Origin of the sequence: Staphylococcus sp. HMSC065D05 (genome assembly GCF_001813195.1) — a bacterium.
Taxonomy (GTDB): domain Bacteria; phylum Bacillota; class Bacilli; order Staphylococcales; family Staphylococcaceae; genus Staphylococcus; species Staphylococcus epidermidis.
On sequence record NZ_KV811763.1, the window covers coordinates 115,344 to 161,044 of the forward strand.

The window sequence follows — 45,701 nt, forward strand, 5'->3', positions numbered from 1 at the left end:
TGCCAAATTGCATCCCAGTAATACACATTGAAACTAAAAACACTGCGGGAAAGGTTGCAAATATACCTCCAAATTCCTTCCATGGAAGCACGACAGAAACAATATAACTAATTAAAACAGCTAAACCACCAACTGAAAATTTAATAATTGCTAACTTCATTTTTAATCCTCCAATTTAAATATGTCTGACTAAGAAAATCGCAACAGAAATCACAAACCAGCAAAGAATTGCAAATACTGTTCCACTCCTATAATTTTTCTTACCAATAAAAATTGAAGTAAAGAACACTGTTACAATACATGAGACAATCCCAACAATTGCTCCTGTACTTAAATGAATTGACATTTGAATGAGTTGCTGTCCTTTATGGTCTATAGCTAACGCTATAATAGCTGCAAGGTAGACTGCCGGCATAGTGGCAATAATACCACCTAATTTTCCTCCTACTTTATCAGCCATAATTGATGCAAGTGCAACAGCAAATCCTCCGATAACGAAATGTAGTATAGCACTAGAAATTGATATACCAAACACAATAACCCTTCTCATCCATATTTATTAAACGAAACGTATCGTTTACTTTTAGTTTATAGCGTAAATCAATTGTTGTAAATATATTGTTTAAATCACCTAATTTTCTAAATAATGACAATTTTTGTTTCACGTAAAACATTTTAAAATCACTTTTTATCAATTAAAATATTATAAGTTTATCTACTATAATCACGCTTTCATTGAGTGACACAATACAAGTTATCTTTGCTATGGTTAAGATGTTATTAGGTACATTTAATATGATCATTAATGTTGATATTTGCTATTTAGATATTTTATTACACAGAATTTTTTACCGTTATAATATCAAAGATAATGCACTGTAATACGATAAAAAAGAGCCTGATACATCATCACAATATGTACCAAACTCTTATAATTATTTCTTATATATCTTTATTTTAATTTCATAATAATCTTCATGTTCTTTATCTTTTTGTTCAACGCGTATACCTGATTTTTCTATCGTTTCAATACTCTTACCTAGTTCTTCTTTTGCTTGTGTTACATCTTGAGAAAATTGGAAAGTCTGCGCTTTTACTTTCTCTGGTCCAGTTTTCTGACGTACTCTATCCTCAGTTTGTTTCACATTCAACTTCTGACTAATAACTTGTTCGATTAATTCTTCTTGTGTTTCATCAGGTAATACTAATACCGCTCGTGCATGTCTTTCTGTAATCTTACCTTCACGTAATCTCTTAATCACATTGGGTGCTAACTTCAATAATCTAAGTTTATTAGCAATGAAGCTTTGGCTTTTGCCTAAACTTTTTGCTAATTCATTTTGAGTCGTTTCCCCGATTTCAAGTAACTTTTTATAAGCTTCCGCTTCTTCGACGACAGATAAGTTTTCACGTTGAATATTTTCAATCAATGCAACTACCGCTGTTTCTTCATCATCCATATCTCGAACGATGACATCTACTTGAGGTTTATGCAACGACTGTAATGCTCTAAAACGTCGTTCGCCGGCTATAATTTCGAACATATCTTCTTCAATTGGACGTACAACTATTGGCTGTAATAACCCATGCTCTTCAATAGACTCTGCTAATTCTTTAATCTTATTTGGCTCAAATACTTGTCTAGGTTGATAACGATTGGGTACGATACGTTCAATATGAATGGATTCTACATTATTATTACGTTCTTCTTCAGTATAACCAATGATGTCATCTTTATTTTTTAAACCAAATAATTTTGAAAAAGGTTTCTTCATTATCCATTCTCTCCCTCTCAATTATTTATCATACTATGATGTCTTAACTTTCAACTAGTGGAGATTTGTTTGGCGTACCTGGTTTTCTAGGGTATTTTTTTGATGTCTGTCTACGTTTATCAATAATAATCATTTGTCGCTCACCGGCATTTTCAGGTAATTCAAAAGTATAAGTATCTTTCACATTACCGCCTAAAATATTAATAGCAAACGTCGCTTCTTGCAATTCTTCTTTACCCTTTGAAGATTTAAGTGCAAGGAACTGTCCACCTTTTTTTACTAAAGGTAAGCACAGCTCACTTAAGACAGTCAATCTCGCTACTGCACGAGCTGTAACAATATCATAAGACTCCCTGTAGACACCCTTGCCGTATGTTTCTGCTCGATCATGCACAAAACTAACATCTTCAAGACCTAGTTCTGCAGCTAAATGATTTAGAAATTGTATTCTTTTATTTAGAGAATCTACAATCGTCACTTTCAACTCAGGATATACTATCTTTAAAGGTATACTTGGAAAACCTGCACCAGCACCGATATCACAAAGACTTAATTGACCGTTAAAATCATAATAAAAACTGGGCGCTATTGAATCATAAAAATGTTTTAAATAAACATCATGTTCATCAGTAATACTTGTCAAATTCATTTTTTTGTTCCATTCAACAAGTAATTGATAGTATTTTTGAAATTGCTCTTTTTGCGTATTAGATAGTTCTATGCCTTGCTCGCTTAATTTCTCTGATAACCATTCAATACTCATTATTGTTTCACCCTTTGAAGCTTACCTTGTTCTAAATAAACAAGTAGAATTGAGATATCTGCTGGATTCACACCTGAAATTCGTGAAGCCTGTGCAATATTTAATGGTTTAACTTCAGCTAACTTTTCGCGTGCTTCAGATGCTAAACTATCTACCTTGCTATAATCTAAATCCTCAGGAATTTTTTTCGCTTCCATTCTTTTAACTTTTTCTACTTGTTGTAAAGATTTATTGATATAACCTTCATATTTTGTTTGAATTTCAACTTGCTCCTCAACCGCTTCAGGAAGTTGATGTGATTCTTCTAAGATTTCTAAAATTGTTTCGTAGTTCATTTCCGGACGACGTAATAAATCAATCGCTAATATACCATCTTTTAATCTTGAACCACCCTTAGCTTCAATAATTGCTTGCGTATGTTCATTTGGTTTAATACGTACATCGGTAAGTCGTTGTATTTCATCTTTGATTTGTTGACGCTTTTCATTAAATCTTGCATAGCGTTCTTCTGATATTAAGCCTAACTCATACCCCATATCAGTGAGACGTAAATCAGCATTATCATGACGTAATAATAATCGATATTCCGCACGTGAAGTTAATAATCGATACGGTTCATTTGTACCCTTAGTGACTAAATCATCTATAAGTACACCAATATATGCGTCTGAACGACTGAGTATTTTTTCACCTGTACCTAAAACATTACCAGCAGCGTTAATACCTGCCATAATACCTTGTCCCGCTGCTTCTTCATATCCTGATGTTCCATTAATCTGACCAGCGGTATACAAGTTTTTGATCGCTTTTGTTTCTAACGTTGGCCATAATTGAGTAGGTACGATTGCATCATATTCAATAGCATAACCTGCACGCATCATATCTGCTTTTTCAAGACCTGGAATGGTTTCTAACATTTGACGTTGAACATGTTCAGGTAAACTAGTAGATAATCCTTGCACGTATACCTCATTCGTATTACGTCCTTCAGGTTCTAGGAAAAGTTGATGTCTTGGTTTATCGTTAAAGCGAACAAATTTATCCTCAATTGATGGACAATATCTAGGACCTGTACCTTTAATCATACCGGAATACATAGCAGATAAATGTAAGTTATCATCAATGACTTGATGTGTATCTCCATTTGTATAAGTTAACCAACAAGGTAATTGATCTAAAATAAATTCGGTTGTTTCAAAACTAAACGCACGACCTATATCATCACCTGGTTGGATTTCAGTTTTAGAATAATCGATGGTTCTCGCATTTACACGAGGTGGCGTACCCGTTTTAAATCTAACGATATCAAATCCTAATTTTCTTAAATTATCCGCTAGCGTTACAGATGGTAATTGATGGTTAGGACCACTAGAATATTTTAAGTTTCCTAGTATAATTTCTCCACGTAAGAATGTACCTGTTGTAATAATGACAGCTTTAGAACGATATTCTGTACCAATGTTAGTACGAACACCTTTAACTTCATTATCTTCTATAATGAGTTCATCAACCATACCTTGCATGATGTCTAAATTATCCTCATTCTCAAGTACACGCTTCATTTCTTGTTGATATAATACTTTATCTGCTTGAGCACGTAAAGCTCTAACAGCTGGACCTTTCCCTGTATTAAGCATACGCATTTGAATGTGCGTTTTATCAATAGTTTTTGCCATTTGTCCACCTAAAGCGTCTATTTCACGTACAACGATTCCTTTCGCAGGACCACCTACAGATGGATTACATGGCATGAAAGCAATATTATCTAAATTAATTGTTAACATCAGCGTTTTAGCACCCCGACGAGCTGAAGCTAGACCTGCTTCAATACCGGCGTGACCAGCACCAATGACTACTACATCATATTCTTGAACCACTATTTTACCTCCCAAAAGTCTTAAAATCTTGAATTGTAGACGACTTACCGTCTAGTTTATATTTTTATATCATTATTTTCCTAAACAAAATTGACTAAATAGTTGATCTATTAATTCATCGCTCGCTGATTCTCCAATTATTTCTCCTAGAATTTCCCAAGTACGTGTTAAATCAATCTGCACCATATCCATTGGGATACCAGACTCAGCAGCATCAATCGCATCTTGAATTGATTGTCTCGCTTGTTTCAACAATGAAATGTGACGTGAATTCGATACATAAGTCATATCTTGATTTTGTACTTCGCCACCAAAGAATAAATCTTTAATTTGTATTTCTAATTCATCAATACCTTCTTGTTTAAGCATCGATGTTTGTATAAGTGGCATATCACCAATCATCTCTCTTAGTTCGCTAACATCTAATCGTTGCTCTAAATCTGTTTTATTAATGATTACAATAACATCCTCATTTTTAATGACTTCGAATAAAGTTTGATCATCTTCCGTCAGAGGTTCATTGTTATTAAGCACAAATAAAATTAAATCTGCTTCACTTAAAGCTTTCCTAGAACGTTCTACACCAATCTTCTCTACGATATCTTCAGTATCTCTAATACCCGCAGTATCTACAAGTCGTAATGGGACACCTCTAACATTGACATATTCTTCTAACACGTCTCTTGTTGTACCAGCGACCTCAGTCACAATTGCTTTATTATCTTGAATAAGGTTATTTAGCATCGAAGACTTCCCAACATTAGGACGTCCTACAATAACAGTAGATAACCCTTCTCTCATTATTTTACCTTGTGCACCTGTTTCAAGTAATCGATTGATTTCTTCTTTAATACGCTTAGACTGTTCTAGTAAGAAGTCTGTCGTTGCGTCTTCTACATCATCATACTCTGGATAATCAATGTTAACTTCAACTTGGGCGAGTATCTCTAATATGGATTGACGTTGTTTCTTAATTAAATCACTTAAACGTCCTTCTATTTGATTCATCGCAACCTTAGAAGCTCGATCAGTTTTGGAACGTATAAAATCCATAACCGCTTCTGCTTGAGATAAATCTATACGACCATTTAAAAATGCACGTTTTGTATATTCACCTGGTTCTGCCATACGTGCACCATAAGTCATAGTTAACTCTAATATACGATTAATTGTTAAAATACCACCATGGCAATTTATCTCAATAATATCTTCTCGTGTGAAAGTTTTAGGGGCACGTAAAACAGACACCATGACTTCTTCAACTGTTTCATCTGTTTCTGGATCAATAATATGACCGTAATTTATTGTATGCGTCTCAACTTCAGATAACTTTTTCTTTCCTTTATATAAGATATCTCCGATTTCAATAGCTTGTGGCCCAGATAATCTCACAATTCCAATAGCACCTTCACCCATAGGTGTTGAAATACTTGTAATCGTATCAAAATCCATAAGAGTCTCGCCTCCTTATTAATGTAAAAATTCATTATAACATTGTAATTTGTTTCTTTTAAAAAAGCTAATAAATTGTTCAACATTAAGATGTAAGCCTTCGGTTTGTGTTACGTTAGACTTCGGTTAGTCTAAGCCCCCTGCCCTACTTGATCTTTTTATTAAACACTTTTGCAATTTTAAGCACATGCTCTAAACTACTTTGAATCTCTAGTGTATTCATATCTTTTGCTGGTTGCCTCGCTATAACTATAATATCTTTAGCGATAATATTTTGCTTATGCACTTTAAAATTCTCTCTTATTGCTCTTTTAATTCTATTTCTTGTAACAGCGTTCCCCAGTTTTTTTGAGACACTTATTCCTAAGCGAAAATGTTTTAAATCTCTATTTTTATAGGTATAGACAACAAATTGTCTATTTGCAACAGACTTCCCATTCTTGTATATCGCTTGAAAGTCTGAATTTCTCTTAATACGATATGCTTTTTCCATTAAACATCACTCGCTTATTCTAATCTATTCATTTTAATAGTAACAATTATCTATTAACAAAACATACGTATATATTATTTTGAAAATGATATCAGAACAATACTTAAATATCATTTTATTATTTAAACAAAAAAAAGACCACTGATGATTCAGTGATCTTATGCAGATAAAACTTTACGGCCTTTACGACGACGACGCGCTAAAACTTTGCGGCCATTTTTAGTGCTCATGCGTTTTCTGAAACCATGAACTTTACTATGTTTACGTTTATTTGGTTGATAAGTACGTTTTACCATGCAAAACACCTCCATCTGAATTCAATTACCAATATTTCCAACTTCCTACCTAGAAATTGGTTCATATAAATAGATAAATTAACGAAGTATATATTAGCTTCAATTACTAACATACTTCATCTGAGCAATTGCTCTCTTATTGTGTCTGCTATTAAGAAATTTGTTCTATAGCTTATTATTATCTAGTCATAATTCAAGCAACTACTACAATATAACAAAATACCTTTTATAAAGCAAGATGAATTTACGAATATAACGATTGAAAATCACTTGTTGTGATTTAATAGTAAGAAATCTTTTTTCTTCATCAAATTATTACCAATTTTAATAATAATTTGTCATATACATAGTTCATACAATCCATATAAATTATTTCCCAAAGTAAAAAAAGAAATTGTGACGCTTATTTGAAGTTATCCACTTATACACAGAAATTCTCTCAAAAACTGTGGATAACATATGCGCTATACACACAGTTATTCAAAATTTAACAACATATTCACAGCCATTTGACATCACTTGGAGTTAAAAAGTATAATTATGTGGATAAGTCGTTCAAATTATGATTTTATAAGGATTTATTTATTAAATTTATATACATAAATGGTGTGCATAAATCATAGTTATGTTTAAGTTATCCACTGATTGTGATTAACTTGTGGATAATTATTAACATACTGTGATTATTTTTATCCACCTATGTTATTTCTGTGTATAAGTCTAAAATTTTAAGAAAGATGGAGTTATTTATGTCAGAGAAAGAAATTTGGGATAAAGTTTTAGAAATTGCCCAGGAAAGAATTTCAAACACTAGTTATCAAACGTTCATAAAAGATACGCAACTCTACTCACTTAAAAATGACGAAGCCATTATATTAGTAAGTCTGCCTTTCAATGCGAGTTGGCTTAATCAGCGATATTCAGAAATTATGCAGGCTATTATTTATGATGTCATCGGTTATGAAGTGAAACCACATTTTATTTCTGAAGATGAACTTGCATCCTACAACAATGTAAATACACAAGAAGTTCAAGAACCCCAAGTACAAAATTCTTCTATAGATGATAAGACTTGGGGAAAAGAACAATTTAATATGCACAATACATTCGATACATTTGTCATTGGACCTGGCAATCGTTTCCCACATGCTGCAAGTTTAGCTGTTGCAGAAGCACCGGCAGAAGCTTATAATCCATTATTTATATATGGAGGCGTAGGTCTAGGTAAAACACATTTAATGCATGCAATTGGACATCATGTTCTTAGTAACAAACCTAATGCTAAAGTCATTTACACTTCTAGTGAGAAATTCACAAACGAATTTATTAAATCAATACGTGATAATGAAACTGAAGCATTTCGTGAAAAGTATCGTAAAATTGATGTTTTATTAATTGATGATATTCAATTCATTCAAAATAAAGAACAAACGCAAGAGGAGTTCTTCCATACTTTTAATGAATTACATCAAAATAATAAGCAAATCGTTATTTCAAGTGATCGTCCACCAAAAGAAATTGCTAAGCTAGAAGACCGTCTACGTTCTCGTTTTGAGTGGGGGCTAATAGTTGATATCACGCCACCTGATTACGAAACAAGAATGGCAATATTACAAAAGAAAATTGAAGAAGAAAATCTTGATATTCCGCCAGAAGCATTGAATTACATCGCCAACCAAATTCAATCCAATATTCGTGAACTTGAAGGCGCATTAACTCGACTTTTAGCGTACTCAAAATTACAAGGGAAACCTATTACAACCGAACTTACCGCAGAAGCGTTAAAAGATATCATTCAATCACCTAAGTCTAAAAAGATTACAATTCAAGATATCCAAAAGGTAGTTGGTCAATATTATAGTGTAAGAATTGAAGATTTTAGTGCTAAAAAACGTACAAAGTCAATTGCTTACCCACGACAAATAGCTATGTATCTATCTAGAGAATTAACTGATTTTTCATTACCTAAGATAGGTGAAGAATTTGGAGGTCGCGATCATACAACAGTTATCCATGCCCATGAAAAGATTGCAAATGATATCAAGTCTGATCCTACATTTAAGCAAGAAGTAGAAAACTTAGAAAAAGAAATTAGAAATCAGTAATGGGAAATAAATCAATCAATATTGAATAAATTGAAAATTAGCAGATTGTAAACGGTCTTTTAGGGAATAATTACTAAGTAAATCAATTCCCAAAAACTTAAAAAGATGGGTAGTTGTCCCTCTGAATAACAATAGCAATTGTGGATAATGTGAAAAATTAATACACAACATACACAGTTTATCCACATGTGTATAACTGTGCTATCCGTAAGTTTTTTAGACTTATCCACCAATCCACAATGCCTACTACTATTACTATGATTTTAAAACCTATATAATTATATATAAACGACTGGAAGGAGTTTAAATTTAATGATGGAATTCACAATCAAAAGAGATTATTTTATTAATCAACTTAACGACACATTAAAAGCTATCTCACCTAGAACAACTTTACCGATTTTAACAGGTATCAAAATTGATGCTAAAGATAATGAAGTCATTTTAACTGGGTCAGATTCAGAAATATCAATAGAAATCACTATTCCAAAACAAGTTGATGGTGAAGAAATTGTTGAAATTACAGAAACAGGATCAGTTGTACTTCCTGGTCGTTTCTTCGTTGATATTATTAAAAAACTTCCTGGAAAAGAAGTTAAATTATCAACTAATGAACAATTCCAAACATTAATCACATCAGGTCATTCAGAATTTAACTTAAGTGGTTTAGATCCTGATCAATATCCATTATTACCTGAGGTATCACGAGATGACGCTATTCAATTGTCTGTTAAGGTACTAAAAAATATCATTGCACAAACTAATTTTGCAGTGTCCACCTCAGAAACACGACCAGTACTTACTGGTGTAAACTGGCTTATACAAGATAATGAATTAATATGCACAGCAACAGATTCACACCGCTTAGCTGTAAGAAAATTACAGTTAGAAGATGAATCAGAAAATAAAAATGTCATCATTCCTGGTAAAGCTTTATCTGAATTAAACAAAATTATGAGTGACAGCGATGAAGATATTGATATTTTCTTTGCTTCTAACCAAGTGTTATTCAGAGTGGGGAATATTAATTTCATCTCACGTTTACTTGAAGGTCATTATCCAGATACGACACGTTTATTCCCAGAAAATTATGAGATTAAATTAGGAATTAACAATGGAGACTTTTATCATGCAATTGATCGTGCATCTTTATTAGCACGAGAAGGTGGAAATAATGTTATTAAATTAAGTACAGGTAATGAATTAGTTGAACTTTCATCTACTTCTCCTGAAATTGGTACTGTTAAAGAAGAAGTTAACGCTAATGATGTAGAAGGCGGAAACTTGAAAATTTCTTTCAACTCAAAATACATGATGGATGCTTTAAAAGCCATTGATAATGATGAAGTAGAAGTAGAATTCTTTGGTACAATGAAACCATTTATCTTAAAACCAAAAGATGATGATTCTGTAACGCAATTAATTCTGCCTATTAGAACATATTAATAAAAATTAAAATTATAATCGTATTAGATTGCTAAATCTCTTATACAAAGAAGCCTGTGCATTTGTCGCATAGGCTCTTTTATATTGATACCAAACCTCATTTCAAACATTCAAAACTTAATATAGACGAATGAGATAATTATCGTGAATGTAAAATTAATTTTAAATGTACTGAGCGCTTTTCATAGCAATAATAAATATATTTGAGTATTAATTACCCTTGTGGAAAAAGTGTGCTAAAAACCCCTTTAAAATTAAAATTCAGTGTAAGTTTCTAAAATGATTGTAAGTAAATTATAAAATTTGTAGCAGCTTTTGATAAAATAAAATATATATCAAAGTAAACGATTTCATTCTTTATTTTAAATGAAATTCAAAGTAAAAAACGGTATAATATATTAATGACACATACAGAAATGGAGTGAGAAATTTTGGTTCAAGAAGTTGTTGTAGAAGGAAATATCACTTTAGGTCAATTTCTTAAAACTGAAGGAATCATAGAATCAGGTGGACAAGCCAAATGGTTTCTACAGGATTTTGAGGTTTTAATTAATGGACAACGTGAAACAAGACGTGGCAAAAAATTAGAACACAACGACCGCATTGATATTACAGATATCCCTGAAGATACGGGTTCCTTTTTAATCATCCATCAAGGTGAACAATGAAACTTAATACACTCCAATTAGAGAATTATCGTAACTATGAACAGGTGACATTAGATTGTCATCCTGAAGTGAATATCCTTATTGGTGAGAACGCACAAGGAAAGACAAATTTACTTGAATCAATTTATACCTTAGCGCTTGCTAAAAGTCATCGTACGTCAAATGATAAGGAACTCATACGTTTCAATTCTGATTATGCTAAAATAGAGGGTGAGCTAAGTTATAGACATGGCACGATGCCGCTTACGATGTTTATAACTAAAAAAGGTAAGCAAGTTAAAGTGAATCATCTTGAACAAAGCAGACTAACTCAATATATTGGACATTTAAATGTCGTCTTATTTGCGCCTGAAGATTTAAATATCGTTAAAGGTTCACCACAAATACGTCGACGGTTCATAGATATGGAGTTAGGACAAATATCTGCTGTCTATTTGAATGATTTAGCTCAATATCAGCGTATTCTAAAGCAAAAGAACAATTACCTTAAACAGTTACAAATTGGACAGAAGACAGATACAACAATGCTAGAAGTCTTAAACCAACAATTTGCTGAATATGCACTGAAGGTTACGTTACGTCGAGAGCACTTTATAAAGGAATTAGAAACACTTGCACAACCCATTCATGCAGGTATTACAAATCATCGAGAGACACTGACACTCGATTATGTTCCAAGTTTAAAGTTAAGTAATTATGAAGCCAATCAATCTGAGTTAATCGAAGAAGTATTAGCATTGTTAAATGACAATTTACAAAGAGAGAAAGAACGAGGTGTATGTCTCTATGGCCCACATCGTGATGACTTAAGTTTCAATGTAAATGGCATGGATGCTCAAACGTATGGCTCACAAGGTCAGCAACGTACAACTGCGCTATCAATTAAGTTGGCAGAAATCGAATTAATGAATATTGAAGTAGGAGAATATCCAATCTTACTTTTAGATGATGTCTTGAGTGAGCTTGATGATTCACGTCAAACTCATTTGTTAAGTACGATTCAACATAAAGTACAAACATTTGTGACAACAACGTCAGTTGAAGGAATAGATCATGAAATAATGAATAACGCTAAGTTATACCGTATTAGTCAAGGTGAAATACTAAAGTAACGAGAAAGTGATGGTGAATACATTGTCAGATGTAAACAACACAGATAATTATGGTGCTGGACAGATACAAGTTTTAGAAGGTCTCGAAGCGGTTCGTAAAAGACCGGGTATGTATATTGGTTCAACTTCAGAAAGAGGGTTGCACCATTTAGTATGGGAAATTGTTGATAATAGTATTGACGAGGCATTAGCAGGTTATGCTAGTCATATTGAAGTTATAATTGAGAAAGACAATTGGATTAAAGTTACTGACAATGGCCGTGGTATTCCTGTTGATATTCAAGAAAAGATGGGACGCCCTGCTGTCGAAGTTATCTTAACTGTACTTCACGCTGGAGGTAAATTCGGAGGTGGCGGATACAAAGTATCTGGCGGTCTTCACGGTGTTGGATCTTCAGTTGTTAATGCACTCTCACAAGATCTTGAAGTTTATGTACATCGTAATGGCACGATTTATCATCAAGCCTATAAACAAGGTGTGCCACAATTTGATCTTAAAGAAATTGGCGATACAGATAAAACAGGTACAGCTATTCGATTCAAAGCCGATAAAGAAATCTTTACAGAGACAACAGTTTATAACTATGAAACACTTCAAAAGCGTATACGTGAGCTTGCTTTCTTAAATAAAGGTATTCAAATTACTTTAAAAGATGAAAGGGAAGAAGAAGTTAGAGAAGACTCATATCATTATGAAGGCGGGATTAAATCCTATGTAGATTTATTGAATGAGAATAAAGAACCTCTTCACGATGAACCTATATATATCCATCAGTCTAAAGATGATATTGAAGTAGAAATTGCACTTCAATATAACAGTGGATATGCAACCAACTTATTAACGTATGCGAATAATATTCATACATACGAGGGTGGTACGCATGAAGATGGCTTTAAACGTGCTTTAACACGCGTTTTAAATAGCTATGGAACACAAAGTAAGATTATTAAAGAGGATAAAGATAGACTTTCAGGGGAAGATACACGGGAAGGTTTAACAGCGGTCGTATCAATTAAACACGGCGATCCTCAGTTTGAAGGACAAACTAAAACAAAACTAGGAAACTCTGAAGTACGTCAAGTTGTTGATAGATTATTTTCTGAACACTTTGAACGTTTCTTATATGAGAATCCGTCTGTAGGACGTATTATTGTTGAGAAGGGTATCATGGCTTCACGCGCACGTGTAGCTGCCAAAAAAGCACGTGAAGTTACGCGTCGTAAATCAGCATTAGACGTTTCAAGCTTACCAGGTAAATTGGCAGATTGTTCTAGTAAGAACCCTGAAGAAAGTGAAATTTTCTTGGTAGAAGGTGACTCTGCCGGGGGGTCTACTAAATCTGGTCGTGATTCAAGAACACAAGCCATTTTACCTTTAAGAGGTAAAATTTTGAATGTGGAAAAAGCACGTTTAGATCGTATCTTAAACAATAACGAAATTCGTCAAATGATTACTGCATTTGGTACGGGTATTGGAGGAGAATTCGATATATCAAAAGCACGTTATCATAAAATCGTAATCATGACTGATGCTGATGTTGATGGTGCACATATACGTACGTTATTACTTACATTCTTCTATCGTTTCATGAGACCTTTAATTGAAGCGGGCTATGTTTATATTGCTCAGCCGCCTTTATATAAACTAACACAAGGAAAACAAAAATATTATGTATTTAACGATAGAGAACTAGACAAGTTGAAACAAGAATTAAACCCGTCACCAAAATGGTCAATTGCACGTTACAAAGGTCTTGGTGAAATGAACGCAGACCAATTATGGGAAACGACTATGAATCCTGAACATCGCTCTATGTTGCAAGTGAGACTTGAAGATGCAATTGATGCAGACCAAACATTTGAAATGTTAATGGGCGATGTAGTAGAAAATCGCAGACAATTTATCGAAGACAATGCAGTTTATGCCAACCTAGATTTCTAGACACTATGAACTGAACTTTTGAAGGAGGATCTCTTGATGGCTGAATTACCTCAATCAAGAATTAATGAACGAAATATAACCAGTGAAATGCGTGAATCATTCTTAGACTATGCTATGAGTGTTATCGTTTCTCGTGCATTACCTGATGTTAGAGACGGATTAAAGCCAGTACATCGTCGTATTCTTTATGGTTTAAATGAACAAGGTATGACGCCCGATAAACCGTATAAGAAATCTGCACGTATAGTCGGGGATGTGATGGGTAAATATCACCCTCATGGTGATTCTTCAATTTATGAAGCAATGGTAAGAATGGCCCAAGACTTTAGTTATCGTTATCCACTTGTAGATGGTCAAGGTAACTTTGGCTCTATGGATGGTGACGGTGCAGCCGCAATGCGTTATACTGAAGCACGTATGACTAAAATAACATTAGAACTTTTACGAGATATCAACAAAGACACAATTGATTTTATTGACAACTATGATGGTAATGAAAGAGAGCCGTCAGTCTTACCTGCACGTTTCCCTAACTTATTAGTGAATGGTGCGGCAGGAATTGCCGTAGGTATGGCTACAAATATTCCTCCCCACAATTTAACTGAAGTTATTGATGGTGTGCTCAGTTTAAGTAAGAATCCAGACATCACAATTAATGAGCTGATGGAAGACATCCAAGGTCCTGATTTTCCTACAGCTGGTTTAGTACTAGGTAAAAGTGGTATTCGTCGAGCTTATGAAACAGGTCGTGGGTCAATTCAAATGCGTTCTCGTGCTGAAATAGAAGAACGTGGTGGTGGCCGTCAACGTATTGTTGTAACGGAAATACCTTTCCAAGTCAATAAAGCACGTATGATTGAAAAAATCGCAGAGTTAGTTAGAGATAAGAAAATCGACGGTATTACAGATTTACGTGATGAAACAAGTTTGCGTACAGGTGTAAGAGTAGTTATTGATGTACGTAAAGATGCAAATGCGAGTGTTATTTTAAATAATTTATATAAACAAACGCCATTACAAACATCATTTGGTGTGAATATGATTGCTTTAGTGAATGGTAGACCTAAACTAATCAATTTAAAAGAAGCACTTATTCATTACTTAGAGCACCAAAAAACAGTGGTTAGACGACGTACTGAATATAATCTTAAAAAAGCAAGAGACCGTGCACATATTCTAGAAGGTTTACGAATAGCACTAGATCATATCGATGAAATTATCACAACAATTCGTGAATCGGACACTGATAAAATTGCGATGGCAAGTTTGCAAGAGCGTTTTAAACTTACTGAACGTCAAGCTCAAGCAATTTTAGATATGCGTTTAAGACGTTTAACTGGATTAGAAAGAGATAAAATAGAATCTGAGTATAATGAACTTCTAGAATATATTAAAGAGTTAGAAGAGATTTTAGCTGATGAAGAAGTGTTATTACAATTAGTTCGTGATGAATTGACTGAAATTAAAGAACGTTTCGGTGATGAACGTCGCACTGAAATTCAATTAGGTGGTCTAGAAGATCTTGAAGATGAAGACTTAATCCCTGAAGAACAAATCGTTATTACATTAAGTCATAATAACTATATTAAACGTTTACCAGTATCTACATATCGTTCTCAAAATCGTGGTGGTCGTGGCATACAAGGTATGAACACGTTGGATGAGGACTTCGTTAGTCAATTGGTAACAATGAGTACACATGATCATGTTCTGTTCTTTACGAATAAAGGTCGTGTATATAAACTCAAAGGTTATGAAGTTCCTGAGTTGTCACGTCAATCCAAAGGTATACCTATTATCAATGCGATTGAACTCGAAAATGACGAAACAATAAGTACAATGATTGCGGTTAAAGACCTTGAAAGTGAAGAAGATTATCTCGTATTTGCGACAAAACAAGGTATCGTTAAACGTTCATCATTAAGTAACTTCTCCCGTATTAACAAAAACGGTAAAATTGCAATTAACTTTAAAGAAGATGATGAATTAATTGCAGTACGTCTAACAACAGGTAATGAAGATATTCTTATTGGAACTGCACATGCATCATTAATTAGATTCTCTGAATCTACATTACGCCCATTAGGCCGTACAGCAGCAGGTGTGAAAGGTATTTCTCTACGTGAAGGGGATACTGTCGTGGGTCTTGATGTTGCAGATTCAGAAAGTGAAGATGAAGTATTAGTAGTTACTGAAAATGGTTACGGTAAACGTACACCTGTTAGCGAATATCGTTTATCAAATCGTGGTGGTAAAGGAATCAAAACTGCGACAATTACTGAGCGTAATGGTAACATCGTTTGTATCACAACTGTGACCGGTGAAGAGGATTTAATGGTTGTAACTAACGCTGGTGTTATTATCCGTCTTGACGTTCATGATATTTCTCAAAATGGACGTGCAGCACAAGGTGTACGTCTTATGAAACTCGGAGATGGCCAATTTGTTTCTACTGTTGCTAAAGTAAAAGAAGAAGACGATAATGAGGAAAATGTAGATGAAGCGCAACAAACCACTAGTGCTGAAAAAGCAGATGTAGAAGAGGTAGTGGATGATCAGACACCAGGCAATGCAATTCATACAGAAGGTGATGCAGAAACGGAATCTGTAGAGTCTCCTGAAAATGATGATCGTATTGATATTAGACAAGATTTTATGGATAGAGTGAATGAAGACATCGAGAGTGCTTCTGATAATGAAGAAGATAGTGATGAATAGTTAAAAAGGGAGTAAGACAGAAACACAGAGTTCGTTGTTCTGCCCGGCCCCCTTAATTAAACTACCTGTAGATTTAATGAATAAAAGTTTATATATAGGGAAGTCGGACTAGAGTTATAATGAGGTTATTTTCTAACTCAGTCATCGACGCCCAATATGCTAAAATGCATGAGACATAGCAATATGCCTCATGCATTTTTTAATTTCTTGTTTATATTAAATTGATTTGTCCTTTATGACTTCTGTAGCACCATGCATCGAGGATAAATGAATAATCATTTTCATACATTTAGACCCCCTTCAATAGAGAGTGTCTAAAATGTAACTGTCCCTCTCAACAATGTACCTTCTCAATTTACCAGTACTGATAAGCACAGTAATTAATTCTGATATCTGTTAACCTTCAAGTTGTTTCATCACATACGGAATTTCACTAATTAGACGTGAAGGTGGAACAACATACATTGTGTCAGATAATTTTTCACCGATAAAACTATGCATGTAAGTTGCACTTGTAACAGCTTCTTTAAAGTTATCAAATTGGCCTACGAAACTTGTAATCATGCCCGCAAGTGTATCGCCCATACCACCTGTAGCCATAGCAGGTGTGCCAATAGGTAATTTATAGACATCATCATTGCAGAAATAGATTTCCGTACCATGTTGTTTTAATACTACTGTCGCGCCAATACGTTCTACCGCTTCAAGATTGCGTTCATATGTTTGTTCTTCAATAGGTATACCGCTCAAACGCTCCCATTCCTTTTGATGTGGTGTGAATATAACACGACATGTAGGAATTTGAGGTTTCAACTTACTGAATATTGTTATAGCATCTCCGTCAACAATTAAATTTTGATGAGGTTGTATATTTTGAAGTAAAAACGTGATGGCATTGTTACCTTTGAAATCTACTCCAAGACCTGGACCGATAAGGATACTATCAGTTGCTTCAATCATTTTTGTAAGCATTTTAGTATCATTAATATCTATAACCATCGCCTCAGGACAACGAGAATGTAGCGCAGCATGATTATTTGGATGTGTTGCTACAGTAATGAGTCCACTTCCACTATAAACGCAAGCGCGTGCAGCAAGCATGATTGCGCCCCCCATATTAGCAGATCCACCGATTAATAAAATTTTACCATAGTCACCTTTATGTGTTTCGTCTTTTCTTATAGGAATATTAACAGAATCTAACGTTTTCATAACGACATAACCTCCCATAACATGTTATTTCTTAAAATGTTGCAAGTCTTATGTTTGCTTTTATTTCACGAATCTTTTTATTTATTTCAAACAATTGTTTACATGTGATTTTAAATCATCTCTTCTAAATACAATTAAGAATACTATACCTGTATCTGACATTCGTCAATAGTTAAATGAAACTCTTTTTACATCGTCATGTATCATTCATTATTTTAGTAGACCGATAGCATAATGTAGCAGTTTTATTTATTTAATTAAAAATATTAAATGGAAATAGAACGTAAGGTGACATTCCAAGCAGTTGATTATAATAATGTTGAAATTCTCTCGCCGCTCATCCGAGAAAAATTGTATGTATATCGTCACAATATATCTACTATTACACAGGACAAGATATTCAGTTTCAACAAGTTGTAGAAGCGGGGCAAAAATGATTTAAAAGGTGTTGCATATAAGCACATCTAAATATGACGTAATTGTTGCAAATTTAAAATAACTTGAAATATGATAATGACTTTGCTATATTAAAATTAAGTTAATAAAGTATTGTTCGTAGGACAAGTAGCATAGATAGTTCGATTTCAGAGAGCTTGTGGTAAGTGAGAACAAGTAATCGACATTCATGTGAATCTACCTACTATATGTGAACAATCGGTAATAACCGTTATTTTAGTTAAGCGCAATTTGAGGTAAATGGTTTTAATTTACTTGAAATTGTTAAATAGGGTGGCAACGCGTAGACCACGTCCCTTGTCTGGGATGTGGTCTTTTTTTATTGTTTTATCACACGAAGTCATCCATAAAATTGAATATATTTTATTTGGGAAAGGATGAAGGTTACATGTTAGACATTCGTTTATTTAGAAATGAACCTGAGAAAGTGAAGAGCAAAATTGAATTAAGAGGCGACGATCCTAAAGTTGTCGACCAAGTTTTAGAATTAGATGAACAACGCCGTGAATTAATCAGTAAAACTGAAGAGATGAAGGCGAAAAGAAATAAAGTGAGCGAAGAAATAGCTCAAAAGAAACGTAATAAAGAAGACGCTGATGACGTCATTGCTGAGATGCGTCATTTAGGTGATGAAATTAAAGATATCGATAATCAACTTAATGAAGTAGATACTAAAATTAGAGATATCTTAATTCGTATTCCTAACTTAATTAATGAAGACGTACCTCAAGGTGCTTCTGATGAAGAAAACGTTGAAGTTAAAAAATGGGGTACGCCACGTGATTTTGAATTTGAACCTAAAGCGCATTGGGATTTAGTTGAAGAATTAAAAATGGCTGACTTTGAACGTGCTGCTAAAGTATCTGGTGCTCGTTTCGTATACTTAACTAAAGATGGCGCATTACTTGAACGTGCTTTAATGAACTACATGTTGACAAAACATACAACGCAACATGGTTATACTGAAATGATGACACCGCAATTAGTGAATGCTGATACGATGTTTGGCACAGGTCAATTACCTAAATTTGAAGAAGATTTATTTAAAGTTGAAAAAGAAGGCTTATATACGATTCCAACTGCAGAAGTACCTTTAACAAACTTCTATAGAGATGAAATTATTCAACCAGGTGTACTACCTGAATTATTTACAGCTCAAACTGCATGTTTCCGTAGTGAAGCAGGATCAGCTGGTAGAGATACAAGAGGGTTAATTCGTTTACATCAATTTGATAAAGTTGAAATGGTTCGTATTGTACAACCTGAAGATTCTTGGAATGCTTTAGAAGAAATGACACAAAATGCTGAAGCTATTCTTGAAGAATTAGGTTTACCATACCGTCGTGTTATCTTATGTACTGGCGATATTGGTTTCAGTGCTAGTAAAACATATGATTTAGAAGTTTGGTTACCAAGTTACAATGATTATAAAGAAATCAGTTCTTGCTCTAACTGTACTGATTTCCAAGCACGTCGCGCAAATATCCGATTCAAACGTGATGCTGCTTCTAAACCAGAATTAGTCCACACATTAAATGGTAGTGGTTTAGCTGTAGGTCGTACATTTGCAGCCATCGTTGAAAACTATCAAAACGAAGATGGTACATTAACAATTCCTGAAGCATTAGTACCATTTATGGGTGGCAAAACTAAGATTGAAAAACCAATCAAATAATCATATAAACTTAACTAGATGATTACAATATTATAAAGTTATTTAACTGTCGATAAGGTTCTATAAACTTATCGGCAGTTTTTTATGTATAAAGACAAAATTGTTATTTTTATATTCAATTAGAGATGGATGTCTAAAATAACTTAAAATAATTTTGGTGATTTAAAATGCTGATACAACAGAGTTTTTATAGATATGGATGTCTGACGTCACACAAACGTATGTCTAAAAATAGTAAATATTTATTGTCATAGATTGAGTTATAAAATCATGAAAATAATACATGAAGTAGCAAGAATTTATCTTTTAGAGAACGCCTGTAAAAATATAAAATAGTGGAAATTGATTTTTAAACGTTGTCATTCATATTCAAAATATTTAACTTAGTTTGTCAAACAATGTTTATTTCTATATGACCATAAAATAATATCATAAAGAAGCTATATGAAATTCGAAGTTTAATTCCAATGTTTCATATAGCTCCTATTCTAAATATTAATATTTAATAATTAAATGTATCAATCGTCCTATTCATTTGATGCGTAGCCAGAAAGTGGATAATGATCTGAGTAGTCATTGTATTTGTATGTTTTTCCCCAAGATTTCACGGACCATTCTGGTGACTTCACTCTATGTGTATCATTATGCCATGAGCTTGGTTGTGCATGGTCACGATCTAATAAAATATAATCTAAGTGTTGAGGTTCTAATTTAGGATAATTATATTTCGCAATACTATTACTGCTAGTATCCCAACTATATGCATTACCATCGAATTGAGTAGGTAACGAAACATTTAAGTTATTTGCCATTTGTTGATATTCATCTGAATCTTTAATGACATTTAAGTCACCACCGATATAGACGGGTTCATTTTTAGGGATATTCTTGTCTTTGATAAATTGTTTAATTTCACTCATTTGACTCTGTCTAATGTCTTTATCTTTTCCTTTAAAGCATGTTGGATCTTCAGCTTGTAGATGTGTTCCGATAATATGGTGGTATTTGCCATTCTTATTAATTTTAATGTAGGCAAAGCCTTTATTACCGGCCATATCAGCCCCACAACCTTTTTTATAAATATGTTGTTCTTGTTGTACGATAGGCCATTTACTCACAATACCAACGCCACCGCTCACTTTTTTAATTTTTCTATAAGTACCAGAAGTATTTTGCCAACCTTCTGTACCTTTACCAACGATAGGTGTTTGATAAGGATACTGTGAATGTAAACGTGCTAACAATCTTTTTGATGCTTTTTTATCAAATAATTCATTTAGAATCACGAGATCTTGATTTTGAATGTAATCTGCTTTTGAAATTAAATCAGCGCGCTGAGATTGTCCCCAATTAGGGTAGATAGCAGTAGGTAAGAAATACACGTTATGTGTAGTGATTTTAAGACTGTCTTTATAATCACGTTCACTCGCATATGTGATGGTCGAAAATACTAAAAATAAACTACTTAAAACCAACAAAGTAGTTAGTATACATTTACGTTGCCAATTCAATATTGTTACACCTCGTTTCATTTGATGGTGTGATTATATCAAACTAAATTAAGTATCTTTTGAAAATTACTATTTCTAAATAAAATTTTAATAAAAAATTAAAAATCAATGATGTTTTAAAGAGTTGCAAAAGTTCAGTCGCTATTATTTTTTGATAATCTTTAAAAGTAATGTTGTAAATATTTTGAGTTGAAAGGATAGCAGTTGGAAAGAGAGTCTAAAAAATAAGAAAGAAAATTCTGAAAAATAAAACCCTTATATATTAATTTCTTTAGACAACGGTATGTATGACGGCACACATACCGGCCTTTAAATATATTGAATAAAGTAATTAAGTATATTAGACTGATTTTATTATTTTATTGGAGAGACTGGGGCTGATAATATGACTCATCTTACGTTTAAGCAAGGTGTGAAAGAGTGTATTCCTACGTTACTTGGATATGCAGGTGTAGGACTATCATTTGGAATTGTGGCAGCCTCCCAAAATTTCAGTATTTTAGAAATTATATTATTGTGTCTGATTATTTATGCTGGTGCAGCCCAATTTATTATTTGTACATTAGTGATTGCAGGCACTCCTATTTCTGCAATTGTGCTTACAACACTTATCGTTAACTCTCGAATGTTCTTATTAAGTATGACTTTAGCACCTAATTATAAGCAATATGGATTTTGGAATAGGGTAGGGCTTGGAACGTTATTAACAGATGAAACTTTTGGAGTTGCTATAACACCATATGTTAAAGGTGAAAAAATTAACGATCGATGGCTACACGGACTAAATATTACTGCTTACCTATTTTGGACTGTTTCCTGTGTGCTCGGCGCCATTTTTGGAGAGTATATTTCAAATCCTGATGCACTTGGTCTAGACTTTGCCATTACCGCAATGTTTATTTTTTTATGTATATCTCAATTTGAAGGGATTAAGAAATCACGATTGAGAATATATATTGTACTCATCGTATGTGTGATTGTGATGATGCTTCTTTTAAGTTCAATTCTACCTTCATACGTAGCAATATTGATAGCCGCAATAGTTGCTGCATTGTTAGGGGTGGTGATGGAAAAATGACGACAGATTTACATACATTAGTACTTATTGTTTTATGTGGTGTGGTCACATTACTCGTTCGTGTTATTCCATTTGTTATGATATCGCGTGTCAACTTACCAGCAATTGTAATTAAATGGCTTTCTTTTATTCCTATTACTTTATTTACAGCTCTTATTATAGATGGTGTAATTCAACAACATGATCATACATTTGGTTATATGCTTAATTTACCTTATATTATTGCAATCGTACCAACTGTGATGCTCGCTATTTTCACACGTAGCCTAACAGTGACAATTCTCGGAGGTATATTTGTCATTGCTTGCTTACGTTTAATCTTTTAATCTTTGAAAATCATATCAAATCATTGAACTTACAGAAAAAGTTAGTTAAGATTAAAATAATTAGAAAATTTAGACTATTCGAGACGAAATGCATATCTACATCACAATACAATTAAATTACCTAACCTTATTTTGAGAAGCTGAGGGATTTGGCCCATAGAAGCTTCAGCAACCGACTTTAAATAGCACGGTGCTAATACCAACGAGCAACTCGAATGATAAGTACGATAAGTGCCTTTACATCATTTGAGTAAGGCACTTTTTTAGTTGAAGGAGGTATGGAACTATTATGACGAATTACACAGTTAATACATTAGAACTAGGTGAGTTTAAAACTGAATCTGGTGAAACGATTGATCATTTACGTCTACGTTATGAACATGTAGGACTTCCTGGTCAACCCCTTGTCGTTGTTTGCCATGCACTTACTGGCAATCATTTAACATACGGCACGGATGCGCAACCTGGCTGGTGGCGAGAAATCATTGATGGTGGTTACATTCCAGTTCATGATTATCAATTTCTTACATTCAATGTCATTGGAAGTCCATTTGGTTCAAGTTCTAAATTAAATGATGACAACTTCCCAGAACATTTAACATTAAGGGATATTGTTAGAGCTATTGAGTTAGGTATACAAGCATTAGAATTTAAAAAGATTAATATTCTCATTGGAGGCAGTTTAGGTGGTATGCAAGCGATGGAATTGCTTTATAATCGTCAATTCGAGGTGGAAAAAGCAATCATATTAGCCGCTACTGATAAAACGTCCTCTTATAGTCGTGCTTTTAACGAGATTGCAAGACAAGCTATACATATAGGCGGTAAAGAAGGTTTAAGTATCGCACGTCAACTCGGCTTCCTCACGTATCGATCGTCTAAAAGTTATGATCAACGTTTTACACCAGATGAAGTAGTGAGCTATCAACAACATCAAGGTGATAAGTTCAAAGAATATTTCGATTTAAATTGTTATTTAACACTGCTAGACGTCTTAGATAGTCACCATTTAGATAGAGGGAGAGATGATGTTGATGAAGTCTTTCAGTCGTTGGAAACGAAAGTACTAACAATGGGTTTTATTGACGATTTGCTTTATCCTGATGATCAAGTGAGAGCCTTAGGAGAACGTTTTAAATATCATCGTCATTTCTTCGTACCAGATAATGTAGGACATGATGGTTTTCTTCTAAATTTTAATGATTGGGCGCCTAATTTATATCATTTCTTAAATTTGAAACAATTCCGACGTAAATAGGAAAGTTTTATAATAGAACACAATCTCCATGAGCACACATAAGAAATACTAAACAGTGCAGAATAGGTAAATTTTTCTTTGGCATAAAAATAGTCATACAGAGGATTATATAAGCAAAGTCTATTTCATATGTCGTACATAGGCATAAACCTATCACTAGTAGTATGACTTTACTTTATTGTTAAATTTTAGCAAAGAGGTTAAAATAGGAGTTATAGTCAAAAAGTATGGGAGTGGCGTATGTGTTTTCAAAAATACAACCTAAAGCAACTATTTTAGCAATTATTTCATTATTAGTAGTCGCTTTAGTAACACATGTATTACCTGTTCTCGGCTTGATTTTATGTTTATTTGCAACGATTCCCGGTATTGTTTTGTGGAATCGTTCCATACAATCATTCGGAATTAGCGCATTAGTAACAGTTGTACTTACAACATTATTAGGTAATACATTTGTCTTAAGTATGATGGTCTTAATCTTATTATTAAGTGCGATTATCGGACAATTACTTAAGGAAAGAACATCTAAAGAGCGAATTCTTTATATTTCAACAGCTTCATTAAGTTTAGTTACACTTATTGGATGGATGTTATTACAAACATTCGATAAAATTCCGACGGCAGCTGTATTAATTAAGCCTTTTAAAAATGCAATGCATGAGGCTTTCTTAACAAGTGGAATCGATTCAAACTATAGACAGATTCTTGAGGAAAGTTTCCGACAAATGACGGTCCAACTCCCTAGTTTTCTAATTATAGTTATTTTCATTTTTGTCTTAATTAATCTGATTATTACATTTCCAATTTTACGTAAATTTAAAGTAGCAACACCTATTTTTAAACCTTTATTTGCATGGCAAATGAGCCGTAATTTACTATGGTTTTATCTTATAGTACTTATTTGTGTCATGGTTGCAAGTGAACCAAGTACGTTCCAAAGCATCGTGTTAAACTTTGATGTTGTGTTATCATTAGTGATGTACATCCAAGGATTAAGTGTCATTCACTTCTTTGGTAAAGCTAAAAGATGGCCGAACTTCGCAACAATTCTTGTTATGGTAGTAGGGACACTTCTTACACCGGCAACGCATATTGTTGGATTACTTGGGGTAATTGATTTATGTATTAATTTAAAGAAAATAATAAAAAAATGATGATTAAAAAGTGATTAGAGGTGGAAGAATGAACCGTCAATCCACTAAAAAAGCTTTGCTCATACCGTTTATTATAATGGTATTCACTGCTATAGCACTTGTCGCCGTGTGGTTTATTTTTAACCAACTAGTGGCAGGTATTGCTACAGCTATACTTATTGTGATGATTATTATTAGTGGCGTGTTATTGAGAAAAGCATTTCTAAAAATGGATAATTATGTGGATGATTTAAGTGGTCACATCTCGGCAAGTAGTAACAAGGCGATTAAGCACTTGCCTATAGGGATGATTGTGTTAGATGAAGATAATCACATTGAGTGGATGAACCAATTTATGACAAATCACATTGAAACGAATGTGATTTCTGAAAATGTCAATGAAGTCTTCCCTAACATATTAAAACAACTGGAAAAAGTTCAAGAAGTAGAAATAGAAAACAACAATTATTACTATCATGTACGATATTCAGAAAACGAGCATTGTTTATACTTCTTTGATATGACTGAAACTGAACGTACAAACGAACTATATGAAGATTCAAAGCCGATTATTGCAACAATATTTTTAGATAATTACGATGAAATCACTCAAAATATGAACGATACACAACGTTCTGAAATTAACTCTATGGTGACACGTGTGATTAGTCGTTGGGCACAGGATTACAATATTTATTTCAAACGTTACAACTCAGATCAATTTGTAGCTTACTTTAACCAAAAAATATTGGCTGAACTAGAAGATTCTAATTTTGAAATCTTAAGCCAATTAAGAGAAAAGAGTGCGGGTTACCGCGCACAACTAACTTTAAGTATTGGTGTAGGTGAAGGTACTGAGAACCTTATTGATTTAGGTGAATTATCACAATCTGGTTTAGACCTCGCGTTAGGTCGTGGTGGTGACCAAGTTGCAATTAAGAATATGAACGGCAATGTAAGATTCTATGGTGGTAAGACTGACCCTATGGAAAAACGTACGCGTGTACGTGCGCGTGTGATTTCACATGCTCTCAAAGATATTCTTACTGAAGGCGATAAAGTTATCGTTATGGGACATAAGCGACCAGATTTAGATGCTATAGGTGCAGCTATCGGCGTTTCGCGCTTTGCATCAATGAATAATTTAGAGGCATTTATCGTTCTTAATGATTCTGATATTGATCCGACATTACGTCGTGTTATGGATGAGATTGATAAGAAACCGGAACTAAAAGAACGCTTTGTAACATCGGATGAGGCTTGGGATATGATGACTTCTAAGACGACTGTCGTTGTTGTAGATACACATAAACCTGAAATGGTCTTAGATGAAAATGTCTTAAATAAAGCAAACCGCAAAGTAGTCATTGATCATCATAGACGTGGCGAAAGCTTTATTTCAAATCCATTACTTGTGTATATGGAACCTTACGCTAGCTCAACTGCTGAGCTCGTAACGGAATTACTAGAATATCAACCAACTGAACAGAGATTGACTCGTTTAGAATCAACTGTTATGTATGCAGGTATTATAGTAGATACAAGAAACTTTACGTTAAGAACAGGTTCCAGAACTTTTGATGCCGCAAGTTATTTACGTGCACATGGCGCTGATACAATCTTAACGCAGCATTTCTTAAAAGATGATGTCGATACGTATATCAATCGTTCAGAATTAATAAGAACAGTTAAGATACAAGATCAAGGTGTAGCCATTGCACATGGTTCAGATGATAAAATTTATCATCCTGTAACGGTTGCACAAGCTGCCGACGAGTTGTTAAGTTTAGAAGGCATTGAAGCATCTTATGTAGTAGCTAAACGTGAAGACAACCTAATCGGTATCTCAGCACGTTCATTAGGTTCCGTAAATGTTCAATTAACAATGGAAGCGTTAGGTGGCGGTGGCCATCTGACAAATGCTGCGACACAAATAAAAGGTGCGACAATAGATGAAGCAATAGAACAATTACAACAAGCAATTACAGAACAAATGAGTAGGAGTGAAGACGCATGAAAGTAATTTTCACACAAGATGTTAAAGGTAAAGGTAAAAAAGGCGAAGTTAAAGATGTACCAGTAGGTTACGCAAATAACTTCTTACTTAAAAATAAATATGCTGTAGAAGCAACTCCTGGTAACTTAAAACAATTAGAACAGCAAAATAAACGTGCAGCAGCAGATAGACAACAAGAAATCGATGATGCAAAAGCACTTAAAGAACAGTTAAAAGATATCGAAGTTGAAGTATCAGCTAAAACAGGTGAAGGCGGCAAACTATTTGGTTCAATCAGTACGAAACAAATTGCCGAAGCACTAAAAAAACAACATGATATTAAAATCGACAAACGTAAAATGGACTTACCACATGGTATTCACGCACTAGGATATACTAACGTTCCAGTGAAATTAGACAAAGAAGTCGAAGGTACAATCCGTGTGCACACTGTAGAACAATAATTTAAAGATATGACGCGAGGATAGTACATGATTACTATTATAGGTGCAATTATATAAGATGTATGACTTATACAATTTGTTAACCTCTGAAATATCTGTAGTGTATCTCGTGACAATATCAGATGACGATAAAATAAAAGATGGATTGAAATAAGAGGTGTAAGTAGATAATGGATGGAATGTATGAGCAAAATCAAATGCCACATAGCAATGAAGCTGAACAATCTGTCTTAGGTGCCATTATTATAGATCCAGAACTCATTAATACTACTCAGGAAGTCTTGCTTCCTGAGTCGTTTTATAGAGGCGCCCATCAACATATTTTTCGAGCAATGATGCACCTAAATGAGGATAATAAAGAAATTGATGTTGTCACATTGATGGATCAATTATCAAGTGAAGGTAGCTTAAACGAAGCAGGTGGCCCTCAATATCTCGCCGAACTATCGACGAGTGTACCGACAACGCGAAACGTTCAGTACTATACGGATATCGTTTTTAAACATGCGTTGAAACGGAAACTTATTCAAACTGCTGATAGTATAGCGAATGATGGCTATAATGATGAATTAGAATTAGATACGATTTTAAGTGACGCCGAACGACGTATTTTAGAACTATCTTCTACAAGAGAAAGTGATGGTTTTAAAGATATTAGAGATGTCTTAGGACAGGTATACGAAACCGCAGAAGAACTCGACCAAAATAGTGGTCAAACACCAGGTATTCCAACTGGTTATCGTGACTTAGACCAAATGACTGCTGGTTTTAACCGTAATGATTTAATCATTCTAGCGGCACGCCCTTCAGTAGGTAAGACTGCCTTTGCCTTAAATATTGCGCAAAAGGTTGCCACACATGAAGATATGTATACTGTCGGTATCTTCTCACTTGAGATGGGCGCCGACCAATTGGCAACACGTATGATTTGTAGTTCTGGTAACGTTGATTCCAATCGTTTAAGAACTGGGACGATGACTGAAGAAGATTGGAGTCGCTTTACGATTGCGGTAGGTAAGCTATCACGAACTAAAATCTTCATAGACGATACGCCAGGTATCCGTATCAATGATTTACGTTCTAAATGTCGTCGACTCAAACAAGAGCACGGTCTTGATATGATTGTGATTGATTATCTACAATTGATTCAAGGAAGCGGATCACGTTTCTCAGATAACCGTCAACAAGAAGTTTCAGAGATTTCACGTACACTTAAGGCGATTGCACGTGAATTAGAATGTCCAGTTATTGCACTGAGTCAGTTATCACGTGGCGTTGAACAGCGACAAGACAAACGTCCTATGATGAGTGATATTCGTGAATCTGGGTCTATAGAACAAGATGCCGACATCGTCGCTTTCTTATATCGTGATGATTATTATAATCGTGGTGAAGGTGATGAAGATGATGACGATGCTGGTTTTGAACCACAGACAAATGATGATAACGGTGAAATTGAAATCATCATCGCCAAGCAGCGTAACGGTCCAACAGGTACTGTGAAACTTCACTTTATGAAACAATACAATAAATTTACAGATATTGATTATGCTCATGCAGATATGTCATAAAAAATATTTTTTCCGTACAATAATTGTTATAAATCATTTATTGTACGGTTTTTATTTTGTTTTTCTCTTTTGAAAATGTGGGAAGTATGTGTATGTGTTTTACTTAGACATCCTTTGAACAACTGTCATAGAAACGTTTAGAAGTGATTTTACACAGAAAACTTACTGAAAGATGATGCGTTATCGAACGCTGATTAATGTTCGATTTTTATTTGCAAATTCAAAATCATATTGGTAAAATACCTAGTGGTTAAACGAGAAAAACTTGGAGGTGCTCATATGTCATCAATCGTAGTAGTTGGGACACAATGGGGAGACGAAGGTAAAGGTAAAATAACAGACTTTTTAGCAGAGCAAGCAGACGTAATTGCTAGATTTTCTGGTGGTAACAATGCGGGACATACGATTCAATTTGGTGGAGAAACTTACAAATTACACTTAGTACCATCAGGTATCTTTTATAAAGATAAATTAGCTGTAATCGGTAACGGTGTAGTTGTAGATCCAGTCGCATTATTAAAAGAATTAGATGGGTTAAATGAACGTGGCATTTCAACTGACAACCTACGTATCTCAAATCGCGCACAAGTCATTTTACCTTATCACCTAGCTCAAGACGAATATGAAGAACGTCGTCGTGGCGATAATAAAATCGGTACAACGAAAAAAGGTATCGGCCCAGCATACGTAGATAAAGCACAACGTATCGGTATTCGCATGGCAGACTTATTAGAAAAGGAAACATTCGAACGCCGACTCAAAGAAAATATTGAATATAAAAATGCATACTTTAAAGGCATGTTTAACGAAACTTGTCCAACATTCGATGAAATCTTTGACGAATACTATGCTGCAGGTCAACGTTTAAAAGACTATGTGACAGACACAGCTAAAATTTTAGACGATGCAAATGTGGCTGATGAAAAGGTATTATTCGAAGGTGCACAAGGTGTCATGTTAGATATCGACCATGGTACATACCCATTCGTTACATCTAGTAATCCAGTTGCAGGTAACGTTACAGTAGGTACAGGTGTTGGCCCAACATCAGTGTCTAAAGTGATTGGTGTATGTAAATCATATACATCTCGTGTGGGTGACGGTCCATTCCCAACTGAACTCTTTGATGAAGATGGCCACCATATTAGAGAAGTGGGTCGTGAATATGGTACAACTACTGGACGTCCACGTCGTGTAGGTTGGTTCGACTCAGTTGTATTACGTCATTCACGTCGTGTAAGTGGTATCACAGATCTTTCAATTAACTCCATCGACGTCTTAACAGGATTAGACACAGTTAAAATTTGTACTGCTTACGAATTAGATGGTGAAAAAATTACTGAATACCCAGCCAACTTAGATCAATTAAGACGTTGTAAACCTATCTTTGAAGAGCTTCCAGGTTGGACTGAAGATATTACAGGTTGCCGTAGTTTAGATGAACTCCCTAAGAATGCACGTAATTACTTAGAGCGTATTTCAGAATTATGCGGTGTCCATATTTCAATCTTCTCAGTAGGTCCAGACCGCGAACAAACGAATTTATTAGAGCAACTTTGGTAGAACAAAACGTCAAGAAAGCATGTGAGTTTTGTTTAATTAGAGCATTGAGCGAAATGATTAACATTATTCTTAGTGCTTGCTATATGAATGAAAGTAAAAAAGCTTTCTAACTCATATCTATCAATATTTGCTGTGAATCATCTTTAAACAAGCGGCCACAACATAATGGTCGCTTGTTATTTATTTTGGCGTAGGTCAATGACTTTCAATCTCCTTTTGTCCTATTCCAGTTTTATTTTAAAACAGCAATTTGAAATGAGTTTTGAATGAAATCAATGGTTTTATTCTTCTCCACAGTAAGCATCATAGCATGATTGTGTTGGTTGATTAACGAAACAAAAATATTATTAAATTTATGTAAAAAATATCTTGTCATCAAAAGTAGAGCTATGCTATAATCTATCTTGTGCTTAAGAACGGCTCCTTGGTCAAGCGGTTAAGACACCGCCCTTTCACGGCGGTAACACGGGTTCGAGTCCCGTAGGAGTCACCATTCTAGGTCCCGTAGTGTAGCGGTTAACACGCCTGCCTGTCACGCAGGAGATCGCGGGTTCGATTCCCGTCGGGACCGTATTGCCTACCCAATAGGGTAGGCATTTTTTTATGCTTTTTTACGTACAACAATGTACCCTCACTTTATTAATCTTTCTGATACACACTACCTACTTTATTTAACATGCAATGAAAACTTAATATTCCTATACATGCTTATATTTCTATCATTACAAACACTGTCATTACTGCACTTTTGACATATACGAAAACGATAAAATATGATGATAAACCTAAACAAAAGCGTCAAGCATATTGCAAAAGTCTAACTTATTTTGCGGAACTGTATTTCAATGGTAAAATTATAAATAATATTATTCTATAATTTTAAATACTAAAATAGAATTAACCGTTCATAAATGGTAAATTATATAATAGGTAGCTATATGTTATATAGAGAACAGAATAATAATGAAGCACTTCGAAAATTTGATATAACATTAGCAATGTAAACGAACGGAAGAACTACACTTTGAGAAAAGAGGTTTATAATATATGGCTAGAAAAGTTGTTGTAGTTGACGATGAAAAACCAATTGCTGATATTTTAGAATTTAATTTAAAAAAAGAAGGTTACGACGTATATTGCGCTTATGACGGTAATGACGCAGTAGATTTAATCTATGAAGAAGAACCAGATATCGTCTTACTTGATATCATGTTACCTGGTAGAGATGGTATGGAAGTGTGTCGTGAAGTGCGTAAAAAGTATGAAATGCCAATTATCATGCTGACAGCGAAAGATTCTGAAATTGATAAAGTTTTAGGCCTTGAATTAGGTGCAGATGACTACGTAACTAAACCATTTAGTACTCGTGAACTCATCGCACGTGTGAAAGCGAACTTACGCCGTCATTATTCACAACCAGCTCAAGAAGTAAGTGGTGCGACAAATGAAATTACAATTAAAGATATTGTGATTTATCCAGATGCATATTCAATTAAAAAACGTGGAGAAGACATTGAATTAACGCATCGTGAATTCGAGCTGTTCCATTATCTTTCTAAACATATGGGTCAAGTCATGACACGTGAACACTTACTACAAACAGTGTGGGGTTACGATTATTTCGGTGATGTTCGTACTGTGGACGTAACAATTCGCCGTTTAAGAGAAAAAATTGAAGATGATCCATCTCATCCAGAATACATTGTGACACGTAGAGGCGTTGGATACTTCCTCCAACAACATGATTAGAGGGAGCGTCTTATGAAGTGGCTTAAACAACTACAATCCCTTCACACGAAACTCGTTATTGTTTATGTACTACTCATTATTATTGGTATGCAAATCATCGGTTTGTATTTTACGAATAGTTTAGAAAAGGAATTACTTGATAACTTCAAGAAGAACATAACACAATATGCGAAGCAATTAGACGTCAATATTGAAAAGGTTTATAAAGATAAAGATAAAGGTTCAGTCAACGCTCAAAAGGATATCCAAGACCTTTTGAATGAATATGCGAATCGCCAAGAAATAGGAGAAATACGCTTTATTGATAAAGACCAAATTATCATGGCAACAACCAAGCAGTCTAACCGTGGTCTTATCAATCAAAAGGTTAACGACGGTTCAGTTCAAAAGGCGCTCTCCTTAGGGCAAACGAATGATCATATGGTTCTTAAGGATTACGGAAGTGGTAAAGAGCGTGTTTGGGTATATAATATACCGGTTAAAGTTGATAAACAGACAATCGGTGATATATACATAGAATCGAAAATTAATGATGTATACAATCAGCTGAACAACATTAATCAGATATTCATCGTAGGGACAGCGATATCACTATTCATTACAGTAATACTAGGATTCTTCATTGCACGAACGATTACTAAGCCGATAACCGATATGCGTAACCAAACCGTTGAGATGTCTAAAGGTAACTACACGCAACGAGTGAAGATATACGGTAACGATGAAATCGGTGAGCTCGCACTTGCCTTCAATAACTTATCGAAACGTGTCCAAGAAGCACAAGCGAATACAGAAAGTGAGAAACGTCGCCTAGATTCTGTTATCACACATATGAGCGATGGTATTCTTGCGACAGATCGCCGTGGACGTGTACGTATTGCAAACGACATGGCGCTGAAAATGCTCGGTCTCGCTAAAGAAGATGTCATCGGCTACTACATGCTTGGTGTCCTTAACTTAGAAAATGAATTCTCATTAGAAGAAATTCAAGAAAATAGTGATTCCTTCTTGTTAGATATTAACGAAGAAGAAGGCATTATTGCACGTGTAAACTTTAGTACGATTGTACAAGAAACAGGTTTCGTGACAGGTTACATTGCCGTACTACATGATGTCACAGAACAACAACAAGTCGAACGTGAACGTCGCGAATTCGTTGCGAATGTTTCACATGAATTACGTACACCACTGACATCGATGAATAGCTATATCGAAGCACTTGAAGAAGGTGCTTGGCAAGATAAAGAACTGGCACCATCATTCCTATCTGTCACACGCGAAGAGACTGAACGTATGATTCGTTTAGTGAATGATTTACTTCAATTATCTAAAATGGATAATGAATCAGATCAAATTACGAAAGAAATTATCGACTTCAATATGTTTATCAACAAAATTATTAACCGTCATGAAATGGCAGCGAAAGATACGACATTCGTACGCGAAATTCCGCAGCAAACCATCTTTGCTGAAATCGATCCAGACAAGATGACACAAGTATTTGATAATGTCATTACCAATGCAATGAAATATTCACGTGGCGAGAAACGTGTTGAGTTTCATGTGAAACAAAATGCACTTTACAATCGAATGACGATTCGTATTAAAGATAATGGTATTGGAATACCGATTAACAAGGTAGATAAAATATTTGATAGATTCTATCGTGTAGATAAAGCACGTACACGTAAGATGGGTGGTACAGGACTAGGTCTAGCTATTTCCAAAGAGATTGTCGAAGCACATAACGGTCGAATTTGGGCTAACAGTGTAGAAGGACAAGGTACGTCAATCTTTATTACACTTCCTTGCGAAATCATTGAAGACGGTGATTGGGATGAATAACAAAGAACATACTAAATCAATTATTTTAGTCCTACTCGTCTTGATGAGTATCGTTTTGACATACATGGTCTGGAACTTTTCTCCAGACCTTTCAAATATTGATAACACGGATAATAGTAAAAGTGATAAGCCTAAACCACTTACTAAACCAATGACTGCAGAAATGGAAGGAACGATTACACCATTTCAAATCGTGCATTCTAGAGATGAAAAATCTCAAGGAACAGTGGCATCAGGTGCAGTCTTAGACAAGATGATTCAACCTTTAAAGAATCAAGAAGTTAAATCTGTATCACATCTGAAAAGGGAACATAACCTTGTTATACCTGAACTAAGCAACGACTTTATCGTCCTAGATTTCACTTATGATTTGCCACTTTCAACATATTTAAGTCAAGTACTCGATATCGATGCGAAAGTGCCGAATAACTTTAATTTTGATCGCCTCCTTATCGATCAAGATCATAATAACCACGTCGTACTATATGCGATTAGCAAAGACCGTCATGAAGTAGTTAAACTTAAGACAACGATGAAAGGGAATAATGTTGACAAAGCTTTTAAAAGTATCGAACCTGATATGCAGCCCTATACGGAAATCATCACGAATAAAGATACAATCGACAAAGCAACACACGTGTTTGCACCAAGCAAACCGAAAGACTTAAAGACATATCGCATGGTCTTCAATACGATTAGTGTTGAACGCATGAACTCAATACTATTTGATGATTCAACGATTGTTCGTAGCTCTCAAAGTGGTACGACAACATACAACAACAATACTGGTGTCGCCAACTACAATGATAAAGATGAAATGTATCATTATAAGAATTTATCTGAAGACGCAAAAAGTTCAAGCAACATGCAAGAAACCATCCCAGGCACATACGAGTTTATAAATAGTCATGGTGGCTTCTTAAATGAAGATTATCGCCTATTTAAGACAGATAATAGAACGGGGAAACTCACATATCAACGATTCCTCAACGGTCACCCAACGTTTAATAAACATAACTTCAATGAAATCCAAGTCACATGGGGGGATAAAGGCGTTTACGATTATCAACGTTCGCTACTTAAGACGGACGTCACACTGAACAGTGAAGAATCTAAATCCGTCCCTACCGTTGAGTCCGTGCGTTCTGCATTAGCCAACCATCCTGATATTGATTTTGAAAAGGTAACGAACATTGCTATTGGTTATGATATGGACGACAAGGCAAATAACGAAGATATTGAAGTTCAACGTAACTGTGAATTAATACCACGTTGGTTTGTAGAATACGATGGCAATTGGTATGCCTATAAAGATGGGAGGCTTGAATAAATGAACTGGAAACTCACGAAAACACTTTTCATTTTCGTTTTTATTCTTGTGAACATCTTTTTAGTCATCGTTTATATTGATAAAGTGAATAAATCACAAGTTAATGACTCGGAAAAGGTAAACGAGGTCAATTTTCAACAAGAAGAAATTGACGTGCCCAAGGATGTCTTGAATCAAAATGTTAAAGATACTGAACTTGAACAAATTACTGCCCGTTCAAAGAATTTCTCAAGTTATGCGAAAGATCATTCAAGCATGCAAACGTCTGATTCCGATAAAACACTTGAAGGAGATATTGATAAAGGCGTTCAAGTGAGTGATAAGAACTTACAAGATATCAAAGAGTACATTGCAAAGAAAATCTTTAACGGTAAAGAGTATCAATTAAGTGATTTAACTAAAGATAAAGTCACTTACGAACAAACGTATAAAGATTATCCAATTATGAATAATAGTAAAGCGCGCCTAACGTTTAATTTGAGTGATGGCAAGGCGACAAGCTATAAACAGACAGCGATGGATGATATACAAGTAGCTAAAGGTTCAAATAGCACGAAGAAACAAGTCATCACGCCACGTAAAGCTATTGAAGCCCTTTATTACAATAGATATCTAAAACAAAATGATCAAGTGCTAGACGCACGTCTAGGCTATTATTCAGTTGTAAAGGAAACAAATGTTCAATTACTCCAACCTAACTGGGAAATTAAAGTAAAACATAAAGGCAAGGATGAAGTTCAAACCTATTATGTAGAAGCTACAAATCATAATCCGAAAGTGATTGATTATTAGAGGTTATTGATGCGTGGCGTGACGTTTGAATGAAACCGCCAAGCGATAGCATAGAAGGTACGTTAATTTATACTGTCTAGAGCAAACTTTGGCGTACTTGTGTTGGAAGTCATTTATCGAACCAACGACATATGATAAGTTACGGATTGATTATGAAGCTATATATGATGATATAAACTAAGCCTGAGTCACGATAAGTGATTTCAGGCTTTTTTACGTATTAAAAGTGCTTGAGTAATTAAATAGGATGGATATCAAAAATGATGTTGGTTGATATGTTAGGTCATTTAAGAGGATGCAATGCCAGGCTCAATATCGAGGTTGTTATGAAGCGATGTACCGTTTTAAGAGGTGAATGACTGTCTTCGATAAACGGACTATTGGAACTCAACTTTTAAAATTGATATAGTATAATATAAAGGAAATTTAGAGGACGTGACGTTTCGATATTTGAATAATTGTATTAAAGAATATCGAAACTTTAAAATATCTACGCAATTTAGGATAAAAAATCAACATTGAGTGAAACCCAACTTAGTCGAAGTAACTCAATAAAGCGTAAGACACTCGAGTTCCCCCGCAGCCCTATAAACAAATAACTATGGTACATATGAGAAAGGATGAGTCGCTTGATACGTATGAGTGTATTAGCAAGTGGTAGTACAGGTAACGCCACTTACGTAGAAAGTGAGAAAGGTAGTCTACTCGTCGATGTAGGTTTAACTGGCAAGAAGATGGAAGAACTTTTCAGCCAAATCGACAGAAACATTAAGGATTTAAACGGAATATTAGTGACACATGAACACATCGACCATATTAAAGGTCTTGGTGTCTTAGCACGTAAATATAAACTTCCAATTTACGCGAATGAGAATACATGGAAAGCAATAGAGAAGAAAGATAGTCGCATTCCAATGGATCAGAAATTTATCTTTAATCCATATGAAACGAAATCTCTTGCAGGATTCGATATAGAATCATTTAACGTGTCACATGACGCGATTGATCCACAATTCTACATCTTTCACAATAACTATAAGAAATTCACGATGATTACTGACACTGGTTACGTTTCAGATCGTATGAAAGGTATGATTCAAGGTAGTGATGTCTTTATGTTTGAAAGTAATCACGATGTCGATATGTTACGCATGTGTCGCTATCCATGGAAGACGAAGCAACGTATTTTAAGTGATATGGGTCACGTATCCAATGAAGACGCAGGCCTTGCGATGAGTGATGTCATTACAGGTAATACGAAACGTATATACCTCTCTCATTTATCACAAGACAATAATATGAAAGACCTCGCACGCATGAGTGTTGGACAAGTGCTCAACGAACACGATATTGATACAGAGAAAGAAGTATTGCTTTGCGATACCGATAAAGCACAAGCAACACCGATTTATACACTATAATTGAACAGAGGTAAGACAAACGACCTACTTAAGTATTGCGCTTAAGTAGGTTATTTTTTTGGAAAAGTGGTCAGTAGTGTAGGGAATGATTACGTATTTGTTTAAACGGGCTTGCTCATAGACGATTGATTAAGGAATTTTTTTAATGAAATGAAAATGTATCACAGTCGAGGGCAATCGATGTCTTTCACGCTTTGTGATTTATATTACACTTCCTAATATTTCCTAGTTGATAAAAAAGTAATGATGTAAAAATATGAATAAATAAAATATTAAGACTCTCATAAAAACTTAAATATAAAGTTAAAATTTAAAAACATTTAGAAATTGTAACAAAATAAAAATTGACATTTAAATAATTTTTAAATATATTGTATTTATAGTTAGTAGACATACTATTTAATATAAAAGTGAGTTTCTATGTTCAACACATGTATGATTCAACGCAATAAATAATCTACCGATGCTTTCACCGTTATTTTGTAACACAAAGCAATGACATATGAGACTTTATCAAGTCAATATCATCATAGTTAATATGAATTCATTTAATTGATTATATGCTTAATTGAGGTGAAAGTGGAGCACTCACATATTTGATTGAATGTCGTAGTGATGATTGATGAGGCTCAGGTAGGGGTGATACATATACTGTTAAATGATAGCTCACTTACATAAAGATAATGATGATATTAATTTAGGGTTAAAAAGATGCGTGTGGAAACTAGAATATCAATGATGATATATGTAGTAAGTGAGTCTAAAAGGTCTGAAATATAGGGAATAATTGTAAAAATAACGTTAAGACGACCGTAAAGTTATCCACTGATTAGGCAATAGTTATCCAGAAATGTGTACAATACACACATAAATACCCACATTATTCACAGACTTATCCACAAATTCACAATAGATTTCTTTAAATATGTGTATAATTCTTAAAAAACACTAAGAAAATGTTAATTCAATTGTTATACTAAGAGGGAATTGTGTGCATAAGTGCATAACTTGTGGATAAATCGAATAAATCATGTACTTTTGGAGGATAAAATGAAGATTACTATCTTATCAGTTGGAAAACTAAAAGAAAAATATTGGAAGCAAGCCATTGCAGAATATGAAAAAAGATTAGGACCTTACACGAAAATCGAATTAATAGAAGTACTAGATGAAAAAGCACCTGAAAATATGAGCGACAAAGAAATAGAACAAGTCAAAGAAAAAGAAGGCCAACGTCTACTCAATAAAATTAAACCCCAATCCACAGTAATTACGTTGGAAATCAAAGGAAAAATGTTGTCTTCAGAAGGACTCGCTAAAGAACTACAAACACGCATGACACAAGGTCAAAGCGACTTTACATTTGTCATAGGTGGCTCCAATGGTTTACACCAAGACGTCTTACAACGTAGCAATTACGCTCTATCATTCAGCAATATGACCTTCCCACACCAAATGATGCGCGTCATATTGATCGAACAAATTTATCGCGCATTTAAGATCATGAGAGGCGAAGCTTATCATAAGTGATGAGGTTTTTTTACACTATTCAACTGAGTTTGTTAATTATAGATATACTTGGTGACACAACGATAATTAGAAAATATAGAACAATTTCTGATTTAACGTAACAAGATTTATCTGAGTTATATGGAGTGAATTTTGAAATATTAGTTAATGGTCAAGGTGATTTAGAATATATTTGTGATAAAGATTATACACTCAAACCTATGAATTTACTTCTAAAAAATGTTGGTTAATTATTGCATTCTTATTAATTATTGCAGGAACGCCTTCACAATTTTTTAGGTAAAATATAAGTCCTCTTAACTACTTATGAGGTGTTAGAAAATAGTTAAAACAGCATTTTTTTATTAATTATTAGAAGTATTACATTGTTATAGTTAAATTAAGGGCAACTTTGTAAATAATAAATTTTTATATTGAATTTAAACCAAGAAAAATAAAGTTTTGTTTGACTAAAGTTGAAAGATATATTATTGTATAAGTACAATACTAATATGTATTGTACTTATACCTAAAATTACAGAATCTACTAAAACAAGGCAAAATGCCGTGTTTATCTCGTCAACTTGTTGGCGAGATTTTTTTTATATCAACAATAAAAATTTCATGTATCTGGGAGTGGTCTTATGAAAAAGAATTATATCTTAGGATTAGATATCGGAATTACATCAGTGGGTTATGGAGTTATTGATTATAAAACTAGAGATGTTATAGATGCTGGTGTACGTTTATTTAAAGAGGCTAATGTTGAAAATAATGAAGGACGACGATCAAAAAGAAGTACTAGAAGGCTTAAGAGACGTCGTAGACATAGATTACAAAGGGTAAAGAAACTTTTATTTGATTATAATTTGCTGACGGATCATAGCGAGCTAACTGGGATCAATCCTTATGAGGCACGTGTAAAGGGGTTAAGTCAAAAATTAAGTGAAGAAGAATTTTCTGCGGCATTGCTCCATTTAGCAAAACGTAGAGGTGTACATAATGTTAATGAAGTGGAAGAAGATACAGGTAATGAATTATCCACTAAAGAACAAATTTCAAGAAATAGTAAAGCATTAGAAAAGAAGTATGTTGCAGAATTACAGTTGGAACGTTTGAAAACAGACGGTGAAGTGTGAGGATCGATTAACCGTTTCAAAACATCTGACTATGTAAAAGAAGCAAAGCAGTTATTAAAAGTACAAAAAGCATATCATCAACTTGATCAATCATTTATAGACACTTATATTGATTTATTGGAAACAAGAAGAACATATTATGAGGGACCAGGTGAAGATAGCCCATTTGGCTGGAAAGATATTAAAGAATGGTATGAAATGTTAATGGGACATTGTACGTATTTTCCAGAAGAATTACGCAGTGTGAAATATGCTTATAATGCTGATTTATATAATGCACTGAATGATTTAAACAACTTGGTTATTGCACGAGATGAGAATGAGAAGCTAGAGTATTATGAAAAATTCCAAATTATTGAGAATCTCTTTAAACAAAAGAAAAAGCCGACGCTTAAACAAATCGCGAAGGAAATTTTGGTGAATGAAGAAGATATTAAAGGCTATCGTGTCACAAGTACAGGTAAACCGGAATTTACAAACTTCAAAGTTTATCACGATATAAAAGATATTACAGCAAGAAAAGAAATTATCGAGAATGCAGAGCTACTCAATCAAATCGCTGAAATATTAACCTTTTATCAGTCATCGGAAGATATACAAGAAGAATTAGCTAAATTAAATTTAGAATTGACACAAGAAGAGATTGAACAAATTTCAAAATTGAAAGGTTATACAGGAACTCATAACCTTTCTCTAAAGGCAATAAATTTAATATTAGACGAATTGTGGCATACGAACGATAATCAAATGGCTATTTTCAATCGTTTGAAACTTGTACCTAAAAAGGTAGATTTAAGCCAACAAAAAGAAATTCCTACTACTTTAGTTGATGATTTTATATTGTCTCCAGTTGTGAAACGTTCATTTATACAGTCTATTAAAGTAATTAACGCTATTATTAAAAAATACGGATTGCCAAATGATATTATTATTGAACTTGCGAGAGAAAAGAATTCTAAAGATGCACAAAAAATCATTAATGAAATGCAGAAGAGAAATCGTCAAACGAATGAACGTATTGAAGAAATTATAAGAACAACAGGTAAAGAAAATGCTAAATATTTAATTGAAAAAATTAAGCTGCACGATATGCAAGAAGGGAAATGTTTATATTCTTTAGAAGCAATCCCTCTAGAAGATTTACTTAATAATCCATTCAATTATGAAGTAGACCATATTATTCCACGTTCTGTTTCTTTCGATAACTCTTTCAATAATAAAGTATTGGTAAAACAAGAGGAAAATAGTAAAAAAGGTAATAGAACACCATTTCAATATTTAAGTTCTTCAGATTCTAAAATAAGTTATGAAACATTCAAAAAGCATATTTTAAATCTTGCTAAAGGCAAAGGTAGAATTTCTAAGAAGAAAAAAGAATATTTGTTAGAAGAACGAGATATCAATCGATTTAGTGTCCAAAAAGATTTTATTAACCGTAACTTAGTAGATACACGTTATGCGACAAGAGAGTTAATGAACCTATTGAGATCGTATTTTAGAGTGAATGACTTAGATGTCAAAGTGAAATCAATTAATGGGGGATTTACAAGTTTCTTAAGAAGGAAATGGGAATTCAAAAAAGAAAGAAATAAGGGTTATAAACATCATGCTGAAGATGCACTGATTATTGCGAATGCTGATTTTATTTTTAAAGAATGGAAAAAACTAGATAAAGCTAAAAAAGTGATGGAAAATCAAACGGTTGAAGACAACCAAGCTGAAAGTATGCCTAAAATTGAGACTGAACAAGAGTATAAAGAAATTTTTATAACGCCTCACCAAATCCAACATATTAAGGATTTTAAAGATTATAAGTATTCACATAGAGTTGATAAAAAGCCGAATAGAGAGTTAATAAATGATACATTATATTCTACGAGAAAAGATGACAAGGGCAATACATTAATCGTTAATAACTTAAATGGTTTATACGATAAAGATAATGATAAATTGAAAAAGTTAATTAATAAATCACCTGAAAAATTATTGATGTATCATCATGATCCACAAACGTATCAAAAGTTAAAATTGATCATGGAACAATATGGCGATGAGAAAAATCCGCTTTATAAATATTATGAAGAAACAGGCAATTACTTAACGAAATATAGTAAAAAAGATAACGGACCAGTCATCAAAAAAATTAAATATTATGGTAACAAGCTAAATGCGCATTTAGATATTACGGATGATTATCCAAATAGCAGAAATAAAGTAGTAAAACTTTCATTAAAACCGTATCGCTTTGATGTTTATTTAGATAATGGCGTATATAAATTTGTGACAGTTAAAAATTTAGATGTTATCAAAAAAGAAAACTACTATGAGGTTAATTCAAAGTGTTATGAAAAAGCAAAAAAACTGAAGAAAATTAGTAATCAAGCAGAATTTATCGCAAGTTTTTACAATAATGACTTGATTAAGATTAACGGAGAATTATATAGAATCATAGGTGTAAATAATGATCTACTTAACAGAATTGAAGTAAATATGATAGACATCACATATAGAGAATATTTAGAGAACATGAATGATAAAAGACCACCTAGAATAATTAAAACAATAGCAAGAAAAACACAATCTATTAAAAAGTATTCTACAGATATTTTAGGCAATCTTTATGAAGTGAAAAGTAAACAAAATCCTCAAATGATAATGAAAGGATGATTAAATTTTGGCATGGAGAATTGTGTATCTTTCAGAAGTCGATAAGCTTGCATTAAATTTAAATAATTTAAAAGTCGCAAAAGGGGATTTGGAGGTTAAAATTCCGCTTAGCGATATTTTCGCAATAGTGATTGAAGATTTAACAACTACTATAACTTCTAGGCTTATGATAGAGCTATCTAAATATAATATTTTAGTTATTTTTTGTAATCAACACCATTTGCCAGAATGTATGATTCAACCAATTAATGGTCACTTTAATCAATATGGCCAAATGAAGGAACAACTACAATGGTCGGAAGAAAGAAAAGCTGAATTATGGAAACATATTTTGGTTCAAAAATTACAAAATCAAATTCAGTGTATGAAACATTATGGAGTTGATGAAGAAAGAATAATTAAGATGAAAAAATTACAATCAATGGTTACACCTAAAGATGAAATGAATATAGAGGGCCAAGCGGCTAAGTATTATTTTAATACATTTTTTAAGGATTTTAGACGTGATGATGATTTTTTAGTTGAAAATATGGTTCTGAATTTTGGTTACACTATTTTAAATTCAGCAATCGCTAGAACCATTGTGGCTAAAGGGTTGATTCCAGCCTTAGGAATACATCATATCGGCGCAAGAAATCACTTTAATTTAGCATCAGATATTATTGAAGTATTTAGACCATTAGTAGACTTATACCTTTTGAAACAACCTCCGAAAGTGGAATATATGACTAGAGAGTATAGATTAGAGCTGATTAACTTGATGCATGCTAGAGTACAAATTGACGGAAAGCAACATACAGTTATTAGAGCGATTGAAATTATGGTTCAATCAATTATTGAGTATTTCAGAACAGGGAGATATGAAACACTCAAATTTCCAAATATTAAGCAATATTCATTTTATAAATCATGAGTTATAAATTTATGAGAGTTATGATTATGTTTGATCTCCCAACTGACTCAAAAGAAGAACGACGATTATATAGTAAGTTTAGAAAGGGACTCATTTCGGAAGGTTTTTTGATGATGCAGTATTCTATTTATATTAAAAGTTGTATCAATAAAGATGCGGCGAATAGTAGTGTAAATTATGTGAAACGTATTTTACCACCAAATGGTCACGTTAGAGCTTTAATTATTACCGAAAAGCAATATGAAAAAATGAAAATATTGTTAGGAAATGAAGATAAAAATATCGAAATATTAGGAGATAATCGTACAATTTTATTTTAGGAGAGAACCTATGTATGAAGCAATTTTAGAAATCAATATTGATGCAATACCCATAGTTATTCTAAATACTAGTGTATATACATCTATTTATAATGAAGATTTAACTCATGAAGAATACATTTTAGATACGCTTAAGAATTATTTTCAACCTAGAAATTCAAATAAGGATACTGTTACAATTACAAACCTTACAGATTTTGAAAGAGTATCACATAATCAGTTTAGAGGATTTCTCTTAGACCATTCTACAATTGAAAATGAACACCAATTATCAGCAACGAGTATGATGACTAAGAAAATTATGAGAGAAATGCAAAATGATTTAGAAATAGATGGTTATATTAATTCAATCAATGTACTGTTAGATGACTTACGAGATAATTTAAAGGGCACACTGCCACTTTCTATTAAGTCTTTCGATTTAAAACAATTCATAAAGCTACTCTCATTTGAATATGATTATTCGGAAGATTATGCCAGACTAATTACTCGTTTAGAACAAGTCGTCCCATTAGTAGTGGACGAAATGGATTATCAAGCAAAAGAAAAATCATTTGTAATCTATTTATATCCAGAAGCTGGTCTTAGCATTAAAGAACAAATAAGATTTAGGAAAATACTAAATAACTTACCTGTTCCGGTCATTGTTTTAACCGAATCACCCCGTTTTTTATCTGAAAGTATTAAGGGACTAAATTATTTTATTAATAATATTCAAATGATTACAGAATCTTTTTTTGAAGATAGCTATTGGAATGCGCCAATTAATGTGGAAAAAGAACGGATTAAAGAGAGGTTTGAGTATTTATTTGTAAAATATTGTTCAGTTTTAGAAATAAAACCGATTATCTCTAACTACTTGCTTGCGGATATTATTGTTTTTAATGATATTGATCTTTATATCATTGTTTCATTTTTAAAACATTGTAATTTAGAATATCAATTAGATATCGATAAAACAAAAATTTCATTAGCGTTATCAACTTATCTATTTTCTTAATTATAATTCAAGGTTATAATTGTGCTAGAGGTTTTAGTACTCTGTAATTTTAGGTATAAGGTATATAAGACAACGACAATTATTCACAACTCAATAGTTTTAGTACTCTGTAATTTTAGGTATAAG

34 protein-coding genes, 2 tRNA genes, 1 pseudogene, 1 riboswitch and 1 other annotated feature (1 of these 39 only partly in view) are annotated in these 45,701 nt (G+C 33.6%); of the genes and pseudogenes, 27 read left to right on the plus strand and 10 right to left on the minus strand.

What is annotated here, in order from left to right:
* The 8 genes from HMPREF2897_RS08655 to rpmH form a co-directional block, all read right to left on the minus strand.
* Positions 1 to 160, minus strand: the beginning of a protein-coding gene (locus tag HMPREF2897_RS08655; RefSeq protein WP_001831775.1) for a DUF3147 family protein. Its footprint begins 236 nt before the window's first position; the window shows 160 of its 396 coding nt (coding positions 1-160); its start codon is at positions 158 to 160; its stop codon lies beyond the left edge, outside the window.
* Between the two features lie 15 nt (positions 161 to 175).
* Entirely contained in the window at positions 176 to 535 is a 360-nt protein-coding gene (locus HMPREF2897_RS08660; protein WP_001831810.1) for a DUF3147 family protein, read from the minus strand.
* A gap of 400 nt (positions 536 to 935) precedes the next feature.
* The gene (noc, locus tag HMPREF2897_RS08665) at positions 936 to 1,775 is read right to left on the minus strand and encodes a nucleoid occlusion protein (RefSeq protein WP_002447649.1); all 840 of its coding nucleotides are present in this window, start codon (positions 1,773 to 1,775) and stop codon (positions 936 to 938) included.
* 43 nt (positions 1,776 to 1,818) lie between these two features.
* Positions 1,819 to 2,538 (minus strand): 16S rRNA (guanine(527)-N(7))-methyltransferase RsmG, encoded by a 720-nt coding sequence (gene rsmG, locus HMPREF2897_RS08670; RefSeq protein ID WP_002458523.1) that lies wholly within the window; start codon positions 2,536 to 2,538, stop codon positions 1,819 to 1,821.
* Positions 2,538 to 4,415, minus strand: coding sequence for a tRNA uridine-5-carboxymethylaminomethyl(34) synthesis enzyme MnmG (gene mnmG, locus HMPREF2897_RS08675; RefSeq protein WP_001831818.1), 1,878 nt, complete (start codon positions 4,413 to 4,415; stop codon positions 2,538 to 2,540). Before mnmG ends, rsmG begins: the two co-directional genes overlap by 1 nt.
* Before the next feature lie 72 nt (positions 4,416 to 4,487).
* Positions 4,488 to 5,867, minus strand: a complete 1,380-nt coding sequence (mnmE, locus tag HMPREF2897_RS08680) for a tRNA uridine-5-carboxymethylaminomethyl(34) synthesis GTPase MnmE (protein WP_002458522.1) — start codon at positions 5,865 to 5,867, stop codon at positions 4,488 to 4,490.
* A 145-nt stretch (positions 5,868 to 6,012) separates the two neighbouring features.
* Positions 6,013 to 6,360, minus strand: a complete 348-nt coding sequence (rnpA, locus tag HMPREF2897_RS08685; protein WP_001832522.1) for a ribonuclease P protein component — start codon at positions 6,358 to 6,360, stop codon at positions 6,013 to 6,015.
* A 158-nt stretch (positions 6,361 to 6,518) separates the two neighbouring features.
* Positions 6,519 to 6,656, minus strand: coding sequence for a 50S ribosomal protein L34 (rpmH, locus tag HMPREF2897_RS08690; RefSeq protein WP_000240855.1), 138 nt, complete (start codon positions 6,654 to 6,656; stop codon positions 6,519 to 6,521).
* 749 nt (positions 6,657 to 7,405) lie between these two features.
* Here rpmH and dnaA point away from each other — a divergent pair.
* The 6 genes from dnaA (at position 7,406) to gyrA (ending at position 16,647) form a co-directional block, all read left to right on the plus strand.
* Complete coding sequence (gene dnaA / locus HMPREF2897_RS08695; protein ID WP_002458521.1) at positions 7,406 to 8,761, plus strand: chromosomal replication initiator protein DnaA; 1,356 nt, start codon at positions 7,406 to 7,408, stop codon at positions 8,759 to 8,761.
* Positions 8,762 to 9,073: 312 nt separating this feature from the next.
* Complete coding sequence (dnaN, locus tag HMPREF2897_RS08700; protein WP_002447644.1) at positions 9,074 to 10,207, plus strand: DNA polymerase III subunit beta; 1,134 nt, start codon at positions 9,074 to 9,076, stop codon at positions 10,205 to 10,207.
* A 431-nt stretch (positions 10,208 to 10,638) separates the two neighbouring features.
* Positions 10,639 to 10,875, plus strand: coding sequence for a S4 domain-containing protein YaaA (gene yaaA / locus HMPREF2897_RS08705; RefSeq protein WP_001831806.1), 237 nt, complete (start codon positions 10,639 to 10,641; stop codon positions 10,873 to 10,875).
* On the plus strand, positions 10,872 to 11,987 hold the full coding sequence (recF, locus tag HMPREF2897_RS08710) for a DNA replication/repair protein RecF (RefSeq protein ID WP_002447643.1): 1,116 nt from the start codon (positions 10,872 to 10,874) through the stop codon (positions 11,985 to 11,987). Before yaaA ends, recF begins: the two co-directional genes overlap by 4 nt.
* A gap of 10 nt (positions 11,988 to 11,997) precedes the next feature.
* Positions 11,998 to 13,929 (plus strand): DNA topoisomerase (ATP-hydrolyzing) subunit B, encoded by a 1,932-nt coding sequence (gyrB, locus tag HMPREF2897_RS08715; RefSeq protein WP_002447642.1) that lies wholly within the window; start codon positions 11,998 to 12,000, stop codon positions 13,927 to 13,929.
* 36 nt (positions 13,930 to 13,965) lie between these two features.
* On the plus strand, positions 13,966 to 16,647 hold the full coding sequence (gene gyrA, locus HMPREF2897_RS08720; protein ID WP_002447641.1) for a DNA gyrase subunit A: 2,682 nt from the start codon (positions 13,966 to 13,968) through the stop codon (positions 16,645 to 16,647).
* Positions 16,648 to 17,043: 396 nt separating this feature from the next.
* Here gyrA and HMPREF2897_RS08725 read toward each other — a convergent pair whose 3' ends face one another.
* Entirely contained in the window at positions 17,044 to 17,859 is an 816-nt protein-coding gene (locus HMPREF2897_RS08725) for an NAD(P)H-hydrate dehydratase (RefSeq protein WP_001831762.1), read from the minus strand.
* A gap of 541 nt (positions 17,860 to 18,400) precedes the next feature.
* Positions 18,401 to 18,616: a binding site (T-box leader), on the plus strand.
* A gap of 87 nt (positions 18,617 to 18,703) precedes the next feature.
* Between HMPREF2897_RS08725 and serS the strand changes: the two genes are divergently transcribed.
* Positions 18,704 to 19,990 carry a serine--tRNA ligase gene (gene serS, locus HMPREF2897_RS08730; protein ID WP_002475481.1) on the plus strand — a complete coding sequence of 429 codons (1,287 nt, stop codon included), beginning with the start codon at positions 18,704 to 18,706 and terminating at the stop codon, positions 19,988 to 19,990.
* A 527-nt stretch (positions 19,991 to 20,517) separates the two neighbouring features.
* On the opposite strand, the gene sph is transcribed toward serS, so the two are convergent.
* Positions 20,518 to 21,501, minus strand: coding sequence for a sphingomyelin phosphodiesterase (gene sph, locus HMPREF2897_RS08735; RefSeq protein ID WP_173019989.1), 984 nt, complete (start codon positions 21,499 to 21,501; stop codon positions 20,518 to 20,520).
* Between the two features lie 385 nt (positions 21,502 to 21,886).
* Here sph and HMPREF2897_RS08740 point away from each other — a divergent pair, with 385 nt between their 5' ends.
* The 20 genes and pseudogenes from HMPREF2897_RS08740 (at position 21,887) to HMPREF2897_RS08840 (ending at position 45,575) form a co-directional block, all read left to right on the plus strand.
* Positions 21,887 to 22,579 (plus strand): AzlC family ABC transporter permease, encoded by a 693-nt coding sequence (locus HMPREF2897_RS08740; protein ID WP_038812755.1) that lies wholly within the window; start codon positions 21,887 to 21,889, stop codon positions 22,577 to 22,579.
* Positions 22,576 to 22,905, plus strand: coding sequence for an AzlD domain-containing protein (locus HMPREF2897_RS08745; protein WP_002496903.1), 330 nt, complete (start codon positions 22,576 to 22,578; stop codon positions 22,903 to 22,905). The genes HMPREF2897_RS08740 and HMPREF2897_RS08745 overlap by 4 nt, the downstream gene beginning before the upstream one ends.
* A 124-nt stretch (positions 22,906 to 23,029) precedes the next feature.
* Positions 23,030 to 23,130, plus strand: a riboswitch (SAM riboswitch).
* Between the two features lie 64 nt (positions 23,131 to 23,194).
* Positions 23,195 to 24,163 carry a homoserine O-acetyltransferase MetX gene (locus HMPREF2897_RS08750; protein ID WP_002447635.1) on the plus strand — a complete coding sequence of 323 codons (969 nt, stop codon included), beginning with the start codon at positions 23,195 to 23,197 and terminating at the stop codon, positions 24,161 to 24,163.
* 227 nt (positions 24,164 to 24,390) lie between these two features.
* A complete protein-coding gene (locus tag HMPREF2897_RS08755; RefSeq protein WP_002447634.1) occupies positions 24,391 to 25,317 on the plus strand; it encodes a YybS family protein in 927 nt (308 codons plus the stop codon).
* 28 nt (positions 25,318 to 25,345) lie between these two features.
* A complete protein-coding gene (locus HMPREF2897_RS08760) occupies positions 25,346 to 27,313 on the plus strand; it encodes a DHH family phosphoesterase (protein ID WP_070592986.1) in 1,968 nt (655 codons plus the stop codon).
* Positions 27,310 to 27,756 (plus strand): 50S ribosomal protein L9, encoded by a 447-nt coding sequence (gene rplI, locus HMPREF2897_RS08765; RefSeq protein WP_002447632.1) that lies wholly within the window; start codon positions 27,310 to 27,312, stop codon positions 27,754 to 27,756. The genes HMPREF2897_RS08760 and rplI overlap by 4 nt, the downstream gene beginning before the upstream one ends.
* 170 nt (positions 27,757 to 27,926) lie before the next feature.
* Complete coding sequence (gene dnaB / locus HMPREF2897_RS08770) at positions 27,927 to 29,327, plus strand: replicative DNA helicase (RefSeq protein ID WP_001831779.1); 1,401 nt, start codon at positions 27,927 to 27,929, stop codon at positions 29,325 to 29,327.
* A 279-nt stretch (positions 29,328 to 29,606) separates the two neighbouring features.
* Positions 29,607 to 30,890: an adenylosuccinate synthase gene (locus HMPREF2897_RS08775; protein ID WP_002496074.1), complete on the plus strand. Its 1,284-nt coding sequence runs from the start codon at positions 29,607 to 29,609 to the stop codon at positions 30,888 to 30,890.
* 418 nt (positions 30,891 to 31,308) lie between these two features.
* Positions 31,309 to 31,383: transfer RNA gene (locus HMPREF2897_RS08780), tRNA-Glu, on the plus strand.
* 5 nt (positions 31,384 to 31,388) lie between these two features.
* A tRNA-Asp gene (locus tag HMPREF2897_RS08785) sits at positions 31,389 to 31,461 on the plus strand.
* Positions 31,462 to 31,937: 476 nt separating this feature from the next.
* Positions 31,938 to 32,639, plus strand: a complete 702-nt coding sequence (gene yycF, locus HMPREF2897_RS08790; protein WP_001831816.1) for a response regulator YycF — start codon at positions 31,938 to 31,940, stop codon at positions 32,637 to 32,639.
* Between the two features lie 12 nt (positions 32,640 to 32,651).
* Entirely contained in the window at positions 32,652 to 34,484 is a 1,833-nt protein-coding gene (walK, locus tag HMPREF2897_RS08795; protein WP_002437327.1) for a cell wall metabolism sensor histidine kinase WalK, read from the plus strand.
* Entirely contained in the window at positions 34,477 to 35,814 is a 1,338-nt protein-coding gene (locus HMPREF2897_RS08800; RefSeq protein ID WP_002447630.1) for a YycH family regulatory protein, read from the plus strand. The genes walK and HMPREF2897_RS08800 overlap by 8 nt, the downstream gene beginning before the upstream one ends.
* A complete protein-coding gene (locus HMPREF2897_RS08805; RefSeq protein WP_002447629.1) occupies positions 35,815 to 36,606 on the plus strand; it encodes a two-component system regulatory protein YycI in 792 nt (263 codons plus the stop codon).
* A gap of 620 nt (positions 36,607 to 37,226) precedes the next feature.
* A complete protein-coding gene (locus tag HMPREF2897_RS08810) occupies positions 37,227 to 38,027 on the plus strand; it encodes an MBL fold metallo-hydrolase (RefSeq protein ID WP_002447628.1) in 801 nt (266 codons plus the stop codon).
* 1,050 nt (positions 38,028 to 39,077) lie between these two features.
* Entirely contained in the window at positions 39,078 to 39,557 is a 480-nt protein-coding gene (gene rlmH, locus HMPREF2897_RS08815) for a 23S rRNA (pseudouridine(1915)-N(3))-methyltransferase RlmH (protein ID WP_070592987.1), read from the plus strand.
* 623 nt (positions 39,558 to 40,180) lie between these two features.
* A pseudogene (gene cas9, locus HMPREF2897_RS08825) lies at positions 40,181 to 43,342 on the plus strand (type II CRISPR RNA-guided endonuclease Cas9).
* Positions 43,343 to 43,349: 7 nt separating this feature from the next.
* Positions 43,350 to 44,255 carry a type II CRISPR-associated endonuclease Cas1 gene (cas1, locus tag HMPREF2897_RS08830; protein WP_070592994.1) on the plus strand — a complete coding sequence of 302 codons (906 nt, stop codon included), beginning with the start codon at positions 43,350 to 43,352 and terminating at the stop codon, positions 44,253 to 44,255.
* Between the two features lie 11 nt (positions 44,256 to 44,266).
* Positions 44,267 to 44,575, plus strand: coding sequence for a CRISPR-associated endonuclease Cas2 (cas2, locus tag HMPREF2897_RS08835; RefSeq protein WP_070592996.1), 309 nt, complete (start codon positions 44,267 to 44,269; stop codon positions 44,573 to 44,575).
* Positions 44,576 to 44,585: 10 nt separating this feature from the next.
* Positions 44,586 to 45,575, plus strand: a complete 990-nt coding sequence (locus HMPREF2897_RS08840) for a hypothetical protein (protein ID WP_070592998.1) — start codon at positions 44,586 to 44,588, stop codon at positions 45,573 to 45,575.
* Positions 45,576 to 45,701 lie beyond the last annotated feature (126 nt).

Bases quoted from the DNA above. Each gene is read 5' to 3' on its own strand.
- mnmE (WP_002458522.1), bottom strand. From the start codon at position 5,867: ATGGATTTTGATACGATTACAAGTATTTCAACACCTATGGGTGAAGGT.
- walK (WP_002437327.1), top strand. From the start codon at position 32,652: ATGAAGTGGCTTAAACAACTACAATCCCTTCACACGAAACTCGTTATT.
- gyrA (WP_002447641.1), top strand. From the start codon at position 13,966: ATGGCTGAATTACCTCAATCAAGAATTAATGAACGAAATATAACCAGT.
- cas2 (WP_070592996.1), top strand. From the start codon at position 44,267: ATGAGAGTTATGATTATGTTTGATCTCCCAACTGACTCAAAAGAAGAA.
- rpmH (WP_000240855.1), bottom strand. From the start codon at position 6,656: ATGGTAAAACGTACTTATCAACCAAATAAACGTAAACATAGTAAAGTT.
- rlmH (WP_070592987.1), top strand. From the start codon at position 39,078: ATGAAGATTACTATCTTATCAGTTGGAAAACTAAAAGAAAAATATTGG.
- rsmG (WP_002458523.1), bottom strand. From the start codon at position 2,538: ATGAGTATTGAATGGTTATCAGAGAAATTAAGCGAGCAAGGCATAGAA.
- HMPREF2897_RS08745 (WP_002496903.1), top strand. From the start codon at position 22,576: ATGACGACAGATTTACATACATTAGTACTTATTGTTTTATGTGGTGTG.
- dnaN (WP_002447644.1), top strand. From the start codon at position 9,074: ATGATGGAATTCACAATCAAAAGAGATTATTTTATTAATCAACTTAAC.
- HMPREF2897_RS08740 (WP_038812755.1), top strand. From the start codon at position 21,887: ATGACTCATCTTACGTTTAAGCAAGGTGTGAAAGAGTGTATTCCTACG.
- HMPREF2897_RS08840 (WP_070592998.1), top strand. From the start codon at position 44,586: ATGTATGAAGCAATTTTAGAAATCAATATTGATGCAATACCCATAGTT.
- HMPREF2897_RS08725 (WP_001831762.1), bottom strand. From the start codon at position 17,859: ATGAAAACGTTAGATTCTGTTAATATTCCTATAAGAAAAGACGAAACA.
- HMPREF2897_RS08800 (WP_002447630.1), top strand. From the start codon at position 34,477: ATGAATAACAAAGAACATACTAAATCAATTATTTTAGTCCTACTCGTC.
- gyrB (WP_002447642.1), top strand. From the start codon at position 11,998: ATGGTGAATACATTGTCAGATGTAAACAACACAGATAATTATGGTGCT.
- serS (WP_002475481.1), top strand. From the start codon at position 18,704: ATGTTAGACATTCGTTTATTTAGAAATGAACCTGAGAAAGTGAAGAGC.
- HMPREF2897_RS08755 (WP_002447634.1), top strand. From the start codon at position 24,391: ATGGGAGTGGCGTATGTGTTTTCAAAAATACAACCTAAAGCAACTATT.
- rplI (WP_002447632.1), top strand. From the start codon at position 27,310: ATGAAAGTAATTTTCACACAAGATGTTAAAGGTAAAGGTAAAAAAGGC.
- dnaB (WP_001831779.1), top strand. From the start codon at position 27,927: ATGGATGGAATGTATGAGCAAAATCAAATGCCACATAGCAATGAAGCT.
- rnpA (WP_001832522.1), bottom strand. From the start codon at position 6,360: ATGGAAAAAGCATATCGTATTAAGAGAAATTCAGACTTTCAAGCGATA.
- HMPREF2897_RS08775 (WP_002496074.1), top strand. From the start codon at position 29,607: ATGTCATCAATCGTAGTAGTTGGGACACAATGGGGAGACGAAGGTAAA.
- recF (WP_002447643.1), top strand. From the start codon at position 10,872: ATGAAACTTAATACACTCCAATTAGAGAATTATCGTAACTATGAACAG.
- HMPREF2897_RS08805 (WP_002447629.1), top strand. From the start codon at position 35,815: ATGAACTGGAAACTCACGAAAACACTTTTCATTTTCGTTTTTATTCTT.
- HMPREF2897_RS08760 (WP_070592986.1), top strand. From the start codon at position 25,346: ATGAACCGTCAATCCACTAAAAAAGCTTTGCTCATACCGTTTATTATA.
- HMPREF2897_RS08810 (WP_002447628.1), top strand. From the start codon at position 37,227: ATGAGTCGCTTGATACGTATGAGTGTATTAGCAAGTGGTAGTACAGGT.
- HMPREF2897_RS08750 (WP_002447635.1), top strand. From the start codon at position 23,195: ATGACGAATTACACAGTTAATACATTAGAACTAGGTGAGTTTAAAACT.
- noc (WP_002447649.1), bottom strand. From the start codon at position 1,775: ATGAAGAAACCTTTTTCAAAATTATTTGGTTTAAAAAATAAAGATGAC.
- dnaA (WP_002458521.1), top strand. From the start codon at position 7,406: ATGTCAGAGAAAGAAATTTGGGATAAAGTTTTAGAAATTGCCCAGGAA.
- yycF (WP_001831816.1), top strand. From the start codon at position 31,938: ATGGCTAGAAAAGTTGTTGTAGTTGACGATGAAAAACCAATTGCTGAT.